Raw genomic sequence first — 57,671 nt, 5'->3', positions numbered from 1 at the left:
AGCAATATTTAATGATATATTCCAGCCTGTTTCATTAGCCCGATCATATATTTTTGTTTGCAATTGCTGGTTTTTAGCACTCGCCTTCCAATGAATTTGATTAAAGCTATCCGTATTTACATAATTTCTTGTCCCTGCCGGAGATAAAGAATCTTCAAACAATGAATATCTTGCATAGGATTCTCCCTGTTTATTCGTTAAAAAAACAGATTTATTTTTTACTGAAATAGCTCTTGGATAAACAAGCACTTCTTGTTTAGTTAAATATTTATATTGCAATATTGTTTCACCTAACCCAAAAAAATGGGGTAAATGCAACTCAACTTTTCTAAGTTTCGCCATTCCTCTTTTATTCGTTATGAACGGAATGATTATTTCCTTTCTTTCCTTATAATTAATAGAGAGCGGGATACTCATTTCATAATGTTCTTGTCTTGCATTAAGGTTTTCATCCATGGGCCTCACAACTTGATTAAAAGTAATCTTGAGATGACCAGACATGATAGGCAATCCTTTATTTTCCATAATAATTACCCACTGTCCTTCATCATTAGGAAAGTGCCTAGTGCGTTTTCTTTTATCAATGAAAAGGAGCTTTCCGCCAACATGCTTCAAATAAAAGGAATTTGCATAAAGTAATAGCAGGATGAAAACTGCGCTAAAAAATACTAGCGCTGACTGAAAGTAAAAGCTTGCAAATAATAAAACAATGCTTAGCAATGAGATAATTGATAAAAATTGATCTTCAATAATCTCTTTTTTCCATATTGACATTACAATAAACCGGACTCAACAGGAACTGGAACTGAATGAAGCAATTCCTGCAGCACCCTTTCTGCTGATTTTGTTAATGAGGCTTCAGTTGATAAATAAATCCGATGTGTAAGCACAAACGGTACCATTGATTTAACATCTTCAGGAACAACATAGTTTCTCCCTGCCAGGTATGCCTTGCCTTGAGCTGCCCTGATCAGCGCCAATGTTCCTCTAGGGCTTACTCCAAGTTCAATATCTGGATGATTTCTTGTTTCTCTTACAATGCCTAAAATATACTGCTCTACATCCTCACTTACGCTAATGGAAGCGACTTCTTCCTTCATTGTATGTATTTCTTCTAACTCGACGACCTTTTCGAGTTTATCAACCTTTAATTGATTTTTATGTAGTTGAATCATTCTTTTTTCCTCCTCAAGGGAAGGATAATCTAATTTTATTTTAATAAAGAAACGGTCTAATTGCGCTGCAGGTAATGGAAAGGTTCCTTGTTGAGATTCGACGGGGTTTTGCGTAGCAATAACCATAAAAGGCTGATCGATTACTAGTGTATGTCCATCAATCGTTACTTGAGCCTCCTCCATCACTTCAAGCAAGCTGGATTGTGTTCGGGGAGTCGCACGATTAATTTCATCTGCAAGAACAATATTTGCTACAATCGGGCCAGGCCGCAACTCAAATTCCTGGTTTTTTGGGTTAAAGAATTGAATACCAGTCACATCACTTGGCAAAACATCCGGAGTAAATTGAATTCTAGAGAATGCACCATCTATAACTGCTGCAAACGACTTTGCCAGCATTGTTTTGCCTGTTCCCGGTACACTTTCTAACAGTACATGTCCATTAAAAAGCAAGGAAATCATTAATAATTCTATATTCTCTTCTTTTCCTGTAATCGCTTTTGCAATTTCTGCTTTTATTTTAAATGTTGTATTCATAGCCCCTCCATAATAAATGTTATAATATTCTAATTATATCATTGCCGGCTATTTCAAGATACTAGATAATGGTAAAAACAAGGAAAAATCCATTCGTGAAAGCAAAGAAAATAACTTTCGTTCCATGAATGAACAATAGCTCAGATTGTAGGTAAAGTGAAAAAACGAAATTTCAGTTAGAATTTGTCGCGGTGTGTGCTCGACTACAGCAGGAGAATCGAGCCAGTCTAGACACTAATAGTGGAACTGCAACCAAAAACGAGTGGAGTCAAGTAGATAATGGTCATAACTATACTTACAAATGTAGCAACCTCATTTGACGATAAATAAGGTAAACGGTTAATTTTTTCTCTTCTAGAGTAAAGACCCTAACCATTTGAGTGTCACAATTCAGCGCGTAGCGACTGGACGCTTACCTGCAAAAAATCCCATACTCACTCTTTTTAAAAACATGATTGAGTTTGTCTACAGCCTCATCTATGTTCAAATAAGTGCCCGCAAAGCGAAAAAAATACATCAAAATGGGCACTACTTCGCAAAAGCAGTGCCCGTAAATCATGAAAGAGCGCCAACATAGGCACTACGCAAAAGCGATAAACAGTTTTTGATATTCTCCTGTTGTGAATCCATCAACTAAATAAACAATTGCTCAAATTAATTAACTTCTCGCCTCTGCCATATAATGATATAAAACATCTCCACCACGCTTAGCAATTCCCCTGAAATGTTTAAAATCGTCGCGCTTTACGAGTACTGTGCGAAATGGCAAGAAGTCCTCCTTCTTCACATAGTACTCTGACAGATCACCGTTTTGTAACTTATTTAAAATATCATTAATCATTGTTTCGTCCATAGCCCACACCTTCTGTTTCATTTCATAAGTTTTATATTATATTTTATTTTAGCTGAATATATTAGCATTTCCAAGGAAATTAACGTTCATTTTTCATCCATCAATTAATAAAATGACTGCTGCATATAAATAACAGCTCCTATATGGTTAATTAAAATTTCTTTGCTTCTGAGCTAAAATAGACAAATATCTTTACGAATAGAACTTTTTAGTGCAAAATGGTTATTAACAAAAAATTTGGAAAGAAAAGAGGAAGCGTGATTGAAAAAAGCTGAGATTGGTAACATTATTGAATTTCGCGATGGATTGCGTGGAATTGTAGAAAAAGTAAATGAAAATTCCGTAATCGTTGATTTAAGTTATATGGATAATTATCGTGATTTAGAATTAGAACATCGAACGGTTGTAAATCATAAAAACTATAAAATCATTCAAGAATAATAATTGTTAAGCACATTCTCAGAAAATGAAAGTGCACGTTTAGTTTCAGCATAGGCAAAGCATGATAAAAGCATTATGCTAGCTTGGTTATTGCTTACGCATGGCATTTTTCTAATTAATATACATCAATACCTTCTATAAAAAAAGAGCATTCCCGTTAAAAGAGCAGCTATTTTATGCTGCTTTTTTATTTCACATATAAAAAACTCCTTGCCAAAAGACAATAAAAAAATTAACAGTATATGCAAAGTCATAGGTTTTTATACATTTTTACTGCCATTTTTGATAAAATAGGTTTGGCTTGTATGAAAGGAGTTTATTGAATGATTAAGAAAGTACCCGACATTCGTTTAATTGTCGGCTTTTTAATTGCACATGTACTGATGTATTTTACATTTATGGATCGGTCAATCTTTTGGTATATGTTTGCAGCAACAATGCTATTTTTAATTAGCTATGCGATTTTAAATGGTGAAATTGATGATGAAGCATCATTTGGAAAATATTTAACCTTTGGATTACTTTCAGGGTTATTACTTTATAGTGTATTTTGGACAGGTTATTTCTTAATAGAATGGCTTAATCTACCTTTTTCTAATAGCATTTCGAAATTATATGGTCGATACGCGCCATCAAATATATGGCAATATATGATCCTTTTATTTATTCTTGTTCCTGGTGAGGAAATTTTTTGGCGTGGTTTTATCCAAAAAAGGGTAATGAAATATACAACCGTCTCAGTAGGTGTATTTCTATCCGCTTTTCTTTATGCTTCCGTTCATTTTTATTCCGGGTATTGGATTCTTGCATTAGCCGCTTTTATTGCAGGAATATTTTGGGGATATCTATATATTTGGAAAAGAAGCATCCCCCTATTAATCGTCTCACATATTATTTTTGATTTAATGCTGTTTATCCTATTGCCATTAAATTAAAGGTTGGAAAAATCATGTAACCAATCAAAAGCACTTACGTCTAATATTTTAGATGCTCAATAAGGATAAGGAGGAAGTTTACTTGAAAAACACATTCAAATTGTTTTTTATGAGCACTTTGCTACTGATGTTATTAGTTGCTTGCGGAACAAATCAAAATGCTGATGAGGATTCTAGTAATCGTGGTGACAACGAAGCAAATCAGCCTGATGAGAAGAATCCAAAAGATGATGAGTCAAGTGAAAATAATAAAATAAGATTAATGGAACAAAATATTAAATTTGAAAAAAATGGTGAAACTGAGGAAGAAACTGCTTTCCTGAAAGAGAGTGATAACCAAGACTTTTCAATGTATGTTCTACCTAATTTTGTTTTAACAGGCGAGGAGCCAAATAAAGATGTTCTTCATTTAGAAGAGCAATCGAATATTTTCATGCGCATCGAATTAATTCCTGATGATGCTGACATGAAAATGCTAGAAGAAAATACAAAAATACAATTGCAATCTGTGAATGAAGAAGTTACAAGCCCCTCTCTTCCAAATGACTCATTTTTTGAAGATGCAATCATGATGGAAGCTTCAGCAGACGGTGATACAGTGACTTCATTCCTCATTAAAAATGAGCAAGCAAATGTGAAGTTAACCATTTTTACAGATGAAAGTGAACATGATTATAAAGAAGCATTTATCCAAATGGCAAAGACGATTGAAAATAAGTAACGAGCCCTTAAGTGAAACTTAGGATTAGTGGGGGGCTTTATCTCCAACAGATGATTAGTTGAGGCCTGCAGGATGCAGGTCCTTCAGACGTTACCACAACGCGGCGTATCTAGTCTGAATTCTGATAATCGGGATTTTACGGTCAATTGATTCCCACTTATCTCATTATGATTCCCTCAAAAGTCTCAAATTGTGGATCTTACTGCCCGTTGAAGCGGGAAAAATACGACTGTCAAGATTCACTTGACAGTCGTATTTTTTTCTTCTAAGGGCTTCATCCAAAGTAAGATAATAAATGTTAAACTGATGTAGCCAAACAATGGGTACAAGTAGGAAAGCAATGTACCATACTCTATAAAACTGCCAAAATAACTGATTGTAAATATAATCAAGACAATTAGGATCGTTGGAATTTTAATATATTGTTTAACTTGTCTCTCCACTCCAAATACGTTGCCGATCACAGATGTAAAAATTTCTCCATATATTACAAAAACAAATACCCAATAAAATGACGATGCTAGTGACCTCATAATAGAAGCCATCGGTATTTCATAAGCTTCAATATTTGGTACCATCACTAAAGTTAAGTGACTAGATATTAATATAATGGTGAGTGCACTTCCTCCAATTATACCGCCCCATTTTATCGTTTGATCGTCTTTAATATCTGATGCAACTGGTACAAGTACAGCTTGAGCAAGCATTAAATTAAACGCTGCATAGGAAAATGGCGATACAACAGCTTTCCAGCCATCAGCCGCATAAGGTATAAATAATATATTCTCCATAAAAAATGGCAATTGTATCGAAAAGTATAATAGGATGAAACTGAAAGTAATCATCATTGGTACAACAATTACATTAACTGCAAATAAACCCTTAATTCCAATAATCATGGTTATAATTGATAAAATAATCGTAAAGATAACACCGACTGACTTCGTTAGCCCAAGCTGTTCGTCAAAGACAGCCCCTGCTCCAGAAAGCATAACGGCGCATACGCCTAATAGCATGATCAGCATTAGCCCATTTATAACAGTTCCGAAGACTTTCCCGAATAAATAATCATTTAATTCCTGATATGATTTTGCATCTATCCTTGCCGCAATTCTCATTAGTTTAGATCCTAGAAAAATAAATATATAGCCACTCATTAAAATACCTATCAGCCCAATAAAACCAAATCTAGAAAAGAATTCAACAATCTCTTTTCCCGTTGCAAAACCAGCCCCCACTACTGTTCCTACATATACTGCCGCTATTTGAAAGGAAGCACCCCAGTTTGTTTTCAAGCTTATCTCCTCCTCCCCTTTCAATATATGAAGACAAGGACAAACTAAGACGAGCTTTTTTAAATTTAAGCTTTAAAAGGTTATGATTGATATTTTTTTACCAGCTCCCACAGACCGCCTGCGGAAAGTGAGCGACTGTGAGGAAATCAGCAACTGTATTTAACAGTTTTTAATATTTCATTTAAATTATTTTGTATGATTAGCATTTTAACCAAACAAATCACTTGAAAGTCAAAGAAGGTCAAATTATAATATATTTATAAGTCAAAGATAGTCAAAGTCAAAAGGAGGAGTTCTTTGATGAAATGTCAAAAATGTCAACAAAATGAAGCTTCAATTCAAATGAGATATGCGATTAATGGAAACGAAACCCGCATTCATTTATGTCTGGACTGCTATCAATCTGAAAAGCAAGCACTTCCTTCCTTCGGGCCGACTATGAGTGGGTTCTCAGGATCAAATCAGATGTCGTTGGATGAATTCTTTAAAAAGATGCATGCAAGTGAAGACCAACAAAAATTTACTGGAGCTCAAGCGCATTCGACCAAATCCGGCGGCTTTATTGATCAATTCGGAAAAAATTTAACCGGGATGGCGAATGCTGGATTAATAGACCCCGTTATCGGGCGCGATGAAGAAATCGATAGAGTCATCGAGATTTTAAATAGACGAAATAAAAACAATCCTGTCCTCATAGGTGAGCCAGGTGTTGGTAAAACTGCTATCGCTGAAGGATTCGCTTTAAAAATTGCCAACGGCGCAGTCCCTAAGAAATTAATGAATAAACAAGTGTATTTATTAGATGTTGCTTCCCTCGTGTCAAATACAGGTATACGGGGTCAATTTGAAGAAAGAATGAAGCAATTAATTAGTGAAGTTCAGGAAAGAAAAAATATTATTTTATTTATTGATGAAATTCACCTAATTGTTGGAGCAGGGTCTGCTGAAGGATCTATGGATGCCGGCAATATTTTAAAACCGGCTTTAGCTCGAGGTGAGCTGCAACTAGTAGGTGCGACAACCTTAAGCGAGTACAGAAAAATTGAAAAAGATGCGGCCCTTGAACGCAGGTTCCAGCCTGTACATGTTAAAGAGCCATCTTTAGATGAAGCACTGACAATACTTGCTGGCTTAAAAGAACGTTATGAAAAATTCCATGAAGTAGAATATTCAGATGAAGCGATTGCCGCATGTGTTCAGCTCTCGAGCAGATATATACAGGATCGCTTCCTCCCAGATAAAGCGATAGATTTAATGGATGAAGCTGGCTCGAAGGTGAATCTTCAATCTGACTACACAACACAAGATCAAATTGAAGAAAGATTAAAAGAAATTAACAAACAAAAAGAAACCATGTTAAAAGAAGAAAAATACGAAGAAGCTGCTAAGCTTCGGGATGAGGAATTGAGTTTAGAAAAAGCAATAAATAATATACAAGACGAATTGCATAGACCAAAAGTAGAACTTTATCATATTCAACAAATCATTGAAAAACAAACAGGAATACCAGTAGGTAAGCTAATGGAAGATGAGCAAGAGAAAATGCAAATGCTAGAGAAAAATCTTTCATCTAAAATTATTGGTCAAAATAATGCAGTTCAAAAAGTAGCAAAAGCCATTCGCAGAAGCCGTGCTGGATTAAAATCAAAACAACGGCCAATCGGTTCATTTTTATTCGTAGGTCCAACAGGAGTAGGTAAAACTGAACTCACGAAAACATTGGCAGAAGAGCTGTTCGGTACGAAAGATTCTATGATTCGCCTCGATATGAGTGAATATATGGAGAAACATAGTGTGGCAAAAATTATCGGCTCTCCACCAGGCTACGTTGGTCATGAGGAAGCTGGCCAGCTAACGGAAAAAGTCCGTAGGAATCCATATAGCATTATATTGCTGGATGAGATTGAAAAAGCACATCCAGATGTACAGCATTTATTCCTGCAAATACTTGAGGACGGCAGATTAACAGATAGCCAAGGAAGAACCGTTAACTTTAATGAAACTGTCATTATCATGACAAGCAATGCAGGTGTTTCTCATAAAGAGGTTCACGTCGGCTTCACTACAAGCAACGCCATTAATGAAGCAAGTATCCTTGATTCCCTTGGCCAATTTTTCAAACCGGAGTTCATTAACCGTTTTGATAGCATTATCGAATTTAAATCGTTGGAACAAGAACATTTGCTACAAATTGCTGATATTATGCTTTCTGATTTAAATCGATCATTAGCGGAACAGGAGATTGCGTTAACAGTCTCCATGGATGTAAAGGCAAAACTGGCTGAGCTCGGCTATCATCCAGCATTTGGTGCCCGTCCATTGCGCAGGGTTATTCAAGATCAGTTAGAAGATAAAATTGCTGATGCGATTATAGAAAAATCAAATGTGAAAGAATTGCATGCAGTTATCGAAGGAAACGAAATTACAATTAAATAATTTAAAAAGGCAATGATGATCATTTTCGATCTTCATTGCCTTTTTCATTTTTTTGTTTTATAAATTTTTATCGTCTACACTATTTAGCCATTTTTCGATTTCACCTACAACTGATTCAACACATCCTTCTTCAAATGGAGAAATCAAATGAGCCTCGGCTACTAATTCTGTAAATGGCTTACTTCCTCCTAAAGTACATAAATGCAAATAATCCTTCCATGCTTCCTCATGGTTCTCTCTTGACTTCTTCCAAAATTGAAATGCACATATTTGCGCTAATGTATAATCAATGTAATAAAATGGAGAGTTGTAAATATGGCCTTGGCGCTGCCAGAATCCGCCGTTTTCCAGATATTCATTATCATCATAATCTTTATGCGGCATATATTTTTTCTCGATATTGCGCCAAGCAAATTTTCTCTCTTCCGGTGACGCTGCTGAGTTTTCATACACCCAATGCTGGAATTCATCTACAGCAACGCCATATGGAAGAAATAGCAATGCAGAGCTCAAATGCGAAAATTGATATTTCTCTGTATCCTCTTTAAAGAAATACTTCATCCATGGCCATGTAAAAAACTCCATGCTCATTGAATGGATTTCCGCAGCCTCATATGTCGGCCAAATATATTCAGGTATTTCAAAATGACTGCTCTTATATACTTGAAATGCGTGCCCTGCTTCATGAGTAAGGACATCAATATCCCCAGATGTTCCATTAAAATTCGAAAAAATGAATGGCGATTTATAGTTTTCTATATATGTACAATATCCCCCGCCTGCTTTGCCCTTTTTCGCAACAAGATCCATTAAATCAGCATCATTCATAAATGTGAAAAATGCACCAGTTTCTTCTGACAACTCATCATACATCTTTTGTCCATTGCCAATAATCCAGTCCGGAGTTCCTTTTGGCACTGCATTACCAGTCTTGAAATTAAAAGGCTCATCATAATATTTCAGCTTATCAACGCCTATTCTTTCCCTTTGTCTTTCCTTCAGCTTTGTAGCCATCGGGACGATATATTCTTCTACTTGCTTGCGGAATTTTCTCACCATATCGGCATTATAATCTGTCCTATCCATTCTATAATAAGCTAACTCAACGAAGTTATTATAGCCTAACTTTTGTGCAATCTCTGTTCTTACCTTAACTAATTCATCGTAAATGCGATCTAACTGTGGCTCGTTGTCAGATAAAAATTTAAACCTAGCTTCACTTGCGCTTTTTCTTATTAAACGGTCGGTAGACTCAGTATATGGTTCAATTTGCGCCAATGTTAGCTCTTGTCCATCAAACGGAATTTTTGCAGAAGCTATCAGCTTTGTATATTCGCTGGATAATTTATTCTCAGTTTGCAGGAGCGGAACAATTTCCGGCGAGTATACTTTTAATTGCGCTTCTGCGAGAGCAAATAACTGTTTCCCCCATTGCTCCTCAAGTTCTTTACGATATGGAGAGTTAACTAGGTATTCATAATACTTTGTAATGTATCCCTCAATTTGAGGCTCAACTTCATCAATATAATCCTGCTCAGCTTTATAAAATTCATCATTTGTATCAATGGAATGCCTGATGTACGCTATGTTGCCCATCGTGTTGACATCATTTCTTATTGTGTTTACTTCATTCATTGCTAGAATTTGTTCATCAGCTGATTGAGCAGCATTTAATTTTTCTAGTGCTTGATTAAATCGATTTTCAATCACCTCCAAGTTTGGACGTATATAGTCATATTCTGAAAACTTCATACTTATTTACCCCCTATATAATTTAAACTCACTTGCTAAATACTTTCCTTTTAATTATAGATGCTTCTCCTACAAAGATTCGACATGTTTTTACATATCCCTTCCACTGAAGCTACTATTTTCCAAAAAGAGTAAAATAAAAAACGGCTCTATAGAACCGTTTTTATCGATTACCTACCGATATTCCTAATTTTTTCACCAAATGGATGACTGTATCTTTATCCTCTGTTGTTAGTTCACTCATTAGTTCATGTATATATTCTTCATGTCCAGGAAACACATCTTCAATAAACTTTCTTCCCTCATCAGAAATTTCAGCATAGGTTACACGTCTGTCATTAGGGCAAGCGACTCGCCTAAGATAACCTTTACTCTCCAGTTTATCAACAACATAAGTAATGCTCCCGCTCGCTAAAAGAATTTTTCCACCTATTTGCTGTAAAGGTTGATTGCCTTTATGATATAGTAACTCTAGCACAGCAAATTCTGTCGGATTCAATCCATAGGTCTGAATTCTTCGATTCACATGTTCATTTATGGCACGGTATGCCCTTGATAATACAATATAAACTTTGAGTGATTGGCTCGTGTCGTTCATTTACTATCCAATCCTTTGCAATTTATTTAAAATCGGAACTTCTTGAATTCAAACTAATTATAAAAAACGAATGGAAGCCTGTCAATTTCTAATATGTTACAAAAGGAAAATAATTGGGATTTAATCCATCTCAAACTGATAGGTACAAATTTAACAAACTAACGAGGAACATTCAACCAAAGAATGAAAATTGTATACGGAGTAGAAAAATTCGATGAAAAAAAGAAAAAAAAATATACTACTATATTTAATCATTGTGATAGTTCCTACAATGATCGGCGTAGGGTCATGTTTACACATTGTTTTAGAGCAGGATATGAAAGAGCGGACAGAGGACGCTAAATGGATAGCTACCATCCATCAGCGCAATTGGGATCAATTTATTTCGGAAACTGTTACTACACTAGAAATTCTCTCAATCGCATTGGATGCAAATAGTGAAAAATCACAAATTGACAAACTGCTTTTAAAAACGGAAACAATGGATCCCAGATATGGAGGAGTGTTTTTATTAAATCAACATGGCGTCGTGCAATCAGGCTCTTCTCCTTATCTTACAAACCTGAATTTATCGCAGCATAGCTACATTCAGGAGGTAGTTCGCACAAACGATCTCGTAATCTCTGACCAATTGGAGCAATTACCAAACGGTCAAGAAATAGTTGGAATCGCAAAACCACTTGTCGATGAGGATTTTGGCTCTCCTATGATTGTCGGAGCCCATTTACGAGTAGACTATATGCAAAATATTATGCAAATGCTCACACCAAATGCAGAGGTTTCCATTTATAATACAAATGGCGAGTCAATAATGAGCCTTAATGAAGGACTGCTGCAATCTGATCAATCTATCGTACTGCCCATTGACAGGCTGCCTTGGGATATTGAGGTAAAAATAGCCGAAGCGAATCAAAACAGCATTATCAAGAGAATCATATTGATCTCATTACCTATATTCATCCTAACAAATATTCTCTTCTTTTTTCTGAAATACATTATGTTAAAGAGACAAACAAATTTGGAAAAAAAGCAAAATGAGTTGCAGAAGCTTGAACTCGTTGGTAATTTGGCGGCAAGTACCGCACATGAAATAAGAAATCCATTAACTGGTATTAAGGGTTTGATTCAATTATTAGGGGAAAAACATACTGCGACCCAAGACCAATACTATTTCTCCATCATCAACGATGAAATCAATCGAATAAATGAGATTGTCAGTGAATTTCTTATTTTAGGGAAACCAACTATTCAAAAAATAGACAAGATTAATCTGAATTGTATTATCCGCGAGCTTGAACCATTAATTAAATCCGAAGCGAATTTAGCTAACATTGATTATGAGGTTTCAATGCCTGAAGAGCCAATTTTTATCTATTGCAATAAAGATCAAATGAAACAAGTCATTTTAAATATTACTAAAAATGCACTCGAATCAATGACCGACTATGGAAAATTATCACTTTCGATTATAAGAAAAAAACAAAATTGTTTATTAGTTATTAAAGATACAGGGTCAGGTATATGCAAAGAAGATATGGATAAAATCTTTCAGCCCTTTTTTACTTCAAAGGATTCAGGAACAGGATTAGGATTAGTCGTATGCCGGAGAATCATTGAATCATTTCAAGGTGAAATAGCGATAACAAGTAAGGAGAGCGTTGGTACAGAGGTGGTAATTTCCTTGCCGCTTCAACCTTCATAATCAGATATATGTATACAACGTTGGCCAATTATGGATAATAAAAAGAGCTGAAAGGCTCTTTTTTCTGTTAATGAAATCATAGATTACTATTTGAAAATTGCTGAACAATCTGAAGCTTAATCATGTATATATAAAAGAAATGCTTGATTTATTGTGGTAAAACTCCAATAATTAATTCGTAATCATTTTACATATTCTTTTCACAATTAATAATTAAAGGAGTCTTTTTTATGAGCCAAGCAATAGCAGCAAAAGCTTATACAACTAAGGGAAATACCAGCTATCGTATTTTATTCATCATTGGATTATGCCATCTTTTAAATGATGCCATTCAAGCAATTATCCCTGCGATGTTTCCCATCCTTGAAAAATCAATGGGATTGACTTTTACCCAGCTAGGAATTATTGCTTTTGCACTTAATATTGTCTCTTCACTATTGCAGCCTGTCATCGGAAACATGACAGATAAAAAGCCATTCCCTTTCGCCTTGCCTATTGGCTTAAGCATTACACTGCTAGGTATTATCGGGTTAGCCTTTGCCCCTAAATACGAATGGATTGTGGTTTCAGTTTTATTTATTGGTCTAGGTTCAGCGATTTTTCATCCCGAAGGATCAAGAGTCGCCTATATGGCTGCAGGTCCGCGCAGAGGTCTTGCACAGTCAATTTATCAGGTAGGGGGGAATGCTGGCCAATCGCTCGCCCCATTAATCACCGCTCTCATTCTCGTTCCATTTGGACAAATGGGCGCAGCATGGTTTACAATCGCTGCTTTTATAGCTGTTTGCCTCCTCACCTATATTGCCATTTGGTATGCAAAAAACCTGCAAAATGAGAGACAAAAAAAATCAAAAGGAAACTATGCAAAAAAAAGAAGTAAAACCAATATCTAAAGCCGTAAAATTTTCACTCTTGCTTGTTTTAATATTAATTTTCGCCAGATCATGGTATGTATCTGGAATGACAAACTTTTATGCTTTTTATGCAATTGAAAAATACGATTTTTCCATTAGCCAGGCTCAGCTATATTTATTTACATTTTTAGTATTTGGTGCGCTTGGAACCTTTTTTGGTGGACCTTTGGCAGACCGCTTTGGTAAAAAAAATATCATTTTTCTTTCTATGATGCTTTCTTTACCCTTATCAATCCTTATACCATTTGTCCCGTCTGCTTTCGCATTTATTTTATTAGGGTTAACCGGATTTATTTTAATGCTCAGCTTCTCGGTCACAGTCGTATATGCACAGGAATTAATTCCAGGTAAAATAGGGATGATGTCTGGTCTGACAGTTGGATTTGCGTTCGGTATGGGTGCTATCGGTTCAATTGCACTAGGTTATTTAATTGATGGCATTGGTTTGACTGCGACGATGATTCTTACCGGTCTGCTGCCAGTGATAGGCTTAATTACACTGTTCCTTCCATCTGACAAAACTGTAACAGAATGGAATCGCAATTAAAATTCTATAGAACATGGTGCCACTTGATGGAGCAATTTCTTAATAGTTGACGGAAAAACTTTCTGAAACCACAAGGACAACAAGTTGGCTTTTTCATATACTAATTTATTTATTAAGCAAAGTTTATTAACATCCATACATTTAAACTTGGCCATTCGCCAACATAAATTTAACTTTCCTATTGCTAAGAAAGGCGGGATTAGATGAGTGATGTATTATTTGGTACTATACTTTCAGCCATGTCAACAGGACTTGGTGCTTTAATTATTCTATTTATAAGCGGGTCCATGACCCATCGTTGGCGGGATACATTATTGGCTTTTACTGCCGGCATCATGATGGCTGCGTCCACAATGGGGCTCATTCCTGAGGCGCTGAGTATCGGAGGCTTCTTACCACTTGCTATCGGAACATTTTTAGGGGTATTTACCTTAACCCTTCTAGAAAAAAACATTCCGCATATTGATCTCGAACATTCAAAAAAAGGGATTGAATTTGACGAAAAAGCGATGTTAATTATAGCAGCCATTACCCTTCATAATATACCTGAAGGTTTATCTGTTGGCGTTAGCTATGCCTCGGAAAATGGTGGCGATACAGGCAATCTCATTGCATTTGCAATCGGGCTTCAAAATGCCCCAGAAGGTTTTTTAGTTGCATTATTTCTAGTGAATCAAAAAATCAGCAAGATTAAAGCATTTCTTATTGCAACCTTAACTGGGACGATTGAAATTGTTACTGGGTTATTAGGCTATTATTTAACAAGCTATGTTTCCTACTTAGTACCGTACGGGTTAGCATTTGCGGCTGGTGCGATGCTGTTTATTATTTACAAAGAGCTTATACCGGAAAGTCACGGTGATGGACATGAGAGAACCTCGACCTATTCCTTTATCATTGGTCTATTGTTCATGGTCTTGCTCATAGAGTTATTTTAAAGATTAGGATCTATCCTTTTAGATCCTTATTTATTTAGACTGCCGCCTTCTTTAACGCTCCGATAAATTCTTTAAAATACATTTTAATGTTTCCTGTTTGCAACCTTTTAGAATGTGTTGTCAGCATTTGATATTCATAAATAAGCACGTCGAGCTCCTGGCTATAACGAATGGTTAGTTCACTGCTTATTCCATTAGTCTTAGCCGATTCTACCATCACCTCTCTCTTTCTATGAATATTTTCTAATAATCTTTCTTGATTTGACCTCAACTTATTTCCTCCTAATTTCTAAACTCTATTTATCTAGATCATCTATTTTTATCCACTTGAAGAATTATCACAAGAATCTTTATAAAAGTAAATAGATTCGCAAAATTAGACATTCTTTTTTTATTTTATTCAAGTTCGACAATTTTTTCATCAAATTTCACCAATTCTTTCGCCAAATAATGCTGCAAAACACTTAATCACACTCCCGCTTTATAGTAATAAAGCTTGATATGTTACATTTATATTGAAAAACTGATAGATATAAGATAACTTAATTAATAGGATTTAAACATATGAATATTCGTAGCGAATAGGGGAGATGACGAATGAAAATGAAGATTGCCTGTCTCCAAATGGACATTAGCTTTGGGAAGCCATCAGAAAATTATAAAGCGGTTGAAGACTTTATCCACGAAGTCTGCCAATCTGAAGCTAAACCAGATATCATTGTATTACCAGAAATGTGGACCACTGGCTACGATTTAACTAATCTAAACCATTCTGCTGATCATGAAGGTATAGAGACAGTTGAATTTCTCAAACAGCTCGCCCTTAAATATCATGTACATATTGTAGGTGGGTCTGTTGCAACAAAAGCAAATGAACAATTGCTAAATACAATGATATCAGTAGATAAAAAAGGTACTCATGTTCAAAATTATAGTAAGCTGCATTTATTCAAATTGATGGATGAACATAAATACTTAGCAGCTGGCAGTGAAAAAGGCAACTTCATACTAGATGGAGAAAAGCTTGCCGGTGTCATTTGTTATGATATCCGCTTTCCTGAATGGATACGTGCCCATGTTCTTGAAGGAGCCAAGGCAGTTTTTGTCGTTGCTGAATGGCCATCTCCAAGACTAGATCATTGGCGCACATTATTGCAGGCAAGGGCGATCGAGAATCAATGCTTTATTATTGCATGTAATAGAGTCGGTTCTGATCCAAATAATGATTTTGCCGGCCATTCAATGATTATTGACCCTTGGGGAAAAATTTTAGCTGAGGGCGGAGATCGTAAAGAGAGTGTCGAGGCAGTTATCGATCTTTCAGAGGTCGATAAAGTCAGAGAGATTATTCCTATTTTCTCTGATAGAAAACCTGAATATTATTGACTGAAAAAACGGACGCACAATATCATTGTTCGTCCGTTGATATTTAATCTATCTTTGCCCACATTTCTGATGGATTCACTTCATAAATCCCATTTTCCCGATACATATACTGATTGGTGATAAACTCCCTGCGGATCGTTGCATAGTCATCATGAAATTGCTTAATGTATTGATTAATTTCTTTTTCTTCATATTTTACACCTTTTTTTAACCCTTTAATTAAGTGTTCAAATATAATTAGCTTCTTCTTTCTTTGGGCAGGGATTGATTTTAATTTCCCATCTGCTGAAAAGAAATTATTGATTACTTTATAGTGTTCACTTTTCGTATCTTTTACCTCATCCATTTCTTCAAGGACTCCTTTCTCATCAATGATATTCTCTAAAGTTTGAGCCTGATGCTTAAGTACACGTTCATTTAAATAGTAATAGATTGTGTTTTTATCTCTTCTCGTGTAGACAAGATTAATATCTTTTAATTTGTGTAAATGATGGGTAATTGTCGGCGGGGTTAAACCAAGTTTTCCTGCAATTGCCTGCCCATGCAGCGGACCCTTCGACAATAAATAAATTATTCGAATTCTCGTTGGATCACCCATCGTTTTATGAAAAGCAACTATACGGCTTAACTGCACTATATCTCCTCCAAGTTTTATAAACATCTAATTAGATATATATCAAATTAAAAAACATAAGTCAACGCTTTTCAATTTTATCTAAAAAATTTTTTGATTGATTTTTGGCAAATATATATTAAAAGTTGTCCCTTTGCCTTCGATGCTGTCTACTTTTACACTTCCTTTATGCTCATCAATAATTTTATAGGATACCATTAATCCAAGTCCGTTCCCCCTCTCTTTTGTCGTAAAAAACGGCTGGCCGAGTTTATCTAATTTATCTTCCTGAATTCCTCCGCCTTCATCTTCAATCGAAACCTTCACGCTATCCTCATTAAATGATTGTATTGTAATAGTGATAAAACCACCCTTAGGCATCACCTCAATTGCGTTTTTAATAATGTTAATAAATACCTTCTTTAATTGATTTCCTTCACAAAGAATAGATGGAAGTCCATACTCGTAATAAGTTCGAAACTGTATATTATTGAGTAATGCCTGTGCATTCAATAATTTCACTGTTTCTCTCATGATGATGATGATATCATTTTCCATATATTTTACCGCTTGTGGTTTAGATAAAAATAAAAACTCATTGATGATCGAATCAATCCTTGCTAGTTCAGTTGAAATAATATTAAAGTACATTGAATGTTCCTTATCCATTGAGCTTTCAAGCAACTGAATAAACCCTTTTACAGCTGTCATTGGATTTCTAACTTCGTGAGCAATGCCAGCTGCTAACTGTCCAAGAACATTTAGCGTATCTGACTTTTTTAACCTTTCTTCCATTTCCGCCTTGTCAGTGATATCCTTAAAAGTTGTTAATGTGTAGTTTGAAAACAAATTGTATTTACTTAAATACTCAAACCTTTTTGTTTCATCGTTTTTCGTTTTCAGCTCTATTGAACCTTCAAATGTTCCATCATCCATTAATTTCTTCACTGCACTTTTTACTTCACTTACATCACCTGAAAATTCTGTAATTATGTATTTTAATGATTTTCCCATTAAGTTATGCTTTTTTGAATGTAGCATTTTTTCAGCTGAAGGATTTATATCGAATATATGTCCAGCCGCATCCCATAAGATGATTCCTTCAAGCGCTCCTTCAAATACTTTACGAAACTTTAGCTCACTGTTCCTTAGCTCTACCTCCATCATATACCTTTCGCTTACATTTCGAAATATAGCCATATGATAGCCTTCATATGACTTTAATTTCATCGTAAATTCAAGTGTCTTATACTGCCCGTTAGGCATTAAAAATTGCAATTCATCTCTAATAGCCCCTTGTTTATATAATGCTTGAAAAATTAGAAATTGCTTTTCATCACTCTGATAAATAAAATCACTGATTTTATGTTGTATTAAATCTTCATAAGAACTTTCAAAAATGCGGCAGGCTGATTCATTCGCATGAATGATCCATCCTCCATCTTCCCAAAGCACTATCCCATCTATCGCTTCCATAAACAGTTCAGAATAAATACCTTCTTCTTGAGAAAGTTTATCTATTATCTTTCGTCTTTGATTCCAATCATTAGATGTAGGCAATCCATTTTACCCCCTAAAGCATAATCTCACTTAGCTCATAATTCTACAAATATCGTCAAATTCCTCTTTTTGTAAATCATATGAAAAAAGATATTATAAAGCCTAGTTTGACCTTGTTTTTAACTATTTTTATTAAAATGAAAAAGCTATCCATTCAATGTAAATCGATTGAATGGATAGCCTCGTCTAACTAAATTTTAAATGCTTTTATCATTTGATTTAACCTGACTGCTAATTCTGAAAGCGATTGAACATTTTTTGAAATATCTTCTATTGACTGATTTGTCTGAGTGACTGATGCACTCGTTTGTTCAATTCCTGCAGCTGATTCTTCAGAGACTGCTGCAATATTTTCTATCGATTCGTTCATCATCACAGAATTATTAGCTACTGTTTCAAGATTGACTGTAATGTCATTAACATGTTTGGTCATTACATCCACTGCATTTGATATCTCTTCGAATGTTTGCGCCGTCATTTGAATTTGCTCTGTACCTTTTTCAACTTGTTCATATCCGTTTTGCAGAGTTAAGGCAACTTTAGACGACTCATTTTGTATACCTGTTACGATATTCGTAATGTCATTGACCGAATAAGAAACTTGCTCAGCTAATTTCCTTACTTCGTCAGCTACTACCGCAAAGCCCCGCCCTTGTTCTCCAGCTCGAGCAGCTTCAATTGCAGCATTAAGTGCAAGTAAATTTGTTTGGTTTGCAATATCCTGTATGACACCAACAAGTTTTGAGACTTCCTTCGTTTCAGTATCCAATCCACTCATTCTTTGAACTGAATCCTTCATAATTTCATTAATTTTATCCATTTGACTTTGAGAGCTTTTCATTAAAGAATTACCTGAAATTGTTAATTGCAGTACATCATTGGTCATGGCAGAAATTGACTCACCATTTGTCTTTGCACCATCAACTTTCAGTAAATAATCTTCCATCACTCTTGATAAATCACTGCTTGAGCCAGCTTGTTCTTCTGCACCACCCGATAATTCCTGCATCGTTGAAGAAATTTGCTGACTAGCTGAGGCCACCTCAGATGATGCATTGGCAAGCTCACTGCTTTTCTGTGTTACATCTGCGGATATTCCATTTATTTCTTTTATCATAGATTGTAATTTATTTTTCATTGCATTTGTCGCCTGGCCAACCTCAGCTATTTCATCTTGATTATCCAGACTAATATCTTTAGCATTGAGATTTCCAGCTGCAATTTCATTCGAAATATCAACAACTTCATTCAATCTTCTTGCAATAATCCGACCTATATAATAGTTGCACATAATACCGAATACTGCTGAAAGAATGAGTGAAGCGATCAAAACAACTAATGTCGTCTTCATAGTTGCGGATGCCTGATTTACTGCTGATTGTTGCTCTTCCTTCACAGTAAGCAGCAAGGTATTTAAATCCTCAACAGTTTCATTAATAATATTATCAGCCTGTAATTTACCTAATCGGTACTCTCTTACTCGATGAAGCCTTACCTCAGGTTCAATTGTCTCATAAAAGAGGTCATTCAATTTTTTATCTGATTCCGCTATTTTTGCTAATAGCTTTTTCGTCTCATTAGATTGCAGCAAAGAAAGAACCTCATCTTCCTTAGTTAAAAACAACTCTTCAAGTTCACTATATGTATTTAAGTGTTTTGGGTTTGAATCAATAATATAATTGCCAATTGTCGTACCTTTCATGTGAAATATAGTAGTGATATCAGCAATTTCTAAAGCTCTGTTGCTTGCTTCTTCTGAATCCTCCATTCTAATGTTGGCAAAAGTCAACATCATAAAAGATATGGCAATAGAGATTGAAAAAACGCCAATTGTCAGCCATAAAGCAAATCCATACTTTCGACCGATTTTTGAATCTTTCCAAAATTTAGACCGCAATAGATATTGAATAATATTTTTCCGTTTCTTTTTATTCCCACTTGGTATCTTATGATTTTTCTTCTTTTTTTTCATGAATTTCTCTCCTCTAACCTCCGTATTGCAGCATTTAAATCTGCTAAAATCGCAACTTTTATACTATTTTCTTTATTTATTATAGTTTAACAACAAGGAATTTTGAAGGATTAAATCGCGCAAAAATAAGTCTTTTTACCTATAAAATATTATAATTCATATTATTCAAATTCCATAATTTAGATCATTACCCATTGAATCACATGCAAATAACCGTTTATTTAAATTATGAAAGGGTATATAATGTAATATGTTTTGGGGGGTCTTTAATAGAGGAGGATTTATGAAACAGCGAGATTATTTTTTTGACAATGCAAAGTTTATCTTAATTATCTTTGTCGTTTTCGGACACTTAATCCAATCTTTTATTGAAGATAGTGAAACAATCTATACACTATATAAAGTCATTTATACTTTTCATATGCCTGCATTTATTTTAGTGTCTGGCTTTTTTGCCAAAGGATATTACAAAAAGGGATATATTAAAAAAATCGCTAAAAAGCTCATTATCCCATATTTAATTTTCCAAGCGATATATTCTGTGTTTTATTACTTTTTGAATAACCAGTCGTCGTTTGCACTTGATCCATTAAATCCACACTGGTCGCTATGGTTCTTAATTTCATTATTTTTCTGGCACTTGTTATTATTAGTATTCGCAAAATTCAATCCAATAGTTGCAATCAGTGTGGCAGTCATGATCGGTCTTGCCGTCGGTTATGTTGATTGGATTTCTAATTTTATGAGTTTATCACGGACCTTTGTATTTTTCCCATTCTTCTTATTGGGGTATCTAGCTAAGAAGGAACACTTCTACGCATTACTACGGCCATCCGTCCGACTAGGTTCATTACTTGTATTTGTCACTGTGTTCGTATTATTTTATACAAATCCAGGAATTAATTATGAGTGGCTTTTAGGATCAAAACCATATGCAGTTGTCGATGAAGCATCAATGAGCTCGATGTTTACAAGATTAGGTTTTTATATAATAAGCTTTATCATGGTGGTTGCTTTCTTGACATTTATTCCTAATAAGCAGTATTTCTTTACAAACCTTGGTAGAAACACACTATATGTTTACTTGCTGCATGGATTTTTTGTTCGAGTATTCCGTGAAAGTGATGTCCAAGATTTCTTCAATGATGTCGAGAGCTTCCTGTTGCTGGCAGGGGTATCCCTATTGCTAGCATTGCTCCTTTCAAGCAAGCTGGTGACAGCGATTACTCAGCCACTCATTGAACTAAGCACAACAAGATATAAAAGCTTAAAGATAAGATTGAGTGCAGCATTAAGGTTTTACAGAAAAAAATATCGATTAGAATAAACAAAAACGGCATTTCATTGACTTCTGTCATGAATGCCTTTTTTCTTGCTAATTGAATCAAAACTGTAATTCTTCTTTTTTGCGCAGTAAAGCTTAACTTTTTTATATTGACCATTAAACAAATTCAGTCTATAATTATCTATTGACGTTAACTAATTTACAAGTTTATGTCCCAGTAGCTCAGCAGGATAGAGCGACAGCCTCCTAAGCTGTAGGTCGTAGGTTCGATTCCTATCTGGGACGCTCTAGAATGATAGCCGATAGACCTTGGTATATAAGGTTTATCGGCTGTTTTTAATTTTTAACTCTTTTTATCCACATAACCATCATCGTATTCGACCAACAACCTCTACTTTGGCAGCGATGAGGTCAGGGGTTCGTGCCCCCTATTCTCCATACCAAGAAGCCTTGATTTATCAGGGCTTCTTTTATTTTTTGTCGATTTGTGATTTAACCTCTGTTTTCCCTTTGCCGTCATTTGCCGATTGGATTACGCCATTTCGAGTTATGCTAAACAAATGCTGCAGCTGTTTCCATTCATTTACTCAGCTCCTATATTTACAGGTTCATACAAGAAGAGGTGTGAATAGTTGAAAAACATGCTAAAAAGGCGTGGGTTGATAAGTACACATTTTTTAACCGTATCAACCTCCGTGTCAGCCGCAAGGATGATCCTTAATAGGACCACCAAGATGGCGTGAAGGCGCTCAGTAATTCTTACCTTTAGCTGACTTCTTCTTTTCACAGGCGCTTTTCTTCCAAGCATAGTCAGCCTTTTGAATAAACTCCATCTATCTTTTATTTCCTAACGCTTCTCTTGCTATTTGCTTAACCCTCCCACTTTTATGAATAGGTTCTATCTCATTTAATGCTTTAAAATATCTTAAATTCACCTTTTTTAGTGATTCTATATCCTCTTGCTGTAGATGAATTACATGGCAAAACCACTCTATATCATTGGAAATAGTATATACATTTATATTTGCACGTCCATCTATACTCTTTTCTTCTATTTGTTCAACCCTTGATTTTATTAGATCCATTCTTTTTTTAATATCCAAAACAAACCCCTCACTTTATACCTAGTTATAAATAACTATTTTATCAGAATAAACAAAAATATGTTTTGTTTTTCCAATATCAGCCTAAATAAATTAGTTAATAAGAAGGAGGAGTAATCAAAAAAAAGTACATTTAGTGTATATATTTTACCAAATAATAGAAAAATAAATAAAAAAAATAGAGGATGTGTATATATGAAAAAGTGAGTTGCCTTTTCATTCATAGCGTTACTTTTTTTCACTGCTACAACTAACATCTTGGCAAAACCATTGGATAATTTGCCTTTAACTAAATCATCCAAACAATGGAAAGTTCAAATCGCAGAGCCTGATAATGAAGATAAGCAGAGCAATATATCACATAATCCAGATTTATATAATTTTTATAGTATGGATGTAACAAACATAAATGGTAATAATGTAGAACTAGTTAGAGTTGAAGCATATAGAGACCATCCAGGGTCAACATCAGAATATGAATTATTCACAATAGATCGCGAAAGTGTTAAAGCAACAGAACCAATATTTCATCATTCAAACTTTCCTCTATATACGAAGGCAACAAAATTGAAGGTCTTAGTTACTTGGACGCTGAAAAATGATAAAAGCATAGACAAACGAAAATTTAGAGATCAATTTACTTTTGAATTACAATAAAAATAAAAATCTTTTAGAGAGGCTTGATTATCCCCTCTTTTTCTTTTCCTCGAATCCCACGTATTACGTAAGTTCAAACAATCCTTTTTTAATGAATAAAATTTATCAATAACCACACATAATAAGAAAAAATGTGGAGTGGTTATTTTGATTGCAAATTACTTTCGAATCGGGAACGCGATTATTATATGGGTGCTTACTTTTATCTTTCTCCCAAAAAAATCCTTTAAAAGATATTTACCCGTTTCATTATTTTGTTCCTGCCTGCTACTAATACAATCCTTATTAAATTTCAAATTTAAATGGTGGAAAGTACAGGGTGGAATTAAATATCTTATCTTTGATGATCTTGCTTTTATCTTCGGCCCATTTTTTCCTATCAACCTCTGGATATTTCATTTTACGTATGGAAAGTTCTCAATATATGCTATATGTAATCTAATAATGGATTTACTATTCGCTTATCCTTTAAGTGCACTTTTTCAAAAAATAGGTCATTTTAAGTTAAATAAATTAAATGCTGCTGGATTATTTCTTGTGTATTATTCACTTGCTATTTTAAATTACGGTTTTCAACTATTTATGGAGAAAGACAATTGTTAACGCCTATATCTTTAGGCTTTTTTCGTTAGTACACCAATCACTTCTTAATAATAAATGGTGCGCAAATACTCCGGAAAATGAACCATAAAATGAGGGTGCTGACGCAAATATTGCCGTTGCTGAAGGGCGAAATTCTTGCCCAAACCATCTTGCAGCTTTCCTTTTTAAACAAACTGCAAATGTGACAAAAAAACCTCTCTATCGAGAAAGGCTTAAAGTTGAAAAATAATATTCAGTTCATTACATTCCTCTTGATATTTTCTAAAAAATGACATATGATTTTCTTAATTCCTCTGTAGCTTTAGATGAGCAAGCGCCGGAAAACAATTTTATAACCTGGTCTTAATGTAAGGGTTTCAGATGCACCAGAAGCACCGAAAAGCAAAATGGGCTGGGGCAGGTGAAATTCTTTGCCGGTGAAAGTCCGTAGGAAAGCGTGTTCCCCCTAACCTATGCTTAACATAGGTGAGTGCTGGTTCGAATCCCGTCAGAGGCCATCAAAATAAATAACTTAAGGAAATTAATGATGTTCACAATTCTAATAATCATTTGTCTTGTAATCGCACTCATTGCTTCTATTTCAGCATGGGTAAATACTCACAATATCATAAAAGATCTTGGTGAGATAAAGAATAAATTAGGAATAACAGAAAGCAAAGACAATCAATCATTCTTTAATAACGATCTTGATAAAGATTAGTTTCGTCCAACTATAAAGGATATTTATTATTTAATTTACACATCCTATCTTTAGGAGGTGTCGTATGAACGAAAATGAAAAATCAAAAGAAATCGGACAAAAATCTGATGAAATGAATGCAATGGATCAAGGACTAAACTTTTTTTCTCAAGTGGTAAATAATGCAACTGGCATCGATAAAGGTAATGATGGCAAAATTAATAATGAGGAATAATTTTTCTTAAGCACTTTAGTATAAGTGCTTTTTTTATTTGTTTATTGATGATCGTTCCATATTCAGCAGCTAAATCATATCCTTTATAAATAAGGAGTGATTAAATGCAATGGCATCATAAAATTGTAAGGCTAATGGGTAAGCCAATTGGTATTTCCTTTACAAATGGACAAGGAACTTCTGGCATCTTATGTGGAATTTCTGGAGGTAAATTACAAGTAATCGAATATTTATATCAATCGCAATTTGCTTTAAAACAATATGACATCTATAGCATTCAGGATATACACCCTTTTCCGAATTGCCATTAGTAAAAATAGTGGCGGTCTTCTTCGTTATAATCTATTTCTTCATAATAAAAATCATCTTCGTCATCTGTTATAATGGATGGCTTTTCTTCCCTCTTAAACAGAGAAAAAAACAGATTCATGATCATTTACTCCTCTCCCTTTCTTTTTCTAAATAAGAAGATTAATTTTTTTTGATGATAAGTTGATTTTTTTAACAGCGGAACGAATAAAGAATCTGGAACTGAAGTATCCAAAATATAATTATAATTTAAATACCAAAAACGATGCCAGCTAATCTGCAATTGAGTTAGCAAGCGATCACTCCTTTCATCCTTTATACAACTAAAGATAACAAATAAATATTGAGTCAGCTTAAATAGACTGTAAAATTATTGTATTGTTAGCGTGAAATTCAGTTTTTCTTTTTTAGCTTAAAGTATGCTAAAATGAAATGTACTGCTATTAAAGGAGTTAAAAGTTCAATGAAAGTAATTGCTTCTACATTAAATGCAAAATATATCCATACTAATATAGCGATTCGGTATTTAAAAGCTTATGCAGCGCCAGAGTTTGAAATTGAGCTTGCAGAATATACAATTAAAGATCCAATTATGAATATTGTTACAGACTTAATTGGCAAAAGACCAAATGTGATTGGGTTTAGCTGCTATATTTGGAATATCGAAGAAACTATAAAAGTAATAAAGATGATAAAAAAAATTGATCCCTCTATTCAAATTGTAGCCGGTGGACCAGAGGTTACTTATGATGTACTTGAGTGGATGGAAACGGTGAAAGAATTTGATTTCATCGCTATTGGTGAAGGTGAACATACTTTTAAACAGTTGTTAACTGAGCTTAACGGTGCAAAGCAATTTGAAAATGTACCCGGGATTGCTTACAGAAAAGAAGGAAAAGTAAAAATAACTCCGCAAAGTAATAAACTGAATTTGCGGGAGCTCCCTTCTCCTTTTCGGTTTGAGGAGGATATTTCTCATTTATCTAAGCGTGTAACCTATATTGAGACAAGCCGAGGATGTCCATTTAGCTGCCAATTTTGCCTCTCTTCTATTGAAGTTGGTGTCCGTTACTTTGATAGAGAAAAGGTGAAGGAAGATATTCGTTACTTAATGGCTAATGGTGCAAAAACAATTAAGTTTGTAGACAGGACATTCAATATTAGCCGCAGCTATGCGATGGAAATGTTCCAATTTTTAATTGATGAACATCTTCCTGGCGTCGTCTTTCAATTTGAAATTACAGCCGATATTATGAGACCGGAAGTCATCGCGTTTCTTAATGAAACTGCACCTCCAGGCTTATTTAGATTTGAAATTGGGGTTCAGTCCACTAATGATCACACTAATGAACTTGTTATGCGAAAGCAAAACTTCCAGAAACTTACTCGCACAGTGACGATGGTTAAAGATGGCGGAAAAATAGATCAGCATCTTGATTTAATCGCAGGTTTACCTGAAGAGGATTATGATACGTTTAAAAAGACATTCAATGATGTGTTTGCAATGAGACCGGAAGAGTTGCAGCTTGGATTTTTAAAGATGCTGCGCGGAACTGGCTTAAGAATTCGCGCGGAGGAGCATCAATATATTTATATGGATCACTCTCCATATGAAATACTCGGCAATAATGTTTTATCCTTTGATGATATTATTAGGATTAAGCAAGTCGAAGATGTTCTTGAGAAGTACTGGAATGACCATCGAATGGATAAAACAGTGGAATATTTGGTTACTCATGTCTTCCCAACTCCTTTTGATTTCTTCCAGGAATTTGGTGGATATTGGGAACAAAAAGGCTGGTCAAGAATTGGCCATCAATTAGAGGACCTTTATAGAAGACTATTTGAGTTCTTAGCATTTAAGGGAATTGCAGAGCTTGACATTGTTGAAGGTTTGATGAAATTCGACTATTTATCTTCGCTGAAGTATAAGCCAAGAAAACCGTGGTGGCAATCCGGCTTAGAAAAAGCTGAAAGATCTTCACTTTACCAGTATTATTTAAAAAATCCATCCCACTTAAATGCAGAATTTGCTCAGCTGAACTTAAACGAAAAAGAAATATATAAACACACCATTCTCGAAAAATTGCCATTCAACCTAAGCCAATATTTAGCAGATGGCACAATAAAAAAAGAAGTATCCACCCTACTCGTTTACTTCGCCCGCGAAGAAGCAACCATCTTTGCATCGTAATTAAATAAGGTTATGTCGAAAGATGTCGGTGCCGTTCACCGACATCTTTCGACGTTTTCAAAGATTTTTATTTTTTGCAGCTCTTGTTTTGCTTTTACTGCCTTCACTTGTTATGTCATATATTTTTGAGGCATTCATATCGCCGAATTCCATTCCGAATTCTACGTTTGTATTTAAGTTTTTTGGGTTGCGCTCATTTTTTATTTTGTGCATCATTATGATCGTCCTTTTCTTCCCTGCTTAGAGTTTCTATTTGCACCCTTCATAGGATTTTCTCCACTTGCGAATTCTGTTGAAAAATCTGCATCCTGACGATTAGCCCGCGGGGTCTTACTATATTTTTCCACTGCATGATGTGATGCTTTTCTTTTTGTCATCATCATTCCTCCTTAAAGATTTGCCACATAGCGATAATCTCATTTGGATAGGCGTCAATCATTTATTTATGTGTCAATCAGTTGCTATGCTATTGCATTAACAGCCTTTTTTTGTCGCTTAGACAAGCTTACCTTGGTGCTTTTTCCTGCTTCTCCAGGAATTACTTCTGCCAAAAGCATCCCCTTCGAAGTCAACTTTATGTTTCGCCATTAAAGAAGAAGATATTCCTTCCTAAAATTACTTTGAGAGTGAGAACATAATAAAATGCCTACGACAAAAAATAAATTATAATTGTTTTCTGCAAAAAGGAGTGATTTTATGACAAAGAAAACGAAGCAGCAACACGGTGAGAGCTACGGGATAGATGATACCCTGCCCCATCAAATTGAAGCACCTAGCTTTAAAGGAACTGGCAAACATTTGCAACCGCCATTTATCAATTCATATGGTGTCACAATTGGAGATAGCCGCTATATTTCCAGCAACTCTCCGCTTGAAAACTGGAGCGATGAGATTGACCCGGCGATTATGGCCGGTGAAGAATGGGTTCACCCAACCAATGATATCGGCTGGAATACACCCGAAAACAAAGAACTAATTGAAAACCAAACAAACCCAGAATACCCTTTCTCCCATCCAACAAAAGACGTCAGTCATGGCACTGATTAACCACAATAAAGTCGAAAAATGTCGGTGACAGGCACCGACATTTTTCGACAATCACTTCAACCTATGATGATGCGTTCTTTTGGATAGTGGTAGTTTGTTTTTTCGGTTTTTCCTCCGATTATATAGAGGAATGAGGTTAATCCGATTCGGCCTACAAACATTAGGACCATGATGATGATTTTTCCGATGTTGCTTAGTTCTGCTGTGATGCCCATTGAAAGCCCGGTTGTTCCGAATGCTGAACATACTTCAAAGATGATTTCAATTAACTGTAAATGCTTATCAGTTATGCTCATGATCACTACTGATGTAAAACAAATGATCATAGCTAGGATCGTAATCACTAATGATTTTAAAATATCATCATGATGCAGCTCTCTCCGGAATACTTTTATATCTTTATTTCCTCGAGCAAAATGCCATATAAACAATATATTGAGGGCAAATGTTGTTGTTCTAATTCCACCGCCAACTGAGCTTGGAGAGGCTCCGATAAACATCATTATACTCATAACTAACAACGTTGGCATTGTAAATTCACTTACATCCATCGTAGCCAAACCGCCGCTTCGGGTTGTGCCCGATTGAAAAAAGGCATAGAAGAAGCTTTCATGCCAGGACATTCCCCTGAAGAAATGCTGGAATTCTAATAATATGATAATCAATGTTCCAAATACTAACAGGCCAGCATATGTAATCGTTGTTAATTTCGTAAATAGAGTAAATTGATAAGGCACATCCAAATCCCATTTCCGCCTAAATAAAAATTCCTTGAGTTCAATCAAAACAGGAAATCCTATTGCACCTAATGTAATTAATATGATTGTAATAAATTGAACAAAATAGTCTCCCGCATAAGGAATCATTGACGCGCCTGTAATATCCAATCCGCCGTTTGTTGTCGCACTTACGGAAGCAAATAGCGCCTGCAAAAATGCTTCTTCCCACGTCGAGTAATATTTCAAAAAATGAAATCCTAATATGAGTGTTCCAATTATTTCTATAACAACAATAATCTTCACAATTTCCTTTACTAATTGAACTAGGCCAGAAAGGGCGTATTGATTATGATCAACCATGATTAGCCTTCTGCTTCGCAAACCGATTTTCTTACCTAATAAAAGCCAGAAAAACGTTCCTAACGCCATTATACCTATACCGCCAAATTGCATGATCAGCATGATGACAAAATAACCAAACACACTATAAGTTTCAGATATATTAACAACTGTTAATCCTGTCACACTGACTGCACTAACAGCTGTAAAAACTGTATCAATAAAAGGAACCTCTACATTTGGCAAATGTACACCAGGAAGTCTTAATAGCATTACCGAAATAGTTACTGACACAATATAATAGGCTGTAATTACTTGGGCTGGTGACCTTCGTTTTATCCAGCTTTTCCAATCATTCCACATGGAAAGTTCACCTTCAGTCATAAAATTTGCTTAAGCTCTATCATATATAATTTACATTATTTTTAAAAGCATTATTTTTTCTTCAATATTTTTTGCATTTATAGATTGAATTGGATGAGTCCATAATAATTACCATTTATGAAAATTCCCTTTCCATTTCATACTACAAATACAGAGAAAAAACATTTTCTACTGTAATACAAAATAAAGGAGTTAGTTACTATGGCAAAGAGCAGTAATAAACTATTAGTGCCTGGCATTGAACAATATTTAGATCAGGTTAAATATGAAATCGCTCAAGAATTTGGTGTAACCCTTGGTTCAGATACAGTTTCACGCTCAAACGGTTCCGTTGGCGGAGAAATTACAAAAAGACTTGTGCAACAAGCACAGGCTGAATTGTCAGGCAAACAAAACTAAATATTATGGAAAAAAGTCCGGAGCAATCCGGACTTTTTAATTCTCTCTTTCCATATCATTATCTTTCCACTCTTTATGCCTCTTATTATCATGTGATTGTTGATGATCTTTATTTGAATCGTTTCTTCTATCTTTCCCCTTATCATTACCCTTATTATCACTTTCGTCCTTTTCTTTTTGTTGACGATGTTGCCTCTTATCTTCCTTGTCTCTGTCTGAATAGTTTTGCTGACGCTCTTCTGAATGTTTTTCATATTTCTCTTCATTCTTCCAATCGTCATTACCTTTATGATGCTTTTCTTTTTTTTCAGATTGTTTTTCCTTCTTCTGTTCCGCTTGCCATGCATCATCACTATGCCTTAGGCTATTTTTATCTTCGTGATTTTTATCTTCGTGATTTTTCCTTCGATTATCGTTACCCTTATCCGAGCTCGCTTTTGTCGATTGCTCTGCTTTCATTAATGTTTCGTTTACCGGCTCAATATCGACATCAGAACGATTAGACTTTTCTTCTACACGTGATTTTTCTTGCAGTTTTTGCTGGTCTTCCTTTTCTTTATTCTTATTTGAACTTTGTTTTTCTATATACTGGCCAATGGTGACCCCCTGCTCTTTCGCTATTGACCTTTCTTTTTCAGAACCTTCAACTAGCTTCACATTGAACATTTCTTTTTCCATTTCATTCTTCACATGATCCATATGCTGATTTAAATGTTTTTCATTTGAAATTTCATCTTTTATTACAGTTCCAATGAGCACATCTTTATTATGATCTACAAATCCTTGAATTTTTAATTGATTGATTATTTCAGAAATGACCGAATCGAAGTCCTTCTTTTTCCAATCGGGGATATTTGCTACGATGCTTTCTCCATCTTTATTATAAGAGATCATATCTATGACTTGATATTTCTCGTTCACACCTATTTCAATGCTTGGGTTAATGTCAATCGACATATAAGCGTATATATTATCTTCTTCATTTACCGGTAATAATACGAAGCTTACAAAAAATACAAACAAAAGCACACTAGCAATGATTGGTTTTGCCTTAATGAATTTAAAGTGCTCAGCAGCTAATCTCTTCTTTTCCTCTAAAGGGTAAAAATCAAGTTCCTGTCCAATTTCATAGTGTGCTTCATACCTTTTACTGCGCAGAAACTCTCCTTCTTCAGTCAAGAGGGTTAAGAAACGGTCATTTACATCTACAATGATTCCTCTTTTCACGTTTCTAACACCCCTTTCAAGTAATCCCGCAAATATATAAATTCACCACATAGAATTAATGTCATAGCTATAATGTATTTTCTGTTTCTTTCAATTGTTTTTCGGCTTGATGAAACAAATAATTCAAGCTGCTTAATGGGCAGCCTTTTTGTATCGAAGAGTTGTTTTTTTAAGTCTTTGTCTTCAGCAATTATTTGTGCGATTTCCATCGCTGTTTTTCGAGCATCAGCATGCTTTGGCGAGTGATGGACGATTTCCTTAAAAGTTAAGCCGAACTCCTCCAATAATACTGTAAACTGTAGTATCTCTTCTTTTCTCGATAATTGATCCTGTTGCTCTAAGTATTCTTTTATGGAAAGTTCCGCATCTATTAAAGCGCTTGCCTGCTCATGATAAGTGATTTCGCTCTCCTGTAAATCCAGGCTAATTGCTTTATGCCTTGACTGTTGGCGTATATAATCTATCACTCTTCTTTTAATAATAATTTCCGCAAAACTAATTAATGAAGCGCCTTTATCCGGACTATATTTATTAATCGCTTCATTAAAAGCAATCAGACCAATACTAAATTCATCGTCTGACTCGTATATATATCTTCTGCAAACAGATGATACTGTTTTCGCTATAAAAGGTTTATAAGTATCAATCAATTGATTCTGAAGACTTTCATCTCCGTCTTGTATTTCAGCTACCATTTCTTCGACTGATTTTTCGCGTTTTCTCCCTTTAAACAGTGCGTTTAGCATGGTCTCACCTCTTATCCCCCAACATTATATCATAAGAGATGAAGCGAATAATAAAGGGTGAGATACACTGAATCATTTGCAGTCAGCACATTAGTAGTATTCGGATAAAAATAGAAAATTCTAGGGGTATACAGCCAAATTTCAAAGACAAACAATACATTTTAATGACAAATAAGTACCTCTTTCATTTTTAATGTAAAAAAGGAAGAAAAGTGTAAACAAAAAATAAACTGATCTAATTATCTTTCTACTTCTCCTATTCTTCTTTCACTTATTAATATATTTTCAAATAAAAAAGCAACCAGTCATCCGTATTGACTGGTTGCTCATGGTAACAAACATTTAATCATCCAGCTTCTTGATTGTCCACCCTGTAATTCCATAAATAATCGTAACGATTGGACTAAGCAAACAAAATAGTGCAAATGGAAGATATTCTAAAGTTTCTACTCCTAATACGGTTGTCATAAATACGCCGCATATACTCCAAGGTACCAAAGGGTTTATCACCGTTCCAGAGTCTTCAAGCACACGCGCTAGATTTTTCGGGTGTAATCCGGCCTTTTTATAAGACTCCTTATACGTATTACCTGTTAATAAGATTGAAAGATATTGTTCCCCTAGCATAAAGTTGATTCCAATCGCTGTACCGGCAGTTGTCGTAATTAATGCCCAAGTTTTCACTAAATACTTTTTTATACCTTCTAATAAGGAATTGAGGATGCCCAGTTTTACAAATAGTCCGCCCATTGCTAAAGTAAGCATAACAAGGGATATCGAGAAAAACATACTCTCCATTCCTCCGCGTGTCAGCAAGGAATCTATCTCCGCTGTTCCTGTATTAGAGACATAGCCATTAAATAAGATGGCCATTAATTGTTTTAGGTTCATTTCTGACTGTACAAAAAATGAAATAATTACTGCTGAGAGAACCCCAGCTGATAATGTAATGATCGCTGGTATTTTCTTAATTGCCAAAATCGTTAATATCAAAAATGGGATAAGCGCATACCATTGAACAAGGTCCAATTGAATAAGTCCAGCCTGTAATGCTTCTATCTTAGAAAAATCCGTTTCAGTCTGGTTAGTTGGTGATAAAAAGATGAAGGCAATTAAGGTCATAATAAAAACCGGAATCGTCGTATAACTCATATTCTTTATATGCTCAAATAAATCTACGCCAACAGTCATTGAAGCAAGATTAGTCGTATCTGATAATGGAGACATCTTATCTCCGAAAAATGCTCCTGAGATAATCGCTCCTGCCGTAATTGCATCTGATAGCCCTAATGCTGAACTCACTCCCATAAAAGCAACTCCAATTGTCGCTGCTGTCGTAAGTGAACTGCCAATACTAATTCCAATAATGGATGATACGATAAAGCAAATTGCGTAAAAATAATTGGCATCAACAATTTGCAATGCGTAATAAATGAAAGTAGGAATTGTTCCGCTTGCCATCCAGCTGCTAATTAACATTCCGATAAAAAAGAAAAGAAAAACAGCACCAATACCTGATTTAGCTCCGCTTATTACACCTGCTTCAATTTCCTTAAAGCTTACTTTTTTAATCATGCCGTATATAATTAAGGCAATAATTGATAATACAACCGGCACATGAGGTGGCGCTTCTGCGAATATAATTGCATAGCTGATTCCTCCCAAGATAAGTAACGTTAATATAAATGCCTCTATCGGCCTGATTTTTATTACAGCTTCATCTTGATGCATTTTTTCAAACTCCCTCCTGAAGGCATATTACATTTTCTTGAATTTTCCAACACAAAAAGAGCCTTTCGCCATGTTAGGGACGAAAAAAGCTCCGCGGTACCACCCTAATTGATAAGCATTGATGCTTACCCTCTTAATTAAATATTGCCCAAACTTGCGCAGTTGTAATTCAAATAAACAAAGCCTGAATTCCCAGCATCCATTCAGTCTCTAGTTTTTGCAATTGTTTATTCTACTAATCTGCAGGCATTAATATATGAATTTACTATTTTACTTAAACGCTTTTATGTGTTAAAGAATAATGTAAATATAACTATACCCTTCATTATTCACTATGTCAAGAAAAATTATTTCAAAATAATTATAAGCTGGAGAGTTATTGTTTAAATATAAAAACCCCCGCAACCAAATGTGTTGCGGGGACTCAAAATTTATTCTTGATCCATCGGGTTATACAGTTTTACATCAGGGTTTTTATCCAGGAACCAACGAAGGGCAAAATCATTTTCAAACAAGAATACTTTCTTTTCATAGCGATCGTTTACAAGCAAGCTTCTTGCACTAGAAAGATTCTCGTTTATTTCATCCCCATCTACCCAGCGGGCAATTTTTGATCCTTGTCTTTCCATGAGCACTTCTGTGTTATATTCGTTTTTCATTCTATGCTCGAATACTTCAAACTGAAGCTGCCCTACCGCTCCTAATAAGTATTCATCCGTTTTTACTGTTTTAAATAATTGAATAGCACCTTCCTGAACAAGCTGTTGAATGCCTTTATGAAAATGCTTTTGCTTCATTACGTTTTTGGCCGTAACACGAACAAATAATTCAGGAGTAAACTGTGGAAGTCGTTCAAATTGGAACTGGTTTTTTCCAGTTGTTAATGTATCTCCTATTTGATACGTACCAGGATCATAAATGCCAATAATATCTCCGCTAACTGCCTCGTTGACAGTACTGCGGTCATCTGCCATGAACTGAGTGGACTGGGCAAGCTTTATTTGTTTGCCTATCCTTGGCACATTGACATTCATCCCGCGCTCAAATCTGCCTGAACAAATTCGTAAAAATGCAATTCGGTCTCTATGTGCAGGGTTCATATTCGCTTGAATTTTAAAAATGAAACCGGAAAAATCTTTTGACAACGGGTCAATTTCCCCTTCGGTTGATTGGCGGGGCTGTGGCGCCGGTGCAAACTGCAAATAAGATTCTAAAAATGTTTGCACACCAAAGTTCGTTAGTGCACTTCCAAAGAATACTGGTGTAAGTTCTCCATTTGCAATTCTTTCACGTGAAAACTCATTTCCTGCTTCATTCAATAACATAATCTCTTCCAATGTTTGATCATAGAGTCCAGATTCCTTTAACGTATGGTCGCCATCGATTTCCCCATCTTCATTTAAAGAAACAAAACGGTCATTTTCTTCCACTCGGAATTGTTCGATTCTATTGTTAAAACGATCGTATATGCCGAGGAACTCTTTACCCATGCCAATCGGCCAATTCATTGGGTAAGATTCGATGCCCATTACTTCTTCCAACTCAGCCAATAGCTCGAGGGGCGCACGCCCTTGGCGATCAAGCTTGTTCATAAATGTAAAGATAGGAATGCCTCTCATCCGACATACTTTAAATAACTTTAATGTTTGCTCCTCAATCCCTTTAGCAGAATCGATAATCATAACAGCACTATCTACAGCTGTTAACGTCCGATACGTATCTTCACTGAAATCTTGGTGACCAGGTGTATCTAGAATATTGACACGCGCACCATTATAATCAAACTGCATCACACTTGAGGTAACAGAAATACCACGCTGTTTCTCAATCTCCATCCAGTCACTAGTTGCAAACTTACCAGTTTTTTTACCTTTTACAGTTCCCGCATCACGAATCGCACCACCAAAAAGTAAAAGCTTTTCAGTTAAAGTTGTTTTACCGGCATCCGGGTGGGAAATAATTGCAAAAGTACGTCTTGATAGTACTTCATCTTTTAAATTTGACATGTAAATTCCTCACTTATTACATAAAAATTTTAAATCGTTTAGGCCGTATGATTAGAAATATTACTTTCGCTAAACCTTGTTGCGAAAGCCTTATTACTTCATATTTTTCAAATTAGCCAAAATAGCCTCTTTTATTGCGATACCCTCAATTTTATCGTTGTAATGAAAACTTTGCAATGATGTTTTCATTATATAAATGATTGTCATTATTTTATTTCCTTAAAATCAATCAATCTCAACCTATTTAATATACTAAAGAGTGGTCATATCTAAGGTTATCCTCACATGTCTCCTTAAAAATAAAAAAGCTCTCCAATTGCCGAAAATCGACTGATTGGAAAGCCCCATCCATTTCAATATGTTATTTTTCTAAATCCGTCTTTTTCTTTTTGTCATCATCAGAATCATTCGCTAAACCTTTTGTTGAGTTTTTAAATTCTTTTAATGTTTCACCCATTGCTCTTCCTATTTCCGGTAATTTCTTCGGACCAAAGATAATTAATGCTAATACAAGAATTAAGATGAGGCCTGGTACACCAATATTTGATAGCACAATGCTCACTCCTTCTATTGTGACTTTATCCAGCTGCCTATTTTTAGGTTTCACCTTACATTATAGTAGAAAAAGGTATAAAGGCAAGTCCTATTATACTTTTCAAAAGATTATTATAAATATGTAATAGCACAGCACGAAGCTGCGATTATAAGCTGCCACATCAGCTATTTTAAAAAAGACCCTTCAAATGAAGGGCCGGAGTGTTTAAAAAGTGAAAATAAGAACATTCTGTTGGATTTGAAGAGGTGTCCGCTCGACACGTGCTCGTGTAGCGAAACAGTCGAGACCTTCTAAAGCGGCTCGACGCTCGAATCGTTAAAAAGCGAGCGGTAAGACTTGGAGAATCCCAAACCGTTATTTTCTTATTTTAGAGATGAGTTTCTCTACAGCCAGACACTTAAAGGGCTTTATTTTGCGAATCGATGGTTTCCAATTTCCTTTGTCACGGTTCTTGTTTGCAGCCATGTTTTACTTACAATGTCAGGGTTATAAAAGAAAACGGAATCATCATCTTCCTTCCCACTTTGTTTTACAGCTTCCGTTACTGCCTTTTTAGACTCATTATCAGCTGGTTTATTAATACTTCCATTGTCTACTGGCTGAAATTGTTTATCTTGATAAATAACCTCTTTTACACTATCAGGAAAACGGTCATCACTCACTCTATTTAGGACAACTTCTGCTACAGCAATCTTACCTTCATATGGTTCGCCTTTTGCTTCAGCATGAACAAGCCTTGCCAAAAGATCCTGTTCATTCTCTGACAATTTTGCTGGCGGCTCTTGTGATCGTTCCTGCTTCATTTTTTCCGGAACAACCAATTTTTCGCCCACTTTTATTTTGCTGGTCTTTTTAAAATTCATCTGCTGAATTTCCATTTCTGACACACCTAATTGAGTTGCTATATCAAAAAGGGACTCACCCTTTTTAACCATATATATATTATACTCATCTAAAGTTTGAGCAAAGATGCGCTTATCTGTTGATTGTATGAAATGGAATGAAAACAATGTGACCGCTGCAAAAACTGTTGCAATCGTCTTCATAATTTCTCCTCCATCGTTAGTATTTAAAAAATAAAAAGAATATCAATAACACTAACATGTTATGGACATTCACTTCAAACACAATGTTTTCCATGGTTTCTCAGGAAATTTATTGAATAATAGCCATTGATAAAAAAAACTGGTATTATTACATACTTCTGCTATAATGATGGAGGAATTAAAAAACGCTTATAGTTATTATCCAAATTGAATATAACAAATGTAGGGGCACCGGTATGCGCCGGTTGAGAATTCATCCGAATTAGATGATAACCCTTTGAACCTGATCTGCTTCATAGCAGCGTAGGGAACATATTCTTTAACAAAAATATCGTTGATGATGTGCGCCCTAGGTTTAGTCCTCTGGGCGTTTTTTATTTTCCTTTCCTATTAGAATTAGGAAAAACACACCATACTAGAATTACAGACAAAGGAGGAATCCACATGAAGAAGTGGTTTGCAGTTTTATGTACGCTGTTTTTGCTGACAGCTTGTGGAGCCAACGACAACAATGATTCATCAAACAACCAAAAAGATGAATTAAAAAAAGTTACATTTGTGCTTGATTGGACACCTAACACCAATCATACTGGCTTATATGTTGCACGAGAAAAAGGTTTTTTTGCTGAGGAAGGATTGGATGTTGATATTATTATGCCGGGAGATGCAGGGGCCGACCAGTTAGTTGCATCTGGAAAAGCGAACTTTGGTATCAGCTATCAGGAAGGAATTACTCAGGCGCGCGTCCAAGGTGTGCCACTCGTATCTGTAGCAGCAGTCATCCAGCATAATACATCAGGCTTTGCCTCTCCTGCCGATAAAAATATTACCGCACCAAAAGATTTTGAAGGTAAGACATATGGAGGCTGGGGATCGCCTGTTGAACAATCTGTCATCAATTCTTTAATGAAGCTTGAAGGTGCTGACGTTGAAAAGGTTTCAATTGTTAATATTGGTGATTCTGATTTCTTCACAGCAGTACAACGGGATGTAGATTTTACGTGGATTTATTACGGCTGGACTGGTGTGGAAGCGGAACTTCGTGGTGAAGAAATTAATATGATTTACCCTACCGATTATACGGAAAAGCTTGATTATTATACTCCTGTCATTGCAACGAATGAGAAGATGATTGCTGACGATCCTGAAACTGTACAGGCATTCGTTAAAGCCGCTGCAAAAGGGTATGAATTTGCCATCGAAAATCCTAGCGATGCAGCAGATATATTATTAAAAGCTGCCCCTGATTTAGATGAAGAACTCGTAAAAGCAAGTCAGGAATGGCTGTCACCTCGTTATCAGGATGATGCAGCACAATGGGGAGAACAAAAGCTTTCTGTGTGGGAAAACTATGCTGAATGGATGTATGATAATAAGTTGCTTGATCAGCCATTAGAAGCTGAGAAGGCATTTACTAACGACTTTTTACCAACAAAGGAGAATAAATAATGGCGAACGCTTTAGTCAGTATTCAAATTATACCAAAAACCAAAAATGGTGAGGATGTCATTCCTTATGTCGATGAAGCAATTAAAGTCATTGAACAATCCGGAGTCAATTATGAAGTTCATCCATTAGAAACAACGATGGAAGGCGACCTACAGCAGCTATTGGAAATAGTTGCTGTTATGAATAAAAGAATGATTGAAATTGGCAGCAGCAACGTTATTTCGCAAGTAAAGGTATTATATCAGCCTGAAGGTATTACTTTAGGGACTTTAACGGAGAAATATCGTTAATGAAGAAGCGGTTACCAAAAGGATGGAGTCCTTTTGTTGTACTCCTCCTTTTATTAAGTTTATGGGAAATAATTGTACGGCTGGCAGACGTACCTGAATGGTTTCTGCCTTCACCAACCGCAATATTACATGAAGCGATTACAGGCTGGTCCAATTTTTCCGGTCACATGTTTTCTACTGTACAGTTGGCTGTTTTAGGATTTATCATCGGTACATCAATCGGATTATTAACCGCGATGTTGTTGCATGTTGTGCCTTTTTTAAGAGAAGCTGTTTATCCGCTGCTCATCCTATCGCAAAACATTCCGATTATCGTACTTGCACCTTTATTGGTTGTTTGGTTTGGATTTGGCCTCTTACCGAAATTGATTGTTATTACGCTAGTATGTTTTTTCCCTATCACAATTGCTGCACTAGACGGCTTTAAACAAACTCCACAGGATTTAAAAACGTATATGATGATGGCTGGTGCAAGCAGTAAACAGCTTTTTTGGAAGCTTGAGCTCCCTTACTCACTTTCATCATTATTTTCTGGAATAAAAATCTCAGCTACATACAGTGTGATGGGAGCTGTCATTTCAGAGTGGCTTGGTGCGCAAACAGGAATTGGCGTGTATATGACTTTAGCATCATCTTCATTTAGAACAGACAGGGTGTTCGTGGCAATTTTCGCCATTATGATTATTAGTATGTTATTCTTCGCAATCATTCGAATAGCTGAAAAGAGATTCATACGCTGGAGAATAAAGGAGGAGGAAAAAGAATGACACTGCTGTCATTGCAGCAAATAAGAAAGAGCTTTGGACAGAACAATGTCATTAATGATTTATCTTTAACCGTCAAGAAAGGGGAGTTTGTGTCTATTATTGGCCCTTCTGGCAGTGGAAAAAGTACAATTTTTAATATGATTGGCGGTTTACTTACACCAGATGACGGCATTATCAGCATGAATGGGCAAAAAATTAATGGAAAGCGCGGCAGCATCAGCTATATGCCGCAATCACCATCGCTGTTGCCTTGGCGAACTATTTTGGATAATGTCGTTCTCGGTCAGGAATTGCAAGGAAATGTGGATAAAGAAAAAGCCGCAGAAATGTTAACAAAAGCGGGGCTAGGCACATACATTCACTCCCTCCCCCATGAATTATCCGGAGGCATGAAGCAGAGGACAGCATTTATACGCGCTTTATTAAGTCCACAGCCAATTATTTTGCTTGATGAACCATTCTCTGCATTGGACGAGCTAACTAGAGCAGAAATGCAGCGCTGGTTAATTGACATATGGGAACAGCACCAGCCAACCATACTGTTTGTTACTCATAATATAGAAGAAGCTCTTTACTTGTCTGATAAAATTGTGATTCTCTCAAATAGACCTGCATCAATAAAAGGAAGCTATCATGTTCCCTTCCCAAGACCGAGGCAGGGAGATATTATGCTTGATAGTGATTTTCTTCAATGTAAAAAAGATATTTATCGTGCACTTACAGAATAAAGTTAAACTTCAATCATGTGGGTTTTCTTCCATCCCCCACTGATTGTTAGTTGAACCAATCGCGCTTTGACAGGTAGTTATCCCCCACCTAAGCTTCTTCAATTTCTCTAAACTCCCGAAGTGGAGCCTTACGGCCTGTTAATCTACGATAAAATGTGTTTTTTGTAATAAATCCTCAATTTTTCCTATGTTTCTCATTGGCAATAACCGGTAAAATTTATTAAAAATATATATACTGGGGGAATGGATTTTGCGCAAGTTTAAACAGTTGGCAATAATTCTTCTTTGCTGCTTCTCGATTTTGCTGTTTGGTAGCTCTGTATCTATTGAAGCAAGTGATTTTAATGGGGAAATCAATGAAACGATTGTTGTTCCTGGTGAACAATTGGAAGAAGGAACATCAGATCAGCTTTGCTGGTATTGTACTAAATTTCGCTATTCAGGATATTTTAAAGTTTGTATTGAAGGATTTTGGAGCCCACATTGTATCATCCAATAAGATGAAGAATTACCAATCATTCTAAAAAAGACAAACTAATGACAGTTCGAAAGTGAAAATAAGAAAATTTGGCTGGATTTGGAGAGGTGTTCTCTCGACTCCTGCTCAGAGTAGAGAGAAAGTCGAGACACTACATGGCGTAAAGTGCGCCCCAAATGTTAGACAATATTTATGCAACCAAGGACTGAGTTCGGTATTGTACCGGACTCAGTCCTTATTTATTTTTACATGGTCTTTTAGTTATTATAGTAACGAATATCTACTTCCTTGATTGTCACAAACCTCAGATAAAATGACGGATTACTTTACTCAGGCCTCGATTGTTACTTTAATCCTCAGTTAAAGTGACAGATCGCTCTATTCAGACACATAACTGAAACCAAAATTATGCGTAGTCAGCAAAAAATGAGCGAGCTTTTCACTAGAAGAGAAAAGTTTATCAGTTCAACTTATTTATCTGCAAATGACGTTGCTGCATTTTATGGGTACGAATGTGTAAACTTTATAGTCTTTTTATAAAAAGATCCCAATCTTTTGAGCGACCAATAGTTGGCGCGTGCAGTTCTGCGCTGAAGCGGCTCGACGCACGCCCCGTTCAAAAGTGAGTGGTAAGTCTCGGAGTTATTAAAATGAGTTTCTCTAAAGCCTGAGCCGAACTAATTATCATTCGGCTTTTTTACTTCATGCCTTATAACTTTTACATTTTCTTCGTGGCAGCTCTTTGTAAAGCTTGATGGATAAGGATGCTGTTTTCCAAGCTCAGCAATCTTATCCATATCCTTGTTAATTACAGCCTCTTCTAAAGCATAAATATATTTTTCGGCCATATGGATTCTTTTTAAGATTTCCTTCTGGTCAGTTGTATGGCTGCCATGCCCAGGAATCATTAAACGAATATTATAAGATGCTAAAATCTCCTTCGCCTTTTCTAATGTATTCTTATAAGCAATCGAACGATCATTCAGGAACGGCAATTCAAAATCAGATAGATAATCACCAGCAACCCATATGCCATGTGATTCCAAAACGGTGAATAATCCATCTGAAGTATGGCCGGGAGCTAAATAGAAAGTCAGCTTTGTAGAACCTACTTGATAGGTTTGCCCATCATGATCGATCACTTCATCAAACTCCGGATACTCTCTCTCACCCAACCTGTCTATATAGTATTCATTATCAAAATCATTTATTAACTGTACCTTTTCTCTTTTATTGGCATGCTTGTCCATTCCTAAGCTTCCAATTTTCATCGCATCTTTAAATTCCGGATATCCTACAATATGATCAAAATCCCCATGAGTAAAAATAACAATGAGCTCCCTGTCTGCGATTCTTTCATCCACCAGTGCCCTTATCTCATTTACTTCATGAGGCAGCATCGCAGGATCCACAACAATGACTGCATCCTCAGTAAAAATAACCGTTGATAATACTTTAAATAATGCACTTTGAAAAACTACCGCTTGTTTATCTTCAAATATAATCATTCAAACAACCCTACTCTTTTTCAATTATTCGCTGTATACCTGCCATAATTTGCTCGCTTTCAGCGTTATTTGCTTTATAAACTATTTTTTTATTCCATTCCATAAAATATAAATCATTATCTTCAATCCATATCTTTAGCTTAATATTTTCATTGTTTTCTAATAGCAGTAAACAATCATACATATTTTTCCCAATCGGCTGCTCCTCGACCCTTTCTGCATTGGTAATTAATGAATGCAACAATTCAAGCCATTCATTGTTGCTGGAAATAGCATAGTCTTTTTTATACATATATTCAATCGGCTGAAAACTATCATATGAATGATTTGTTGCAATAATCGCCTCCATTATAGTTGAAGATAAGACAGGATAATTATCTGCCCGTCCAATGCCATCATCCCATTTCCATAAGACTAAGCATGAAAATATGAGTAATGTTGCAACTGAGGTCATATAATAAGGAATCCTTTTTGATATGATTTTTTGCTGATTATTATGTGCAAGTTTACTTTCTATTTGTTGAAAAGACTTGTTTTTTGCCGTTATTTTTCTATGGATAGAATCTAGTTCCTTTAATGCGTCATCCATTTGAGAGTACCTCTTCAAAACCTTCTCCCCTTTTTTTCAGTTCTTTCTTTAGCGCCTTTATAGCCCTTAGAGTAGTAATTCTCACCTTATCCTCTTTCCAATTTAAAATTTCTGCAGATTCTTTTATGGAGAATTCCTTAATTTTCCTTAATACAATCACTTCACGATAATCCATTTTTAATCTGTTAATCGCTTCATATAATATAGTAATTTTTTCGCCCTTCAATAAAATTTCATCTGGTGATTGCTGCTCGGAGTAAAGATTTTTAAGATCAAACGGCAAGTATCGATATTTAGATTTTTTCCTTATATAATCAATCGCTGTGTTTCTTGCAATTTTAACAAGCCATGTGTACAGTTGCGACTCTTCATTAAATTGATTAAAACTCTGATACGCTTTGATAAAAGATTCCTGGGTTAAATCTTCTGCTGTGGCGCGATTATTTACTAATAGGAAAATGTAGCTAAAAATTCTGTCACTATACTCATCATACACCTGGCTAAACTCTTCGCCCCCATCTACCAATTTTTTAACCCCCTTTTTAATGAAAGAGTAATATTTTTTTAATACTCAGACATTTATCCGTAAAGTTAACATCATAATTAACATCCTTTCGTGAGGTTTGTCATTTTTATTATATGGTTCCTTTCGGCTGCCCAATTGATCAACATATAACTTATGAACTGTTTTTATTCATTTAAATGCAATAGTGCTTTTTCAGTGAACTATTTTTAATCTTTAAGTATTTCTTCTGTAATCTTGTATAAATCAGGACTATTGTTTGGATTTTTCCCATTACATTTTTTATCTATGCCGTTTTTCACCTATCGAATGAACCTATTCAAATGAACTAAATTCTTCTGGAAGAATTCCTAACACAATTACTAAATACTTAATTTTCTAAATATTATTATTATTTCATAATGAAAATTGCTTGCTAAGAGGATTTTTAGCTAATTTTTTCACCTTTTACAATTCCCTTTGCACTAATTTAAGATTTGTTCTCTATTACGATTAACTCATTTTACAAAAGCGAACGAAATATTCGACATAATCCGACAACTTCACCCCTTTTTATTAGCTACAGTTTAAATTGAGGCAAGGAATTCTAATCAAGATTTCCTTTCCACTAAATCATAGGAGGTGAACATTTTCTAGTTAATATTTATTTTAAGAGCCCATCATTTAAAATTCAGGGAGGGGAATTGTTTTGAGAAGAAAAAGAAAAAATTCTTACCGATGGCTTAGCATCTTTATGATTGCTTTCTTAATCGTACCTATGATGTTTCCAAGCATCGGGTCAGCTGATTCGAACAAGGGAGTTAGTACTTCCGTTGCAAAATCAGCTGCAGAAGTTGCCCAAAACAAAATTAGTAAATCATTAACTAAAGAATTTGACAAAGAGGATCAAGTCACCTTCTTAATTAAATTTAAAGAACAAGCAGATCCTGTTGCTTCAGCTAAAAAAGCAGAAAAAGCGGCTTCAGCTCAAAAGCAATCTGCTGCACAAGCTAAATACATGAAAAGATCTTCAATTGTTTCAGATTTAAGAGCAACAGCGATTGAGTCTCAAGGCAGCGTTAATGACTTCCTTAAAAAACAAGAAAAGTCAGGTAAAGCAAATGACATTCAATCTTTTTATATTGTAAATGCAATGGCCGTTACTGCAACAAAAGCAGTGATGGAGAAAATCGCTACTTTCCCAGAAGTAGAAAAAATTCTACCGAATGAAACTAGAAAGCTACATACACCAACGGTAGAAGAAGCTCCTAAAGCGGAAAAAGCTGGTGAAATCAATTCCATCGAATGGAATATCGATCATATCGGCGCACCTGCGGTATGGGAGATGGGTATTGATGGGTCCGGTACAGTAGTTGCTTCCATTGATACTGGTGTTCAATGGGATCACCCAGCGTTAAAAGAAAAATATCGCGGCTATGATGCCGCAACTGGTTCAGCTGATCATGAATACAACTTCTTTGATGCCACTTCAAATCGTTCTGATTCATATGATGACCATGGTCACGGGACTCATGTTACTGGAACAATGGTCGGTGCTGAACCAAACGGAGCAAATCAAGTTGGGGTAGCTCCTGGTGCAAAATGGATTGCTGCAAAAGCATTAAATGCTGCTGGTAGTGGCACAGATGCGCAACTTATTGCTGCTGGTGAATGGATTCTTGCACCTACCGATGAGAACGGGAATCCAAACCCTGCAATGGCTCCAGATGTTGTAAATAACTCTTGGGGCGGCGGGCCTGGAGTAGATGACTGGTACAGACAAGTCGTTCAAGCTTGGCGTGCGGCTGAAATTTTCCCAGAATTCTCTGCAGGTAACACTACATTATTTAATCCAGGTGGTCCGGGATCAGTTGCTAACCCTGGAAACCTACCTGAAGCATTTACAACAGGTGCAACAGATATTAACGATAATTTAGCAGGTTTCTCTTTACAAGGACCTTCACCTTATGGCGGTATATTGAAACCTGAAATTTCTGCTCCAGGTGTAAATATTCGGTCTTCCGTTCCAGGAAGCGGCTATGAAGGCGGCTGGAATGGAACTTCTATGGCTGGTCCGCACGTAGCCGCCGTAGCTGCATTACTTCGACAAGTAAATGCAAGCATTTCTATTGAGGATATGGAAGAAATTATTACTTCAACAGCTGTACCTTTAACAAATAACCAATATCCAGAATCTCCAAACAACGGTTTTGGTTATGGTTTAGTTAATGCTTATGATGCCGTTAATTCAATTATCTCAGGACTCGGCACGATTAAAGGTTCTGTGTCTAAAGATGGTGAAGATACTGAAGAACCAGTAGCTGAGCACACTGCACCAGAAGAAACATATGCAGGTATGGATTTGAGCTTAGAACTTACTGCTTCTGATAATGTAAGTATTACAAGTGTAGAACTTGAATATGTTGCTGCTGATGGCAGTACGAAAACAGTTTCTGCTGTGAGATCATCAGGCAACTATAAAGAAGGTACATTTACTGCCGTTATTCCTGGCGGTGACATCGATGTGCCATCTGTTTCTTACAAATGGATTGTAAATGACTTTGGCGGTAATGCAGTCGAAACTGAAACTTTTGAAGTAGCTGTTCAGCCTGGTATTACAGTCGGCTATTCTACTGATTTCGAATCCACGCCAACTGGCTGGTCTTCTTTCGGATCAGGAAACATTTGGGAATGGGGTGCACCAACTTCTGGACCAGGCAGTGCATTCTCCGGTGAAAAAGTATATGCAACTGGCCTTGCTGGCGATTATGGAAACAGCGCAAACATGACTTTAACGATGCCTCCTATCGATTTACCTGATGGAAGCAGCTATTTACAGTTCAAACAATGGTATAACATTGAAAATAACTGGGATTTCGGTCATGTCTTTGTATCAACAGATCAACAAAACTGGACGCAGCTAGCTCGTATCACAAACCAATCTAATGGCTGGATTGACGGTCAAGTTGACCTTAGTGAATATGCCGGCGAAAGAATTTATATTGGCTTTAACCTAACATCTGATGGTTCAGTCGTTAGACCTGGCTGGTATATTGATGATGTCAGTCTTTCAGACACACCTTTAGCTGCTTCTAAAACTGGCAATATCGGTTTTGACAGCAAAGCTAAAACTAAAGCCGATAGCAAAGCTGAAGCTAAAGGCAAAAAAGAAGTCAATGCTAACAAAATCCAACCAAGTACAGATAAAAAATCTGCCAAAGAAGCAAAAGAAAAAGCTGTACCTATGGCACTTCCAATTGGTGCGAAAGTAAGTGTCCTTGAGTCTGGCAGATCTGTAAACACTAATCCTGCTGACGGTTCATACCAATTAATGCATGCTGCTGGTGAATACAATGTACGTGCAGAAGCATATGGATTTAGCTCAGAAACACAAACTGTCGATGTAGCGGCAGATGGAGAGGCAATTGCAAACTTCGTTCTTGATGAGCTTCCTAAAGGAACTGTTTCTGGAACTGTAACAAATGAAAGAACTGGAGAGCCAATTGAAGACGCCACTCTTTTAATTGTTGAAGATGCTCAAGTAACACCTGTTACTACAAATGCAAATGGTGAATATTCACTATCAGCTTACCATGGCGATTACACATTAAGAGTAATGGCGAATTCTTATTCCAGCAAAGACATTGAAGTCACTCTTGATGGTTCTGATGTTGAGGTAAATGTAGAATTAAAACCATTTATCGGGTTCGAAGGTGAAATCGGATATGATGATGGAACTGCGGAAAACGCGCGTGCATTCTATGATGCCGGCAATGGCTGGGGTGTAAGAATGTCACTTGAAGAAGGTCAGGAATCAGCTATGGTAACTGGCGGTCTATTCCGATTCTGGGATACTTCATGGCCAACACCTGGAGGAACTAACTTCCAAGTAGCTATCCATGATGCTAAAGATGATGGAACGCCTGGAGAAAGATTAGCTGGCCCTATTGATGCAACCGCTCTTCGTAATGGAGAATGGACTCAAGTTGATTTAGCTGGTGAAGGAGTAACAGTTGATGGCGACTTCTTCATGGTCTACATCCAATCTGACCCTAATCCAAATGCACCTGGACTAGGCACTGATGAAAACGGCACAAATTCCGGTCGCAACTTCCAATTAGTTGGCGGAGCATGGTCACCATCTCCAACAGCTGAAGGAAACTATATGATTCGTGCGATTGTAAATTATGAACTATCATCTCCAGTTATTACAGCACCTGCTGATGGCAGCTTTACAAAAGAAGAAATCGTTACAGTTGAAGGTACTTCTCAACCAAATGTCGATATAAAAGTTTACAATGGTGATGACGAAGCTGGAACAACTGCAGCTGATGCAGATGGAAAATTCTCTGTAGACGTTACATTATCACAAGGTGAGAATGTCCTTACAGCTACCGGAGTAAGTGATGTGGGCGAAACAGATCCATCAGAAGCAGTGAAAATTACACTTGATCAAGCAGCACCTGAATTAGCGATCACAAGTCCTAAAGACAACTCTAAAACAAATAAAGAAACCGTAACAGTAGAAGGAACGATCTCTGATGATAACCTTGATACAGTTACAGTCAATGGCCAAAAAGCAAAAGTAACAGATGGCAAATACTCATTACGCATCCTTTTGGATGAAGGTGAAAATGAAATTACAGTTGTAGCTACAGATAAAGCTGGCAATGAAACAATCAAATCTGTTACTGTGGATGCAAAATACACTGCACCTGAAATTGAAAATCTTCTTCCTGGAGAGGACAGACAATTAAATGCAGGTCAAACAGTTAAGATTGAGTTTGATAGTGAGCCTGGCTTAAAGGCTACATTTGCAATTAAAATGCCATTAACTAACTTAAAATCTCAGGCCTCAAATGTGAATGACCTTCCTATTATGGAAACAACACCAGGTCATTATGTTGGATACTACACAGCGACTTCAAACGTTGTTGCACCAGGAGCTGAAATTGAAGTAAAAGTCAAAGACGGCTACGGTAATGAAACACGCGCAATTGCTGAAGGTAAGCTTTGGATTAATTCTCCAATTGACTGATCTTATGTAAAAGGAAGAGAGGATGCTTTATAAGCATCCTCTCTTTTCTCTCTAAAATCTAAAGCATGCTGCACCAACGATGATTAACAGAATGAATAAAACAACGATTAACGCAAAACCGCCGCCGAATCCACAACCACCGCCGCCACCATAGCCGTATCCACCATAACAGCAACCGCCGCCACCATATCCATACATAGAAAAATCTCCTCCTATTATTATTATTAGTTATTTTAATGTCCTGCTAATTAGCAGCAACCACCGTATCCCCAAGAAGCTCCGATGATTACTAACAAGATAAACAATACTACTAGGAGTGCGAAGCCTCCGCCACATCCAAATCCTTCTGACATTTTAAATGACCTCCTTTATTTGATTCTATATATCCTATTCAGCTTACCCTATATGTGCGATAGTCAAATGCACATTTTTAGGGCAAACATCTATAGGCTTATCCACTCCAGCTCCCTTTCTCTCCTTCAATTTCAATGCTTTAGCAAGCTGAATGAACATCAAATTTCTACAAAATTGGGCAAATTACAATGGCAGCTTCCTACATTTTATTGCTGTTTCCATAATTAAAAATGGCGCGATGTTTGCTGACTTTGACAGGTTTCAGCTTCTATTTATATATGAAAACTATGTTTAATTTGGCTATTGTTCCCTTCAGGAAAGAGCTTCCACATCGTTGTCCCGAGATTATGCCTTCGACTATTCGAACTACTGTGGAAAAATTATTTCTTAAGGAAAGAGAACAAAATGACCAATCGTTTATTTACTGCAAATAGCTCTTTTGGCGTTAAAAAAACACCGCTTCATCCATAAGCGGTGTTAACTTGATTATTCATTTTTTTCTTTAGGGACAAGGTTAAAAATTTCACCTGATTCAAAGCTGTCTACTAATCTACCTAGCCAATCATAATAAGCTAAAGCCTCATATAATTTGTTAATATCCGCTTTGGCTGCGTTTAGAACTTCAGCATCTGCCGTTTTTTCAGTGATAATCTGTTCCATTTCCTTAATTGACTTCTCAATGGCACCAATATTCATCGAAATACTCGGCCGCCATTTAGTTGTAAATAAATCAACAAAGGTTTGATGCCAGTCTTCTTCTGCACGGTACTGATCTTTTCGTGACCCTTTCTTCCAGACCTTTTCAACCATCTTTAGCTCAAGGAGACTTCTAACTGACGTACTCATGCTTGTCTTGCTCATCCCAAGCTCTTCCTTCATTTCATCCAAAGTCATTGGGGTATTTTTAAAATAGAGCATTCCATATAAACGGCCGATTGAAGGGGCTATTCCATATAAATTCATATTTTGGGATACCGTCTCTATTACTCTTTCACGCGCTTGGTCAAGCTTCTCTTGTTCACTCATTTCTACATTATCCCACCCGTTATCTATCTTTCAATTAAAGTTAATCCGCCTAAATAGGCACCGAAATTATCGTGCTTATTTATTACACCCTTAACTTTCACATTTTTTAGCTTAACATGTTTTACATGATTGTAAAGAATTCGACATAGGAGCTATATAGAGGAAACAGGAGGATTTATAAGAATACACATTGTTCAGTTCGTACAGTTTTTACTGTACAAACTAAACAGTGGATTATGCTCGAATCTACGCTTTGCCCTAAAGGTAAGATTAATCCTACAATTGAGAGGTCGCATTTCACAGGTAAATAGAACGAGGTGGAAAAATGAATGAACGGAACAAAAAAATAAGTGTGCAAAATGTTACAAAGATTTTTGGTAAAAACGCCAAAAAAGCCGCACAGTTGTTAAAAGAAGGTAAAGATAAAAATGAAATTCTTAAGCAAACTGGTGCAACCATTGGTGTAAACCAAGCAAACTTCGATGTATACGAAGGTGAAATCTTCGTCATTATGGGATTGTCCGGCAGCGGCAAATCTACTTTAGTTCGGACATTAAATAGATTGATTGACCCAACTTCTGGTGTTGTCTCCATTGATGGCAAGGACATTACAAAAATGTCGAAGGACGAACTAAGAGAAACAAGACGAAAAAAAATTAGTATGGTTTTTCAAAAGTTTGCCCTTCTCCCTCATCGAACCATATTAGAGAACACAGAATATGGATTAGAAATTCAAGGAATGGAGAAAGAAACAAGAAAGAACAAAGCGCTGGAATCTTTAAGACTAGTAGGTCTTGAAGGGTACGAAAATCAATACCCAGATCAATTAAGCGGCGGTATGCAGCAGCGCGTTGGTTTGGCGAGAGCCTTAGCCAATGATACTGATGTCCTCCTAATGGATGAGGCATTCAGTGCACTGGATCCTTTAATTCGCAAAGACATGCAGGATGAATTGCTTGAGCTGCAATCATCTATGTCAAAAACGATTGTTTTCATCACTCATGATTTAGATGAAGCATTAAGAATCGGAGACCGCATTGCATTAATGAAAGACGGCTCAATTGTGCAAATTGGTACACCAGAAGAAATTCTTATGAATCCTTCCAATCAATATGTTGAAAGATTCGTTGAAGACGTTGACCTTTCAAAAGTCCTAACTGCTAAGCATGTAATGAAACGAGCGGAAACTGTACAAATCGATAAAGGTCCCCGCGTGGCTCTTCAATTGATGAGGAAACTTGGCATTTCAAGCATTTATGCGGTTGATAAAAAGAAAACGCTGCTAGGCGCAATCACGGCTGCAGATGCGAAGAATGCTGCAGAGAATGGCAAAACTCTTCAAGACATTCTCGATACACATATCCAAATGGTTGACGAAGAAACATTACTTACAGATTTATTTGATCAAGTATCAACCGCTTCTATTCCGGTTGCAGTTGTTGATGCTAATAAGCGCCTGCTCGGAATCTTAGTAAGAGGTGCTGTTATTGGTGCATTGGCAGGTAATAATGAGGCAATAAATGATTTTGAAAATGAGGTTTTCACCTCTAAATTGCTTGCTAAGGAGGTGCTGAACTAATGGAAGGATTATTACCTAAGCTCCCAGTAGCAAATTGGATTGATGTTTTTGTTGATTGGTTAACTGTTACATTTGCTGTCGTCTTTGATGGTATTACCGTCGCATTAGAAAGCATTGTAAACGGGCTATATTCTGTGCTGTCCGTTGTACCATCCTTTCTATTTATGATTGTATTAGCGTTAATCGCTTGGAAGCTTGCCAGTAGAGGAATTGGATTATTTACTTTAATAGGGCTGTTTTTCATTGATAATATTGGTTATTGGGATGGCATGCTCCAGACGCTTTCACTCGTCCTTACTGCTGTCATTATTACGATATTGATCGGTTTGCCATTAGGTATTTGGGCATCGCAAAAAAGTACTGTAAGGCATGTGATTACACCAATTTTGGATTTTATGCAAACAATGCCTGCATTCGTCTATTTAATCCCTGCTATTTTCTTCTTTAGCATTGGCGTTGTTCCTGGAGTAGTCGCATCAGTTATCTTTGCGGTCCCTCCGACTATTCGATTGACGATTCTAGGAATTAAGCAAGTGCCAACCGATATTATCGAGGCGACAGAAGCATTTGGCTCAACATCAAAACAACGGTTATTGAAAGTACAATTGCCGCTTGCTATGCCCACAATCATGGCAGGTATTAACCAAAGTATAATGCTTTCACTTTCTATGGTTGTTATTGCTTCAATGGTCGGAGCACCTGGGCTTGGCGCAGATGTTTATCGAGCAGTTACACAAATTCAAATTGGAAGAGGTTTTGAGGCTGGTTTAGCGATTGTGGTTATGGCCATTATCCTTGACCGGATTACACAAAATATTGGTACTAAGAAACAAAAAAATTAGGGGGTATTACGATGAAAAAAAAATGGCTATCTTTTTTAATGGTCCCTGCAGTTGCATTAGGTTTAGCAGCATGCGGTTCTAACGATGGTGCGACAAATGAGGATGCTTCAGTCGGAGATCAAGTGAATCACCAAATTATTGGTATCGATCCCGGTGCTGGAATTATGAAGGCTGCAGCAGGTGTGATGGAGGACTATGAGCTTAATGATTGGACATTAGTTGAAGGCTCTGGCGCTGCTATGACTGCTGCCCTTAAAAAAGCTTATGACAAAGAAGAACCTATAATAGTAACTGGTTGGAGCCCACACTGGAAGTTCTCCGCTTTTGATTTGAAATATTTAGAAGATCCAAAAGGATCATTTGGTGAAGAAGAAAATATTCATACCATTGCAAGAAATGGACTTGCAGAGGATCACCCTTCTGCACATAAAGTTTTAGACCAATTTAACTGGTCTGAAGATGCAATGAACGAAGTAATGGTTAAAATAACAGATGGCGAAAACCCAGAAAAAGCAGCAGCTGATTGGGTTGAAGCAAACGAAGACTTAGTATCAGAATGGACGCAAGGTGCAGAAAAAGTTGATGGTGATAAAATCACACTTGGCTATGTAGCTTGGGATACTGAAATTGCCAGTACAAATGTGATTGGCAAAGTATTAACTGATCTTGGTTATGATGTAACATTAAGCCAAGTTGAAGCAGGGCCAATGTGGGCCGGTGTTGCTGAAGGCAGCCTTGATGCACATGTTGCCGGCTGGTTACCGCTCACCCATGCTGACTACTATGAGAAATTTGATGGTCAATTTGAGGACCTTGGTGAAAACTTAGAAGGAACGAAGATTGGATTAGTTGTCCCAGAATATATGGATATCGATTCAATTGAAGATTTGAAAGACGAAAAATAATAAGAAAAACTTGGCATTCGCCATGCCCTCCCGGCAACTGCCTTAGTTTTACTTATATGACCTTTTAACTCGAAGCCAAATTTAGGTTATTCTTCTTTCTAGCTAAATAAAACAGCGGAGATAATTAATCATTATCTCCGCTGTTTTTTATTTTCATTGAAAAAGATTTCTATCCACTTTACTTTTCCTCGTTAGGGATGGTCATTGCTTTCCCTTTATCTTCATTTAAACCGGTAGCCAATTGATCAATGCTTTCTCTGATATTAGATTTACCGGAGAAGTTTTCTAACAATTCTTTCACGTCAAGGCCTGATGATGCTTTTAATGATTCTTGCATCGTTGACATTAAGTTTGTTGCATAGCCCGTAACCTTATTGGCACCGCCGTTTTTTCCATCACTGCCAGTATCAACAACTGTAATTTTATCAATATTGGATAATGGACTTGCAACTTCCTTCGCATATTGCGGCAGCATATCTAAGACCATATCCATTATCGCAGCCTGGCCGTATTGTTCGAACGCTTCTGCAATTTTTCTCTTCGCTTCCGCTTCAGCTAAACCTTTTAAGCGAATGATTTCTGCTTCAGATTCCCCTTGTGCCCTTTGAGAATCGGCTTTAGCAAGACCGTCAGCACGCACGCGCTCCGCCTCTGCTCTAGCTTCAGATTCAACCCGGTATTGATGGGCATCTGCTTCTGCCATTTGCTTGCGTTTTTCCGCTTCGGCAGCCTGTTCAACAGAATAGCGATCTGCGTCTGCTTTCTTCTTCACTTCAGAATCATATTGTCTTTCTCTTCTTAAAATTTCTTTTTCTTCTAATTCAATCGCTTTTTGTCTTTCAATAATTTTAATCTGCATTTCCTGCTCTGTAACTTCTTGCTTTGCCCGGGCAGTTTCCAAGTCATATGCTTGGTCGGCCTTCGCTTTAGCTATATCCTGTTCACGCCTGTAATCTGCCATCTTCATTTGATTTTCTTTTTCTGCTTCAGCAATTTCTGTTGCTCTTTCTAGCTCAGCCTTCTGCGCATCTTTGTCAGCTTCCGCCCGTTTTATTCTCGTTTCTTTCTCTGCTTCTGCTGTGGCAATGTCTGCATCTCTTCTTACTTGAGCGATTCTCGGCTTTCCTAATGAATCTAAGTAGCCATTTTTATCACGAACATCTTTAATTGTAAAAGAAACAATCACGAGACCCATTTTCGCCAAGTCTTGAGAGGCAACACGTTGAACCTCCTGAGAAAATTTATCGCGGTTTTTATAGATTTCTTCAACTGTCATTGAACCTAGAATTGATCTTAAATGCCCCTCTAAAACTTCCTTCGCTTCGTTTTCTCTATCCTCTTTGGATTTCCCTAAAAATTGTTCGGCAGCAGTAGCTATTTCTCCGATAGAACCACCGATTTTAATAATTGCTGTGCCATCTGCCATAACTGGAACGCCTTGCTCTGTATAGACTTCCGGTGTTGATACCTCAAGTTTGCTTGAAAGCAGGCTTAACGGTTCTGCTTGTTGAAAAACAGGTAATACAAATGAACCTCCACCGCGAATTATCTTAATTCTATTGCCTGCCTCATCTATATGGACATTTTTACTGCCTAAATAGCTGCCGGTTACAATTAATGCTTCATCCGGACCTGCCGTGCGATATTTTGTTACAAAAACTCCTAATAAGGCAATAATTAAAAATAGAACAATTCCTGCCACTACCCAAACCATTAACATATAGAATCCTCCCTATTACAAATTTTCATGCTTCATTACTACGACTGTATTATCTTTTGCCTCTACAACAAGCACCTTTTGACCTTCAGCAATCGTCTGATTATCTATGCTGGCAGCCGTTTTTGAAATTCTCCCTGAATAGCTTTCAATTAGCACTTCCCCGAATCCATCCTCAGGAATCGGAAGAATCACTAATCCGACCCGTCCTCTTAAAGAATCCTCTGTATACACAAGCGATTCCTCCGCAGATGAGATCGGAATGAGAACAAAGACATTCAATAGAATATCAAGTACAAGTGCAATTCCGGCAGCAACCAATGCGATCAATAGGCTATTCCATGAAGTCAAAAATTCGAGAATATATCCAGCTGCAGACATAAATGTTATAAAGGCAAGAATCAAAACTGGATTGATAAACCCGCTAGCTTCTCCTACTCCTTCGACAATATCGCCGAAAAATAAATACAAAATAATCAGGCTGCCCGAGATAATCAGGGCATATAAGTAAATAGTTTCAATAGGTAATCCAAATAATTCCATGCGCATGCATTCCTATTCATTCATATTTTTTATAACGATGCTTTTATGTCAGTAAAGCCACTGTTGTTGGATCACTCATATAAACACTCCCCTCCGAATGCAAACCTCTTACCCTATACCACTATTACGATTGAAATTTGAAAATGTTTCATTTTTTTCAATTCTTTTTCATTAAGCACAAATATCACTTTTCTCAGCTAGTAAAACCTGTTCATTCTATCAGAAAATGTCATCATTTATAAATTCCAGCATATGTTGTTTAGCAGTAAAAGGGAGGGAATTCGTTTTGTCCAGATTTGAAAAATATCACACTAAACCTAAAAATCAATTTGCAAGCATGACACTTATCCTTATCCTGGCATGTGCAGCTGTGATGATCGGAATTTATATTTATGCAAAAAGCAGCATAGTTATCGAAGCGCCGAAAAAGGATTTAGGTGAAAAAATTATCATTGAGCTTCCCTCTGGAAAGCAAGTATTCACCTATGAAAATTTAATTGTTCAGAAAGATGACAAGCTTATTTATAAAGGGGAAAGAAATACGCTCGATTTAACGGGCGGTGTCATAAAATATGAAGATTGGGATTGACTTCTATATAGGAAATCACCTATTATAAGCACAAAAAAATGAGGAGAATTTTATTGAAATATGTAAGAAAGGCAATAGCTACTTTTTCAACGAAATTAAATATGATGATAAATATTAAACGTGAGCAGTTGCACTCTCATTCTATTATGAAAATTGCTCATCGCGGCGCAGCAGGGGAATGCCCTGAAAATACATTTGCAGCGTTCGAACGGGCAGTCGAATTAGGTGCAGAATATATCGAAATTGATGTCCAATTAACTAAAGACAACCATATTGTTGTCATACATGATTTTACAATTGACCGCACGACAAATGGCAAAGGAAAAGTAAAGGATTTCACGTATAACGAGCTGCAAAAATTCGATGCAGGAAGTTGGTTTTCTCCAGCATTTAAGGGGGAAAGAATCCCGCTTTTCAAAGAAGTTTTAACTAAGTATTCAGGTAAGATTGGCCTCCTTATCGAATTTAAAAAGCCCTCGAACTATCCTGGTATAGAACAGCTTGTCGCAAAGGAAATAAGCAATCAACTATTTAATGAGGAAGAAATTATCGTCCAATCCTTTGACTTGCAGTCATTGAAAAAGTTTCAATCTTTTCTTCCTAAAATCCCTATAGGCCTATTAATAAATTATCCGCTTCATAAGAAGGATATCACTAGGTTTGCCAAACATATACAGTATTTAAATCCAAAATGGACAATGGTAAATCAAAAGCTAATGAAAAGCCTTCATGAAGAAAATCTAAAAACAATCGTTTGGACCGTGAACACCTATAATGAATTACAACATATTAAAAGATGGCCGATTGATGGGATTGTAACAAATTATCTTGAAATCTTCGATAATGAAAAAAGCTAAAGTAAAGAAAGTGATAATAAGTAAATATAGTTGGATTTGGATAGGTACCCGCTCGACTCCTACGGGAGAGTAGCGAGACTGTCGATACACTACACTAATGGCTCGACGCTCGCCCTGCGGAAGGAGAGCGGTAGCCCTCGAAAAATCCCCAAACCCTTCATCTTTTATTATTTACATGAGTATCTCTTTACAGCCCGAGGCTGGAACAGAAGTATTTCAGCCAATGAAAAAACCGAACTATCATGCGAATTTCTGATTTGAACTGCACCC

At 36.3% G+C, this 57,671-nt stretch carries 55 protein-coding genes, 1 tRNA gene, 1 pseudogene and 1 riboswitch (1 of these 58 running past the window's edge); of the genes and pseudogenes, 28 read left to right on the top strand and 29 right to left on the bottom strand.

Translation table 11 applies throughout. The annotated features are described in order from the left end of the window. The 3 genes from CWS20_RS26675 to ykzS form a co-directional block, all read right to left on the bottom strand. Positions 1-774: the 5' portion of a DUF58 domain-containing protein gene (locus CWS20_RS26675; RefSeq protein ID WP_066196736.1), read on the bottom strand. It extends 426 nt beyond the left edge of the window; only the first 774 of its 1,200 coding nucleotides appear in the window; its start codon is at positions 772-774; its stop codon lies off the left edge, out of view. After that, the gene (locus CWS20_RS26670; protein ID WP_066196734.1) at positions 774-1,712 is read right to left on the bottom strand and encodes an AAA family ATPase; all 939 of its coding nucleotides are present in this window, start codon (positions 1,710-1,712) and stop codon (positions 774-776) included. Before CWS20_RS26670 ends, CWS20_RS26675 begins: the two co-directional genes overlap by 1 nt. 658 nt (positions 1,713-2,370) lie before the next feature. Beyond that, positions 2,371-2,565: a protein YkzS gene (ykzS, locus tag CWS20_RS26665; RefSeq protein WP_066196732.1), complete on the bottom strand. Its 195-nt coding sequence runs from the start codon at positions 2,563-2,565 to the stop codon at positions 2,371-2,373. 261 nt (positions 2,566-2,826) lie between these two features. On the opposite strand from ykzS, the gene CWS20_RS26660 reads away from it, so the two are divergent. The 3 genes from CWS20_RS26660 to CWS20_RS26650 all read left to right on the top strand — a co-directional run bounded on the left by CWS20_RS26660 (position 2,827) and on the right by CWS20_RS26650 (position 4,662). Then, on the top strand, positions 2,827-3,006 hold the full coding sequence (locus CWS20_RS26660) for a YkvS family protein (RefSeq protein WP_066196730.1): 180 nt from the start codon (positions 2,827-2,829) through the stop codon (positions 3,004-3,006). A gap of 323 nt (positions 3,007-3,329) precedes the next feature. Further along, complete coding sequence (locus CWS20_RS26655; protein WP_066196727.1) at positions 3,330-3,941, top strand: CPBP family intramembrane glutamic endopeptidase; 612 nt, start codon at positions 3,330-3,332, stop codon at positions 3,939-3,941. 82 nt (positions 3,942-4,023) lie between these two features. After that, a complete protein-coding gene (locus CWS20_RS26650) occupies positions 4,024-4,662 on the top strand; it encodes a DUF8580 domain-containing lipoprotein (RefSeq protein ID WP_241198888.1) in 639 nt (212 codons plus the stop codon). A gap of 239 nt (positions 4,663-4,901) precedes the next feature. On the opposite strand, the gene CWS20_RS26645 is transcribed toward CWS20_RS26650, so the two are convergent. Then, complete coding sequence (locus CWS20_RS26645; RefSeq protein WP_066196724.1) at positions 4,902-5,957, bottom strand: YkvI family membrane protein; 1,056 nt, start codon at positions 5,955-5,957, stop codon at positions 4,902-4,904. Between the two features lie 300 nt (positions 5,958-6,257). On the opposite strand from CWS20_RS26645, the gene CWS20_RS26640 reads away from it, so the two are divergent. Then, positions 6,258-8,393: an ATP-dependent Clp protease ATP-binding subunit gene (locus CWS20_RS26640; RefSeq protein WP_066196722.1), complete on the top strand. Its 2,136-nt coding sequence runs from the start codon at positions 6,258-6,260 to the stop codon at positions 8,391-8,393. 57 nt (positions 8,394-8,450) lie between these two features. Here the strand turns inward: CWS20_RS26640 and CWS20_RS26635 are convergent, their stop codons facing one another. Beyond that, positions 8,451-10,145, bottom strand: a complete 1,695-nt coding sequence (locus CWS20_RS26635; RefSeq protein WP_066196720.1) for a M3 family oligoendopeptidase — start codon at positions 10,143-10,145, stop codon at positions 8,451-8,453. Between the two features lie 163 nt (positions 10,146-10,308). Then, positions 10,309-10,743, bottom strand: a complete 435-nt coding sequence (locus tag CWS20_RS26630) for a MarR family winged helix-turn-helix transcriptional regulator (protein WP_066196717.1) — start codon at positions 10,741-10,743, stop codon at positions 10,309-10,311. A 214-nt stretch (positions 10,744-10,957) separates the two neighbouring features. Here CWS20_RS26630 and CWS20_RS26625 point away from each other — a divergent pair, with 214 nt between their 5' ends. From CWS20_RS26625 to CWS20_RS26615, 3 genes and pseudogenes are all read left to right on the top strand, one after another. Continuing rightward, a complete protein-coding gene (locus CWS20_RS26625; RefSeq protein ID WP_066196714.1) occupies positions 10,958-12,445 on the top strand; it encodes an ATP-binding protein in 1,488 nt (495 codons plus the stop codon). Between the two features lie 230 nt (positions 12,446-12,675). Further along, positions 12,676-13,906, top strand: a pseudogene (locus CWS20_RS29255) (MFS transporter). Positions 13,907-14,109: 203 nt separating this feature from the next. After that, the gene (locus CWS20_RS26615; protein ID WP_066196708.1) at positions 14,110-14,844 is read left to right on the top strand and encodes a ZIP family metal transporter; all 735 of its coding nucleotides are present in this window, start codon (positions 14,110-14,112) and stop codon (positions 14,842-14,844) included. 34 nt (positions 14,845-14,878) lie between these two features. Here the strand turns inward: CWS20_RS26615 and CWS20_RS26610 are convergent, their stop codons facing one another. Further along, positions 14,879-15,115 (bottom strand): aspartyl-phosphate phosphatase Spo0E family protein, encoded by a 237-nt coding sequence (locus tag CWS20_RS26610; RefSeq protein ID WP_066196705.1) that lies wholly within the window; start codon positions 15,113-15,115, stop codon positions 14,879-14,881. Positions 15,116-15,441: 326 nt separating this feature from the next. Between CWS20_RS26610 and CWS20_RS26605 the strand changes: the two genes are divergently transcribed. Then, the gene (locus CWS20_RS26605) at positions 15,442-16,230 is read left to right on the top strand and encodes a carbon-nitrogen family hydrolase (protein ID WP_066196702.1); all 789 of its coding nucleotides are present in this window, start codon (positions 15,442-15,444) and stop codon (positions 16,228-16,230) included. 43 nt (positions 16,231-16,273) lie between these two features. Here the strand turns inward: CWS20_RS26605 and CWS20_RS26600 are convergent, their stop codons facing one another. The 3 genes from CWS20_RS26600 to CWS20_RS26590 all read right to left on the bottom strand — a co-directional run bounded on the left by CWS20_RS26600 (position 16,274) and on the right by CWS20_RS26590 (position 20,375). Beyond that, a complete protein-coding gene (locus CWS20_RS26600) occupies positions 16,274-16,864 on the bottom strand; it encodes a DUF2087 domain-containing protein (protein ID WP_066196699.1) in 591 nt (196 codons plus the stop codon). Between the two features lie 81 nt (positions 16,865-16,945). Continuing rightward, positions 16,946-18,403 carry a PAS domain-containing sensor histidine kinase gene (locus CWS20_RS26595; RefSeq protein WP_066196695.1) on the bottom strand — a complete coding sequence of 486 codons (1,458 nt, stop codon included), beginning with the start codon at positions 18,401-18,403 and terminating at the stop codon, positions 16,946-16,948. Between the two features lie 190 nt (positions 18,404-18,593). Continuing rightward, the gene (locus CWS20_RS26590) at positions 18,594-20,375 is read right to left on the bottom strand and encodes a methyl-accepting chemotaxis protein (RefSeq protein WP_066196691.1); all 1,782 of its coding nucleotides are present in this window, start codon (positions 20,373-20,375) and stop codon (positions 18,594-18,596) included. Positions 20,376-20,658: 283 nt separating this feature from the next. On the opposite strand from CWS20_RS26590, the gene CWS20_RS26585 reads away from it, so the two are divergent. Continuing rightward, positions 20,659-21,702: an acyltransferase family protein gene (locus CWS20_RS26585; protein WP_066196688.1), complete on the top strand. Its 1,044-nt coding sequence runs from the start codon at positions 20,659-20,661 to the stop codon at positions 21,700-21,702. Positions 21,703-21,871: 169 nt separating this feature from the next. Next, positions 21,872-21,945, top strand: a tRNA-Arg gene (locus tag CWS20_RS26580). Between the two features lie 548 nt (positions 21,946-22,493). On the opposite strand, the gene CWS20_RS26575 is transcribed toward CWS20_RS26580, so the two are convergent. Beyond that, positions 22,494-22,763 carry a hypothetical protein gene (locus tag CWS20_RS26575; protein WP_066196686.1) on the bottom strand — a complete coding sequence of 90 codons (270 nt, stop codon included), beginning with the start codon at positions 22,761-22,763 and terminating at the stop codon, positions 22,494-22,496. A 258-nt stretch (positions 22,764-23,021) separates the two neighbouring features. Here CWS20_RS26575 and CWS20_RS26570 point away from each other — a divergent pair, with 258 nt between their 5' ends. The 4 genes from CWS20_RS26570 (at position 23,022) to CWS20_RS26560 (ending at position 25,248) form a co-directional block, all read left to right on the top strand. Then, the gene (locus CWS20_RS26570) at positions 23,022-23,420 is read left to right on the top strand and encodes a YozF family protein (RefSeq protein ID WP_142385429.1); all 399 of its coding nucleotides are present in this window, start codon (positions 23,022-23,024) and stop codon (positions 23,418-23,420) included. Positions 23,421-24,492: 1,072 nt separating this feature from the next. After that, a complete protein-coding gene (locus CWS20_RS27815; RefSeq protein WP_142385428.1) occupies positions 24,493-24,723 on the top strand; it encodes a hypothetical protein in 231 nt (76 codons plus the stop codon). Between the two features lie 64 nt (positions 24,724-24,787). After that, positions 24,788-24,937 (top strand): hypothetical protein, encoded by a 150-nt coding sequence (locus tag CWS20_RS28445; protein ID WP_162840978.1) that lies wholly within the window; start codon positions 24,788-24,790, stop codon positions 24,935-24,937. A 104-nt stretch (positions 24,938-25,041) separates the two neighbouring features. Beyond that, positions 25,042-25,248 carry a hypothetical protein gene (locus tag CWS20_RS26560; protein WP_066196677.1) on the top strand — a complete coding sequence of 69 codons (207 nt, stop codon included), beginning with the start codon at positions 25,042-25,044 and terminating at the stop codon, positions 25,246-25,248. Here the strand turns inward: CWS20_RS26560 and CWS20_RS29140 are convergent. Further along, positions 25,245-25,367, bottom strand: coding sequence for a hypothetical protein (locus tag CWS20_RS29140; RefSeq protein WP_276328344.1), 123 nt, complete (start codon positions 25,365-25,367; stop codon positions 25,245-25,247). The genes CWS20_RS26560 and CWS20_RS29140 overlap by 4 nt on opposite strands. A 342-nt stretch (positions 25,368-25,709) precedes the next feature. On the opposite strand from CWS20_RS29140, the gene CWS20_RS26555 reads away from it, so the two are divergent. After that, entirely contained in the window at positions 25,710-27,440 is a 1,731-nt protein-coding gene (locus CWS20_RS26555; protein ID WP_066196673.1) for a B12-binding domain-containing radical SAM protein, read from the top strand. Between the two features lie 57 nt (positions 27,441-27,497). On the opposite strand, the gene CWS20_RS28300 is transcribed toward CWS20_RS26555, so the two are convergent. Both CWS20_RS28300 and ykzP read right to left on the bottom strand, forming a co-directional pair. Beyond that, positions 27,498-27,656: a hypothetical protein gene (locus tag CWS20_RS28300; RefSeq protein ID WP_157090530.1), complete on the bottom strand. Its 159-nt coding sequence runs from the start codon at positions 27,654-27,656 to the stop codon at positions 27,498-27,500. After that, a complete protein-coding gene (gene ykzP / locus CWS20_RS28295) occupies positions 27,656-27,817 on the bottom strand; it encodes a protein YkzP (protein WP_172940661.1) in 162 nt (53 codons plus the stop codon). The genes CWS20_RS28300 and ykzP overlap by 1 nt, the downstream gene beginning before the upstream one ends. Positions 27,818-28,136: 319 nt before the next feature. On the opposite strand from ykzP, the gene CWS20_RS26550 reads away from it, so the two are divergent. Then, positions 28,137-28,487, top strand: coding sequence for a DUF3905 domain-containing protein (locus CWS20_RS26550; RefSeq protein WP_066196670.1), 351 nt, complete (start codon positions 28,137-28,139; stop codon positions 28,485-28,487). A gap of 56 nt (positions 28,488-28,543) precedes the next feature. On the opposite strand, the gene CWS20_RS26545 is transcribed toward CWS20_RS26550, so the two are convergent. Further along, a complete protein-coding gene (locus CWS20_RS26545; protein WP_066196667.1) occupies positions 28,544-29,908 on the bottom strand; it encodes a TrkH family potassium uptake protein in 1,365 nt (454 codons plus the stop codon). A gap of 222 nt (positions 29,909-30,130) precedes the next feature. Between CWS20_RS26545 and CWS20_RS26540 the strand changes: the two genes are divergently transcribed. After that, a complete protein-coding gene (locus tag CWS20_RS26540; protein WP_066196662.1) occupies positions 30,131-30,328 on the top strand; it encodes an alpha/beta-type small acid-soluble spore protein in 198 nt (65 codons plus the stop codon). Positions 30,329-30,364: 36 nt separating this feature from the next. On the opposite strand, the gene CWS20_RS26535 is transcribed toward CWS20_RS26540, so the two are convergent. From CWS20_RS26535 to CWS20_RS26510, 6 genes are all read right to left on the bottom strand, one after another. Next, on the bottom strand, positions 30,365-31,555 hold the full coding sequence (locus CWS20_RS26535; RefSeq protein ID WP_066196655.1) for an anti-sigma factor domain-containing protein: 1,191 nt from the start codon (positions 31,553-31,555) through the stop codon (positions 30,365-30,367). After that, positions 31,552-32,301 carry an RNA polymerase sigma factor SigI gene (sigI, locus tag CWS20_RS26530; protein WP_066196653.1) on the bottom strand — a complete coding sequence of 250 codons (750 nt, stop codon included), beginning with the start codon at positions 32,299-32,301 and terminating at the stop codon, positions 31,552-31,554. Before sigI ends, CWS20_RS26535 begins: the two co-directional genes overlap by 4 nt. A 342-nt stretch (positions 32,302-32,643) precedes the next feature. Beyond that, positions 32,644-34,032, bottom strand: a complete 1,389-nt coding sequence (gene nhaC / locus CWS20_RS26525) for a Na+/H+ antiporter NhaC (protein WP_066196651.1) — start codon at positions 34,030-34,032, stop codon at positions 32,644-32,646. 431 nt (positions 34,033-34,463) lie between these two features. Next, positions 34,464-36,038, bottom strand: coding sequence for a peptide chain release factor 3 (locus CWS20_RS26520; protein ID WP_066196648.1), 1,575 nt, complete (start codon positions 36,036-36,038; stop codon positions 34,464-34,466). Positions 36,039-36,399: 361 nt separating this feature from the next. Beyond that, on the bottom strand, positions 36,400-36,591 hold the full coding sequence (tatA, locus tag CWS20_RS26515; protein WP_066196645.1) for a twin-arginine translocase TatA/TatE family subunit: 192 nt from the start codon (positions 36,589-36,591) through the stop codon (positions 36,400-36,402). A 410-nt stretch (positions 36,592-37,001) separates the two neighbouring features. Then, a complete protein-coding gene (locus CWS20_RS26510; protein WP_066196643.1) occupies positions 37,002-37,640 on the bottom strand; it encodes a cell wall hydrolase in 639 nt (212 codons plus the stop codon). Between the two features lie 214 nt (positions 37,641-37,854). Beyond that, positions 37,855-37,967, top strand: a riboswitch (TPP riboswitch). A 117-nt stretch (positions 37,968-38,084) separates the two neighbouring features. On the opposite strand from CWS20_RS26510, the gene CWS20_RS26505 reads away from it, so the two are divergent. From CWS20_RS26505 to CWS20_RS26485, 5 genes are all read left to right on the top strand, one after another. Continuing rightward, the gene (locus tag CWS20_RS26505) at positions 38,085-39,089 is read left to right on the top strand and encodes an ABC transporter substrate-binding protein (protein ID WP_066196639.1); all 1,005 of its coding nucleotides are present in this window, start codon (positions 38,085-38,087) and stop codon (positions 39,087-39,089) included. Beyond that, positions 39,089-39,379 (top strand): thiamine-binding protein, encoded by a 291-nt coding sequence (locus CWS20_RS26500; RefSeq protein ID WP_066196637.1) that lies wholly within the window; start codon positions 39,089-39,091, stop codon positions 39,377-39,379. Before CWS20_RS26505 ends, CWS20_RS26500 begins: the two co-directional genes overlap by 1 nt. After that, positions 39,379-40,146: an ABC transporter permease gene (locus CWS20_RS26495; RefSeq protein ID WP_066196635.1), complete on the top strand. Its 768-nt coding sequence runs from the start codon at positions 39,379-39,381 to the stop codon at positions 40,144-40,146. The genes CWS20_RS26500 and CWS20_RS26495 overlap by 1 nt, the downstream gene beginning before the upstream one ends. Further along, positions 40,143-40,874: an ABC transporter ATP-binding protein gene (locus CWS20_RS26490; protein WP_066196632.1), complete on the top strand. Its 732-nt coding sequence runs from the start codon at positions 40,143-40,145 to the stop codon at positions 40,872-40,874. Before CWS20_RS26495 ends, CWS20_RS26490 begins: the two co-directional genes overlap by 4 nt. A gap of 250 nt (positions 40,875-41,124) precedes the next feature. Next, a complete protein-coding gene (locus CWS20_RS26485; RefSeq protein WP_066196629.1) occupies positions 41,125-41,373 on the top strand; it encodes a hypothetical protein in 249 nt (82 codons plus the stop codon). A 656-nt stretch (positions 41,374-42,029) separates the two neighbouring features. On the opposite strand, the gene CWS20_RS26480 is transcribed toward CWS20_RS26485, so the two are convergent. Genes CWS20_RS26480 through CWS20_RS26470 form a run of 3 tightly spaced genes read right to left on the bottom strand, consistent with a single transcriptional unit; the run spans position 42,030 to position 43,975 of the window. Further along, complete coding sequence (locus CWS20_RS26480; RefSeq protein ID WP_066196626.1) at positions 42,030-42,860, bottom strand: MBL fold metallo-hydrolase; 831 nt, start codon at positions 42,858-42,860, stop codon at positions 42,030-42,032. Between the two features lie 10 nt (positions 42,861-42,870). Beyond that, on the bottom strand, positions 42,871-43,449 hold the full coding sequence (locus CWS20_RS26475) for a hypothetical protein (RefSeq protein ID WP_066196625.1): 579 nt from the start codon (positions 43,447-43,449) through the stop codon (positions 42,871-42,873). Continuing rightward, positions 43,442-43,975 carry an RNA polymerase sigma factor gene (locus CWS20_RS26470; RefSeq protein WP_101226456.1) on the bottom strand — a complete coding sequence of 178 codons (534 nt, stop codon included), beginning with the start codon at positions 43,973-43,975 and terminating at the stop codon, positions 43,442-43,444. Before CWS20_RS26470 ends, CWS20_RS26475 begins: the two co-directional genes overlap by 8 nt. Before the next feature lie 685 nt (positions 43,976-44,660). Between CWS20_RS26470 and CWS20_RS26465 the strand changes: the two genes are divergently transcribed. After that, a complete protein-coding gene (locus CWS20_RS26465) occupies positions 44,661-48,989 on the top strand; it encodes a S8 family peptidase (protein ID WP_066196622.1) in 4,329 nt (1,442 codons plus the stop codon). Between the two features lie 51 nt (positions 48,990-49,040). Here CWS20_RS26465 and CWS20_RS26460 read toward each other — a convergent pair whose 3' ends face one another. From CWS20_RS26460 to CWS20_RS26450, 3 genes are all read right to left on the bottom strand, one after another. Beyond that, positions 49,041-49,187, bottom strand: a complete 147-nt coding sequence (locus CWS20_RS26460) for a YjcZ family sporulation protein (protein WP_083957354.1) — start codon at positions 49,185-49,187, stop codon at positions 49,041-49,043. Positions 49,188-49,237: 50 nt separating this feature from the next. After that, the gene (locus CWS20_RS26455; RefSeq protein WP_083957353.1) at positions 49,238-49,342 is read right to left on the bottom strand and encodes a YjcZ family sporulation protein; all 105 of its coding nucleotides are present in this window, start codon (positions 49,340-49,342) and stop codon (positions 49,238-49,240) included. A 487-nt stretch (positions 49,343-49,829) separates the two neighbouring features. Beyond that, positions 49,830-50,369 (bottom strand): GbsR/MarR family transcriptional regulator, encoded by a 540-nt coding sequence (locus tag CWS20_RS26450; RefSeq protein ID WP_066196619.1) that lies wholly within the window; start codon positions 50,367-50,369, stop codon positions 49,830-49,832. Positions 50,370-50,694: 325 nt separating this feature from the next. Between CWS20_RS26450 and CWS20_RS26445 the strand changes: the two genes are divergently transcribed. Genes CWS20_RS26445 through CWS20_RS26435 form a run of 3 tightly spaced genes read left to right on the top strand, consistent with a single transcriptional unit; the run spans position 50,695 to position 53,695 of the window. After that, positions 50,695-51,948, top strand: a complete 1,254-nt coding sequence (locus CWS20_RS26445) for a quaternary amine ABC transporter ATP-binding protein (protein WP_066196617.1) — start codon at positions 50,695-50,697, stop codon at positions 51,946-51,948. Continuing rightward, positions 51,948-52,790: an ABC transporter permease gene (locus CWS20_RS26440; protein WP_066196615.1), complete on the top strand. Its 843-nt coding sequence runs from the start codon at positions 51,948-51,950 to the stop codon at positions 52,788-52,790. Before CWS20_RS26445 ends, CWS20_RS26440 begins: the two co-directional genes overlap by 1 nt. Positions 52,791-52,801: 11 nt before the next feature. Then, positions 52,802-53,695, top strand: a complete 894-nt coding sequence (locus CWS20_RS26435) for a glycine betaine ABC transporter substrate-binding protein (RefSeq protein WP_066196612.1) — start codon at positions 52,802-52,804, stop codon at positions 53,693-53,695. 178 nt (positions 53,696-53,873) lie between these two features. Here the strand turns inward: CWS20_RS26435 and floT are convergent, their stop codons facing one another. Further along, complete coding sequence (floT, locus tag CWS20_RS26430; RefSeq protein ID WP_066196610.1) at positions 53,874-55,415, bottom strand: flotillin lipid rafts scaffold protein FloT; 1,542 nt, start codon at positions 55,413-55,415, stop codon at positions 53,874-53,876. Positions 55,416-55,430: 15 nt separating this feature from the next. Then, complete coding sequence (locus tag CWS20_RS26425) at positions 55,431-55,955, bottom strand: NfeD family protein (RefSeq protein ID WP_066196608.1); 525 nt, start codon at positions 55,953-55,955, stop codon at positions 55,431-55,433. 286 nt (positions 55,956-56,241) lie between these two features. Here CWS20_RS26425 and CWS20_RS26420 point away from each other — a divergent pair, with 286 nt between their 5' ends. Both CWS20_RS26420 and CWS20_RS26415 read left to right on the top strand, forming a co-directional pair. Further along, complete coding sequence (locus CWS20_RS26420; RefSeq protein ID WP_066196605.1) at positions 56,242-56,544, top strand: hypothetical protein; 303 nt, start codon at positions 56,242-56,244, stop codon at positions 56,542-56,544. Positions 56,545-56,597: 53 nt separating this feature from the next. Beyond that, positions 56,598-57,401 carry a glycerophosphodiester phosphodiesterase gene (locus tag CWS20_RS26415; protein ID WP_158237043.1) on the top strand — a complete coding sequence of 268 codons (804 nt, stop codon included), beginning with the start codon at positions 56,598-56,600 and terminating at the stop codon, positions 57,399-57,401. The last annotated feature ends 270 nt before the right edge of the window (positions 57,402-57,671 follow it).

The organism is Cytobacillus horneckiae (assembly GCF_002835735.1).
Lineage (GTDB): Bacteria > Bacillota > Bacilli > Bacillales > Cytobacillaceae > Cytobacillus > Cytobacillus horneckiae.
This window is presented reverse-complemented; position numbering and strand designations above follow the sequence as displayed.

Excerpts from the sequence above, each read along its gene's own strand:
- CWS20_RS26670 (WP_066196734.1), bottom strand. The coding sequence starts at position 1,712 with ATGAATACAACATTTAAAATAAAAGCAGAAATTGCAAAAGCGATTACA.
- ykzS (WP_066196732.1), bottom strand. The coding sequence starts at position 2,565 with ATGGACGAAACAATGATTAATGATATTTTAAATAAGTTACAAAACGGT.
- CWS20_RS26655 (WP_066196727.1), top strand. The coding sequence starts at position 3,330 with ATGATTAAGAAAGTACCCGACATTCGTTTAATTGTCGGCTTTTTAATT.
- CWS20_RS26640 (WP_066196722.1), top strand. The coding sequence starts at position 6,258 with ATGAAATGTCAAAAATGTCAACAAAATGAAGCTTCAATTCAAATGAGA.
- CWS20_RS26635 (WP_066196720.1), bottom strand. The coding sequence starts at position 10,145 with ATGAAGTTTTCAGAATATGACTATATACGTCCAAACTTGGAGGTGATT.
- CWS20_RS26630 (WP_066196717.1), bottom strand. The coding sequence starts at position 10,743 with ATGAACGACACGAGCCAATCACTCAAAGTTTATATTGTATTATCAAGG.
- CWS20_RS26625 (WP_066196714.1), top strand. The coding sequence starts at position 10,958 with ATGAAAAAAAGAAAAAAAAATATACTACTATATTTAATCATTGTGATA.
- CWS20_RS26615 (WP_066196708.1), top strand. The coding sequence starts at position 14,110 with ATGAGTGATGTATTATTTGGTACTATACTTTCAGCCATGTCAACAGGA.
- CWS20_RS26605 (WP_066196702.1), top strand. The coding sequence starts at position 15,442 with ATGAAAATGAAGATTGCCTGTCTCCAAATGGACATTAGCTTTGGGAAG.
- CWS20_RS26590 (WP_066196691.1), bottom strand. The coding sequence starts at position 20,375 with ATGAAAAAAAAGAAGAAAAATCATAAGATACCAAGTGGGAATAAAAAG.
- CWS20_RS26585 (WP_066196688.1), top strand. The coding sequence starts at position 20,659 with ATGAAACAGCGAGATTATTTTTTTGACAATGCAAAGTTTATCTTAATT.
- CWS20_RS28445 (WP_162840978.1), top strand. The coding sequence starts at position 24,788 with ATGAACGAAAATGAAAAATCAAAAGAAATCGGACAAAAATCTGATGAA.
- CWS20_RS26560 (WP_066196677.1), top strand. The coding sequence starts at position 25,042 with ATGCAATGGCATCATAAAATTGTAAGGCTAATGGGTAAGCCAATTGGT.
- CWS20_RS29140 (WP_276328344.1), bottom strand. The coding sequence starts at position 25,367 with ATGAATCTGTTTTTTTCTCTGTTTAAGAGGGAAGAAAAGCCATCCATT.
- CWS20_RS26555 (WP_066196673.1), top strand. The coding sequence starts at position 25,710 with ATGAAAGTAATTGCTTCTACATTAAATGCAAAATATATCCATACTAAT.
- CWS20_RS28300 (WP_157090530.1), bottom strand. The coding sequence starts at position 27,656 with ATGATGCACAAAATAAAAAATGAGCGCAACCCAAAAAACTTAAATACA.
- ykzP (WP_172940661.1), bottom strand. The coding sequence starts at position 27,817 with ATGACAAAAAGAAAAGCATCACATCATGCAGTGGAAAAATATAGTAAG.
- CWS20_RS26550 (WP_066196670.1), top strand. The coding sequence starts at position 28,137 with ATGACAAAGAAAACGAAGCAGCAACACGGTGAGAGCTACGGGATAGAT.
- CWS20_RS26545 (WP_066196667.1), bottom strand. The coding sequence starts at position 29,908 with ATGTGGAATGATTGGAAAAGCTGGATAAAACGAAGGTCACCAGCCCAA.
- CWS20_RS26540 (WP_066196662.1), top strand. The coding sequence starts at position 30,131 with ATGGCAAAGAGCAGTAATAAACTATTAGTGCCTGGCATTGAACAATAT.
- sigI (WP_066196653.1), bottom strand. The coding sequence starts at position 32,301 with ATGCTAAACGCACTGTTTAAAGGGAGAAAACGCGAAAAATCAGTCGAA.
- nhaC (WP_066196651.1), bottom strand. The coding sequence starts at position 34,032 with ATGCATCAAGATGAAGCTGTAATAAAAATCAGGCCGATAGAGGCATTT.
- CWS20_RS26520 (WP_066196648.1), bottom strand. The coding sequence starts at position 36,038 with ATGTCAAATTTAAAAGATGAAGTACTATCAAGACGTACTTTTGCAATT.
- CWS20_RS26510 (WP_066196643.1), bottom strand. The coding sequence starts at position 37,640 with ATGAAGACGATTGCAACAGTTTTTGCAGCGGTCACATTGTTTTCATTC.
- CWS20_RS26505 (WP_066196639.1), top strand. The coding sequence starts at position 38,085 with ATGAAGAAGTGGTTTGCAGTTTTATGTACGCTGTTTTTGCTGACAGCT.
- CWS20_RS26500 (WP_066196637.1), top strand. The coding sequence starts at position 39,089 with ATGGCGAACGCTTTAGTCAGTATTCAAATTATACCAAAAACCAAAAAT.
- CWS20_RS26495 (WP_066196635.1), top strand. The coding sequence starts at position 39,379 with ATGAAGAAGCGGTTACCAAAAGGATGGAGTCCTTTTGTTGTACTCCTC.
- CWS20_RS26490 (WP_066196632.1), top strand. The coding sequence starts at position 40,143 with ATGACACTGCTGTCATTGCAGCAAATAAGAAAGAGCTTTGGACAGAAC.
- CWS20_RS26480 (WP_066196626.1), bottom strand. The coding sequence starts at position 42,860 with ATGATTATATTTGAAGATAAACAAGCGGTAGTTTTTCAAAGTGCATTA.
- CWS20_RS26475 (WP_066196625.1), bottom strand. The coding sequence starts at position 43,449 with ATGGATGACGCATTAAAGGAACTAGATTCTATCCATAGAAAAATAACG.
- CWS20_RS26460 (WP_083957354.1), bottom strand. The coding sequence starts at position 49,187 with ATGTATGGATATGGTGGCGGCGGTTGCTGTTATGGTGGATACGGCTAT.
- CWS20_RS26455 (WP_083957353.1), bottom strand. The coding sequence starts at position 49,342 with ATGTCAGAAGGATTTGGATGTGGCGGAGGCTTCGCACTCCTAGTAGTA.
- CWS20_RS26450 (WP_066196619.1), bottom strand. The coding sequence starts at position 50,369 with ATGAGTGAACAAGAGAAGCTTGACCAAGCGCGTGAAAGAGTAATAGAG.
- CWS20_RS26445 (WP_066196617.1), top strand. The coding sequence starts at position 50,695 with ATGAATGAACGGAACAAAAAAATAAGTGTGCAAAATGTTACAAAGATT.
- CWS20_RS26440 (WP_066196615.1), top strand. The coding sequence starts at position 51,948 with ATGGAAGGATTATTACCTAAGCTCCCAGTAGCAAATTGGATTGATGTT.
- CWS20_RS26435 (WP_066196612.1), top strand. The coding sequence starts at position 52,802 with ATGAAAAAAAAATGGCTATCTTTTTTAATGGTCCCTGCAGTTGCATTA.
- floT (WP_066196610.1), bottom strand. The coding sequence starts at position 55,415 with ATGTTAATGGTTTGGGTAGTGGCAGGAATTGTTCTATTTTTAATTATT.
- CWS20_RS26425 (WP_066196608.1), bottom strand. The coding sequence starts at position 55,955 with ATGGAATTATTTGGATTACCTATTGAAACTATTTACTTATATGCCCTG.